Origin of the sequence: Lysobacter yananisis (genome assembly GCF_031199375.1) — a bacterium.
GTDB classification, from domain to species: Bacteria; Pseudomonadota; Gammaproteobacteria; order Xanthomonadales; family Xanthomonadaceae; genus Lysobacter; species Lysobacter yananisis.
Genome location: NZ_CP133568.1, coordinates 5,147,478 through 5,205,148, shown reverse-complemented (window position 1 = coordinate 5,205,148; position 57,671 = coordinate 5,147,478). Strand labels below are relative to the sequence as shown.

The following is a 57,671-nucleotide window of genomic DNA, read 5'->3' as shown; positions in this document are numbered from 1 at the left end:
GCCATCGCTGCCGCGGCGGCGCCCTGATCGCGTCGAACGGCGAACTCCGCCGCCCGGCAACGGTCGTAACGAGCTGTCACTGAGCGAAGAATCCGAACGATGCTGTTGTTCCTCAACGTCATCTATGTGTTGATCGCGATCGCCATGATCGCCCTGATCCTGATGCAGCGCGGCGCGGGTGCGCAGGCCGGCTCGGGCTTCGGCGGCGGCGCCTCGGCGACCGTGTTCGGTGCCCGCGGTTCGTCGAACTTCCTGTCCAAGTCGACCAAGTGGCTGGCGGTCGCGTTCTTCGCGATCAGCCTGTTCATGGCTTGGCAGGCCAGCCGCACCGCCCCGGCACAGTTGGGCAAGCCCGACCTGGGCGTGATGGGTCGCGTCAGCGAGCAGCCGGCTCCGGCCGCGCCCGCCGCCGCCCCGGCCGCTGCGCCCAGCGCGATCCCGCAGGCTCCGGCCAGCGGCGTGCCGCAGGCGCCCGCGGCGGCTCCGTCGACGGCGCCGGCCAATGCCGCGCCCGCCGGCGCGGTGCCTTCGGCGCCGGCTCCGGCCGCCGCTCCGGCATCGCAGCCGCAAGCGCAGCCGGCAGCCCCGGCAAAACAGCCGGCTAACGGCGGCTGAGATAAACAGGTTAAAATAGAGTTTCAGCCCCGCCCGGACGGCAGGGCAGGTCAGCGATGACCTAGGGCGGCGCGGGTTCCCCGCAACGCCGGGCCAGGATGGCGGAAGTAGGTTGGCAGTGCCCAGATGGCGGAATTGGTAGACGCACTACCTTGAGGTGGTAGCGACTTAGGTCGTGGGGGTTCGAGTCCCCCTTTGGGCACCACATCCAACCCGGCAGCATCCAAGTCCGATGTCGATGCTTTAGACAGCAGTAGACAAGCAAGACAGCAATTCGCACCACGGTACGCAGGTGCGGCACGCACGGCGGGCCGCTCCGCGCGTCCGAACGACTGGGCGCCGCGGCGCCAAGCCAAGGGATCGCGCAACCATGCGCGCCCATGTAGCCGAACAAGTAGCCGAGAGAACACCGCGTGCTGGCCGAATACCTGCCGACTCTGTTGTTCCTGATCGTCGCCAGCGGTATCGGCGTCGCCCTGTTGGTAGTAGGCAATGTGCTCGGGCCCAAGCGCCCGACCGCGGAGAAACTGTCTCCGTACGAATGCGGCTTCGAGGCCTTCGAAGACGCGCGCATGCAGTTCGACGTGCGCTACTACCTGATCGCCATCCAGTTCATCATCTTCGATCTGGAAATCATCTTCATCGTGCCCTGGGCCACCGTGTTCCGAGATCTCGGCGTGGTCGGCCTGATCGAGATGGGCATTTTCGCCAGCATGCTCCTGCTCGGCTTCGTTTACGTCTGGAAGAAGGGAGCGCTCGAATGGGAGTGATCCAAACCGTGTCCGGGTTGATGCACAACCCGTTGCCGGAAGGCCGCCTGGACGACATCCTGCGCCCCGAGGGCGAGAACCCGCTGCTGCAGCAGGGTTTCGTCACCACCAACCTCGACACCCTGTGGAACTGGGCGCGCACCGGCTCGATGTGGCCGATGACCTTCGGCCTGGCCTGCTGCGCGGTCGAGATGATGCACGCCGGCGCCGCGCGCCTGGACCTGGACCGCTACGGCGTGGTGTTCCGCCCGTCGCCGCGCCAGTCCGACGTGATGATCGTGGCCGGCACCCTGGTCAACAAGATGGCCCCGGCGCTGCGCAAGGTCTACGACCAGATGCCGGACCCGAAGTGGGTCATCTCGATGGGCAGCTGCGCCAACGGCGGCGGCTACTACCACTATTCCTATGCGGTGGTGCGCGGTTGCGACCGCGTGGTGCCGGTCGACGTCTACGTACCGGGCTGCCCGCCGACCGCCGAGGCGCTGGTCTACGGCATCCTGCAGCTGCAGCGCAAGATCCGCCGCGGCACCAACTTCGGCGACGCCAAGCAGGGTGTGCGCGAATGAGCCCCGCCGATCTCGCCCAGCGCCTGGACGCGCGCTTCCCGCAGGCCACCATCGTCGTCGCGCAACCGCGCGGCGAAATTACTTTGGAGGTCGCCCACGACCAGTGGCTCGACGCCGCGCGCGCATTGCGCGACGAACTCGGCTTCGAGCAGTGCGTCGACGTCAGCGGCGTGGACTACCTGACCTACGGCAGCGACGAGTGGGACACCGACGTGTCCTCGGAAGGCTTCTCGCGCGGCGTGGAAGGCAAGAGCGCCGGCCGTTTCCGTTGGGGCGAAGAACCCAACGGCGCCGAGGACGCCAAGCCCGCGCGCCGCTTCGCCGCGGTCGCGCACCTGCTGTCGTACCAGCACAACGCGCGCGTGCGCCTGAAGACGTTCGCGCCGAACGACGACCTGCCGGTCGTGCCCTCGCTGACCTCGGTGCACCCGGGCGTCAACTGGTTCGAGCGCGAGGCCTTCGACCTGTACGGCATCGTTTTCGAAGGCCATCCGGACCTGCGCCGCATCCTCACCGACTACGGTTTCGTCGGCCATCCGTTCCGCAAGGACTTCCCGCTGATCGGCAACGTCGAAGTGCGCTACGACGCCGACAAGCGCCGGGTGGTGTACGAGCCGGTGTCGATCGAGCCGCGCGTCGGCGTGCCGCGCGTGATCCGCGAGGACGCGCGCTACCAGACCGCGCAGGGCGAGCAGTCGCAGCGCGAGGTGAAGTGAGATGAGCAATCCCGCCAGCGACATGCCCTTGGTGAACCTCAACACCTCCGGCCTCAACAACGCCGAGATCCGCAACTACACCTTCAACTTCGGTCCCCAGCATCCGGCCGCGCACGGCGTGCTGCGCCTGATCCTGGAGATGGACGGCGAAGTCGTGCAGCGCGCCGATCCGCACATCGGCCTGCTCCATCGCGGCACCGAGAAGCTCGCCGAGTCCAAGCCGTTCAACCAGTCGATCGGCTACATGGATCGGCTCGACTACGTGTCGATGATGTGCAACGAGCACGCGTACGTGCGCGCGATCGAGACCCTGCTGGGGATCGAGGCGCCGGTGCGCGCGCAGTACATCCGCACGATGTTCGACGAGATCACCCGCATCCTGAACCACTTGATGTGGATCGGTTCCAACGCGCTCGACCTGGGCGCGATGGCGGTGTTCCTGTACGCCTTCCGCGAGCGCGAAGAGCTGATGGACTGCTACGAGGCGGTCTCCGGCGCGCGCATGCACGCGGCCTACTACCGTCCCGGCGGCGTCTATCGCGACCTGCCGGACCGGATGCCGAAGTACAAGGAATCGCCCTGGAAGAAGGGCGCGGGCCTCAAGCGCTTCAACGAGTGGCGCGAAGGCTCGATGCTCGATTACCTGGACGCGTTCGCCGACGACTTCCCCAAGCGCGTCGACGAATACGAGACGCTGCTGACCGAAAACCGCATCTGGAAGCAGCGCACCGTCGGCATCGGCGTGGTCTCGCCCGAACAGGCCCTGGCCTGGGGCATGACCGGCCCGATGATCCGCGGCTCCGGCATCGCCTGGGACCTGCGCAAGAAGCAGCCCTACGCCAAGTACGCGGAGGTCGATTTCGACATCCCGGTCGGCGTCAACGGCGACTGCTACGACCGCTACCTGGTGCGCGTGGCCGAGATGCGCGAATCCACCCGCATCATCAAGCAGTGCGTGAAGTGGCTGCGCGCCAACCCCGGCCCCGTGATCGTCGACAACTTCAAGGTCGCCCCGCCCAAGCGCGAGGAGATGAAGGACGACATGGAAGCGCTGATCCACCACTTCAAGCTGTTCTCGGAAGGCTATTGCGTGCCGGCCGGCGAGACCTACTGCGCCGTGGAAGCCCCCAAGGGCGAATTCGGCTGCTACCTGGTCTCCGACGGCGCCAACAAGCCGTTCCGGGTGAAGCTGCGCGCGCCGGGCTTCGCCCACCTCTCGTCGATGGACGAGGTCGTCAAGGGCCACATGCTGGCCGACGTGGTGGCGATGATCGGCACCTACGACATCGTGTTCGGCGAGATCGATCGCTGATCTCGCCGCACTGAAGGTTTGTCCCAGACCGGGCGCCGGGGGCGCGCGGTCGCAGAGGAAAGAAGAAATGAAGGCGACAGGCAATTTCGAGGCCGCACAGCACGTCGATCCGATGGTGGCGTTGTCCGATGCGACGCGCGCGCACATCGATCACTGGCTGACCAAGTTCCCGCCGGAGCGCAAGCGTTCGGCGGTGCTGCAGGGCCTGCACGCGGCGCAGGAGCAGAACGGCGGTTGGCTGACCGACGAGCTGATCGCCGCGGTGGCCAAGTACCTGAGCCTGCCGCCGGTGTGGGCGTACGAGGTGGCGAGCTTCTATTCGATGTTCGAGACGCAGCAGGTCGGCCGCAACAACGTCGCCTTCTGCACCAACATCAGCTGCTGGCTCAACGGCGCGCAGGACCTGGTCGCGCACGCCGAGAAGAAGCTGGGCTGCAAGCTCGGCGAATCCACCGCCGACGGCCGGGTCTTCCTCAAGCGCGAGGAAGAATGCCTGGCCGCGTGCTGCGGCGCGCCGGTGGTCGTCGTCAACGGTCATTACCACGAGAAGCTCGACGCGGCGAAAGTCGACGAGCTGCTCGACGGTCTGAAGTGAGGTCGGGCGAGATGGCGCACGGTCACCACGATTATTCCAAGGGCTACGGCCCGGTCGGCCCGGCTCCGCAGGAGCACCAGGTCGTCTACACGACGCTGCACTACGACACTCCGTGGTCGTACGAAAACTATTTGAAGACCGGCGGCTATAGCGCGCTGCGCAAGATCCTCAGCGAGAAGACGCCGCCGGACGAGATCATCAACGCGGTCAAGGCCTCGGGCCTGCGCGGCCGCGGCGGCGCGGGCTTCCCGACCGGCCTGAAGTGGAGCTTCATGCCCAAGGGCAGCGGCACCCAGAAGTACATCCTGTGCAACTCGGACGAATCCGAGCCGGGCACGGCCAAGGACCGCGACATCCTGCGCTTCAACCCGCACTCGGTGGTGGAGGGCATGGCGATCGCCTGCTACGCCACCGGTTCGACCGTGGCCTACAACTACCTGCGCGGCGAATTCCACCACGAGCCGTTCGAGCATTTCGAGCAGGCGCTGAAGGAAGCCTACGAGAACGGCTGGCTGGGCAAGAACGTGCTCGGCAGCGGCGTGGACATCGACATCTACGGCGCGCTCGGCGCCGGCGCCTACATCTGCGGCGAAGAGACCGCGCTGATGGAATCGCTGGAAGGCAAGAAGGGCCAGCCGCGCTTCAAGCCGCCGTTCCCGGCCAACTTCGGCCTGTTCGGCAAGCCGACCACGATCAACAACACCGAGACCTACGCCTCGGTGCCGGCGATCCTGCGCAACGGCGCGGAATGGTTCGCCGGCCTGGGCAAGCCCAACAACGGCGGCCCGAAGATCTTCTCGGTGTCCGGCCACGTCGCCAACCCGGGCAACTTCGAGATCCGCCTGGGCACGCCGTTCTCCGAACTGCTGCAGCTCGCCGGCGGCATCCGCGGCGGGCGCAAGCTCAAGGCGGTGATCCCCGGCGGCTCCTCGATGAAGGTGCTGCCGGCGGCGACGATCATGGAATGCACGATGGACTACGACTCGCTGCAGAAGGCCGGTTCCGGCCTCGGCTCGGGCGCGGTCATCGTGATGGACGACACCACCTGCATGGTCCGCGCCTGCCAGCGCATCGCCCGGTTCTATTTCAAGGAAAGCTGCGGCCAGTGCACGCCGTGCCGCGAAGGCACCGGCTGGATGTACCGCATGCTGACGAGAATCGCCGAAAAGCAGGCGACCCTGGAAGACTTGCAGATGCTGCGCGCCGCCGCGGGCCAGATCGAAGGCCACACCATCTGCGCGTTCGGCGAAGCCGCCGCGTGGCCGGTGCAGGGCTTCCTGCATCACTTCTGGGACGAGTTCGAGTACGCGATCGTCAACAAGCGGTTCCTGGTCGACGACCAAGCGGCCGGCACTGTGGTCGAAAAGAAGGTGGCCGCATGAGCGCGTCGTCCTTCCACATCCCCCATTGTTCCCGCGCCGCGCGCCGGAACAATGCGCCCCTTGACTCAAGGGGCTTGTCCGACGCTTCGATGAGGGGCTCGCTGTGAGCGCTCAACCCGTAAATCCGAATCTGCCGCCCGACCACGTCACCGTCTTCATCGACGGCGTCGAGATGGCCGCGCCGAAGAATTCGATGATCATCCATGCCGCCGACAAGGCCGGCATTCCGATCCCGCGTTTCTGCTACCACGACAAGCTGGCGATCGCCGCCAACTGCCGCATGTGCCTGGTCGATACCGAGGTCGGCGGCCGCGCCGCGCCGAAGCCGTCGCCGGCCTGCGCCACGCCGGTGATGGACGGGCTGAAGGTGTTCACCCGCAACGAGCGCGCGCTGAAGTCGCAGCGCAACGTGATGGAGTTCCTGCTCGCCAACCACCCGCTGGATTGCCCGATCTGCGACCAGGGCGGCGAGTGCGAGCTGCAGGACGTGTCGATGGGCTACGGCCGTTCGGTCAGCCGTTACGCCGAACGCAAGCGCGTGGTGCCGGACGAGGACATCGGTCCGCTGGTCGCCACCGAGATGACCCGCTGCATCCAGTGCACCCGCTGCGTGCGCTTCACCGCGGAAATCGCCGGCACCTACGAGCTCGGCGGCATGTACCGCGGCGAGAACCTGCAGATCGGCACCTTCGACGGCAAGCCGCTGACCACCGAACTGTCGGGCAACGTCATCGACGTGTGCCCGGTCGGCGCGCTGACCAACAAGGTGTTCCAGTTCAAGGCGCGTCCGTGGGAACTGACCGCGCGCGAGTCGCTGGGTTACCACGACGCGCTAGGCAGCAACCTGTTCCTGCACGTTCGCCGCGGCGACGTGCTGCGCACCGTGCCGCGCGACAACGAAGCGGTCAACGAGTGCTGGCTGTCGGACCGCGACCGCTATTCGCACCAGGGCCTGTACGCGGAAGACCGCGCCCAGCGTCCGCTGCTGAAGGACAACGGCGAGTGGCGAGAAGCCTCTTGGGAAGAGGCGCTGAGCCGTGCTGCCAAGATCCTGCGCGACAACGGCGGCGACAACCTCGGCGTGCTCGCGCACCCGGCGACTTCGAACGAAGAGGGCGCGCTGCTGGCGCGTCTGGCCGAAGCGCTGGGCACCGGCAATATCGATCACCGCATCTCGCAGCACGACCTGTCCGACGCCGCCGTGGCCGAAACCTTCGCCATGCCGGTCGCCGAGATCGAGCAGGCCGACGTGGTGATCGTGGTCGGCAGCAACCTGCGCCACGAACTGCCGCTGGTGCAGCAGCGTGTGCGCAAGGCCTACACCCGCGGCGCCAAGGTGCACGCGGTCAATCCGGTCGACTTCGACTTCACCTTCGACCTGACCAGCAAGCGCATCGTCGCGCCGTCGCAGCTCGCCGCCGCGCTCGGCGACGACGCGCTGCGCGAGATCGCCAAGGGCGGCAACCACGTCGCGCTGATCGTCGGCGGCGTGGCCGAGAACGGCCCGTACGCGGCCGCGATCCGCGCCGCCGCCCAGGCCTTCGCCGAGGCCACCGGCGCCAAGCTGTGCCGCATCCCGCAAGGCGCCAACGCGGTCGGTCTGGCCCGCCACGGCGTGCTGCCGAGCGCGCGCGACGCCGGCGCGATGCTCAGCGACGCGCGCGGCGCCTACATCGTCTACGGCATCGAGCCGGGCCTGGATTTCGCCGACACCGAAAGCGCGCTGCGCGCGCTCGGCGCGGCCCAGGTGGTGGCGTTCAGCCATTACGCCTGCCGCTCGACCAAGGCCGTGGCCGACGTGATCCTGCCGATCGCGCTGCTGCCGGAAATCGACGCGACCCTGACCAATCTCGACGGCCGCGACCAGCAGGCCATCGCCGGCGGCAAGCTGCCGGGCCTGGCCCGCGCCGGTTGGCGCGTGCTGCGCGCGCTCGGCGGCGAACTCGGCGCCAGCGGCTTCGAGTTCACCGACTTCGCCGGCCTGCGCGCGAGCATCGCGCCGCGCGCGGTGACGCCGGCCGCCGGCCGCGCGCCGAACGTGGCGGGCGAGGGCGGTCTCGAACTCGCCGTCTCCACCGCGATCTACCGCAGCGACGCCACCGTGCGCCGCGCGCCCGCGCTGCAGTCGCACCCGCTCAATCTCGAACCGCGCGCCGTGCTGAATCCGGCCGACGCCGCCGCGCTGGGTTTCGGCGACGGCATGGTCGGCAAGTTCGGCGCCGGCGCCGGCACCGCGACCCTGCCGGTCGCGATCAGCGCCAAGGTCGCGCCGGGCACGGTGTGGATCGAAAGCGGCCACGGCGCCACCGCGCCGCTCGGCGCGGGCCGCGTGCAGGCGGGGAGGGCCTAAGCCATGACGGACGGAATGTTCATGACCCAGCTGGTCGACCCGCTGCACAACTGGTTCCTGTCGCTGGGCATGGTCGGCGCGGTGCTGTGGATCGTGCTGAAGATCCTGCTGATCGCGATGCCGGTGATCATCACCGTGGCCTTCTACGTGGTCTGGGAGCGCAAGCTGATCGGCTGGATGCACGTGCGCCACGGGCCGATGTACGTCGGCATGGGCATCCTGCAGGCCTTCGCCGACGTGTTCAAACTGCTGTTCAAGGAAGTGATCCAGCCGGCCAAGGCCGAGTCCTTCCTGTACAAGCTGGCGCCGCTGCTGACCCTGGCGCCGGCGTTCGCGGCCTGGGCGGTGGTGCCGTTCGATGCCAAGCTGGTGCTGTCCAACGCCAACGCCGGCCTGCTGTACCTGTTGGCGATGACTTCGCTGGGCGTGTACGGCATCATCCTCGCCGGTTGGGCCTCGAACTCGAAGTACGCCTTCCTCGGCGCGATGCGCGCCGCCGCGCAGGTGGTGTCGTACGAGATCGCGATGGGTTTCGCCATGGTCGGCGTGATGGTCGGCGCCGGCAGCCTCAACCTCACCGACATCGTCATGGCCCAGTCGGGCAACGCCGGCGCGCTGGAGTGGTTCGCGCTGCCGATGCTGCCGCTGTTCGTCGTCTACTTCATTTCCGGCGTGGCCGAGACCAACCGCGCGCCGTTCGACGTGGTCGAGGGCGAGTCGGAGATCGTGGCCGGCCACATGGTCGAGTATTCGGGTTCGGCGTTCGCGCTGTTCTTCCTCGCCGAATACGCGAACATGATCCTGATCAGCTTCCTGACCGCGATCTTCTTCCTCGGCGGCTGGCTGAGCCCGTTCCAGGGCCTCGGCATTCCGTTCCTGTCGGTCGACGGCTGGTGGTGGCTGCTCGCGAAGGTGTTCTTCTTCGCCAGCTGCTTCATCTGGTTCCGCGCCTCCTTCCCGCGCTATCGCTACGACCAGATCATGCGCCTGGGCTGGAAGGTGTTCATCCCCCTGACCATCGCCTGGATCGTCGTGGTCGCGTTGATGTCGTATTACGGCATCTTCCTGCCGGGACAGTGAGGCGGAGCAACTCATGAATCGCATCGTTTCCTATTTCAAGAGCCTGCTCCTGATCGAGCTCGCGCAGGGCCTTGGGCTGACGCTCAAGTACCTGTTCAAGCCCAAGTACACGCTGATGTACCCGATGGAGAAGACGCCGCAGTCGCCGCGCTTCCGCGGCGTGCACGCGCTGCGCCGCTATCCCAACGGCGAAGAGCGCTGCATCGCCTGCAAGCTGTGCGAGGCGGTGTGCCCGGCGCTGGCGATCACCATCGATTCGGAGAAGCGCGCCGACGGCACCCGCCGCACGACCCGCTACGACATCGACCTGTTCAAGTGCATCTTCTGCGGGTTCTGCGAGGAATCCTGCCCGGTCGACTCGATCGTGGAGACCCACATCCACGAGTACCACTTCGACCAGCGCGGACAGAACATCGTCACCAAGCCGCAGCTGTTGGCGATCGGCGACCGTCTCGAGACCGAGATCGCCGAGCGCCGCGCCGCCGACGCCGCCTTCCGCTGAGTACACGACATGGATCTCGCCCAGATCGCCTTCTTCGTCTTCGCCGCCATGGCCACGCTTTCGGCCGTGGCCGTGATCAGCGTCAAGAACCCGGTCCATGCCGCGCTCAGCCTGGTGCTGACCTTCTTCTCGGTCGCCTGCGTGTGGATCATCGCCGGCGCCGAGTTCCTCGGCGTGGCCCTGATCCTGGTCTACGTCGGCGCGGTGATGGTCTTGTTCCTGTTCGTGGTGATGATGCTCGACATCGACGTCGCCCCGCTGCGCGAGGGCTACGTGCGCTACCTGCCGGTCGGCCTGCTGGTCGCGGTGGTGATGCTGGTGGAGATGATCACCCTGATCGGGGTCAAGGCGTCGCTCGCCGCGCCGCTGACCGCCGACGCGTCCGGCGGCTCCAACACCAAGTGGCTGGCGACCGCGCTGTTCACCGACTTCCTGCTGCCGTTCGAGATCGCCGCGGTGATCCTGACCGTGGCGGTGATCGCCGCGGTCATGCTGACCCTGCGCCGCCGCCCGGGCGCCAAGCACCAGAACCCGAGCGAGCAGGCGCGCGTGCGCGCCAGCGACCGCATCCGCATGATCAAGATGGACGCCGTGAAGCCCGTCGCCGCCGAACCGGCGCCGGCCGACGCAGCGCAGGAGGCCAAGCCGTGAGCGAATTCTTCGGGTCGGGCCTAGCCCTCGGCCACTTCCTCGCCCTGGGCGCGGTGCTGTTCTGCATCAGCGTCGCCGGCATCTTCCTCAACCGCAAGAACGTGATCGTGCTGCTGATGTCGATCGAGCTGATGCTGCTCGCGGTCAACATCAACTTCGTCGCGTTCTCGCGCCAGCTGGCCGATCCGGCCGGTCAGGTGTTCGTGTTCTTCATCCTGACCGTGGCCGCGGCCGAGGCCGCCATCGGCCTGGCCATCCTGGTCACGCTGTTCCGCAACCGGCGCACGATCAACGTCGCCGAAATCGACTCGATGAAGGGCTGATCCGGCATGGAACCCGCAATCTCCAAGTCCATCCTGCTCGCCATCGTGCTCGCGCCGTTGCTCGGCGCGATCCTGGCCGGCCTGTTCGGGCGCAAGATCGGCCGCGCCGGCTCGCACACCGTCACCATCCTCGGCGTCGCGGCGAGCTGCGCGATGTCGGTGTACGTGCTGTGGCAGCTGGTCGGCCACGGCGCCGCGCCGTTCAACGAGAACGTCTACACCTGGTTCCAGATCGGCGGCTATGAGGCCCACGTCGGCTTCATGATCGACAAGCTGACCGCGATGATGATGGTGGTGGTCACCTTCGTCTCGTTGCTGGTGCACATCTACACCATCGGCTACATGGCCGAGGACGACGGTTACCAGCGCTTCTTCAGCTACATCTCGCTGTTCACCTTCTCGATGCTCATGCTGGTCATGAGCAACAACTTCCTGCAGCTGTTCTTCGGCTGGGAAGCGGTGGGCCTGGTGTCGTACCTGCTGATCGGCTTCTGGTTCAAGAAGCCGACCGCGGTGTTCGCCAACATGAAAGCGTTCCTGGTCAACCGCGTCGGCGATTTCGGCTTCCTGCTCGGCATCTGCGCGGTGCTGTGGGCGACCGGCTCGCTCGACTACGGCACCGTGTTCGCCCACGCCCCGACCCTGGCCGAGCGCACCATCCAGGTCTGGGGCGGCGCCGATCCGATCGTGTGGTCGCTGCCGACGGTGATCTGCATCTGCCTGTTCATCGGCGCCATGGGCAAGTCGGCGCAGGTGCCGCTGCACGTGTGGCTGCCGGACTCGATGGAAGGCCCGACCCCGATCTCGGCGCTGATCCACGCCGCGACGATGGTGACCGCCGGCATCTTCATGGTCGCGCGCATGTCGCCGCTGTTCGAGCTGTCGCAGACCGCGCTGAACTTCGTGCTGTTCATCGGCGCCACCACCGCGTTCTGGACCGGCCTGATCGGCATCGTGCAGAACGACATCAAGCGCGTGGTCGCGTACTCGACCCTGTCGCAGCTGGGCTACATGACCGTCGCGCTCGGCGTGTCGGCGTACTCGGCCGCGGTGTACCACCTGATGACCCACGCCTTCTTCAAGGCGCTGCTGTTCCTGGCGGCCGGCTCGGTCATCATCGGCATGCACCACGAGCAGGACATGCGCAAGATGGGCGGCCTGCGCAAGTACATGCCGATCACCTACTGGACCAGCCTGCTCGGCACCCTGGCCCTGGTCGGCACGCCGTTCTTCGCCGGTTTCTATTCGAAGGACACCATCATCGAGGCGGCCGCGCACGTCGCTCACGGCGAGCATGCGACCTGGGTGTCGCAGTACGCCTACTGGGCGGTGCTGCTCGGCGCGTTCGTGACCTCGTTCTACAGCTTCCGCCTGCTGTACCTGACCTTCCACGGCAAGGAGCGCTTCCGCGACGCGCACGCTGACCACGGTCACGACGACCACGGTCACGGCCGCGACGACCATGCGGCGCATGCCCACGACGATCATGGCAAGAAGCACGACGACCACGCCCACGACGATCATGGCCACCACGGCCCGCACGAGCCGCACGAATCTCCGTGGGTGGTGACCGTGCCGCTGATGCTGTTGGCGATCCCGTCGGTGCTGATCGGCTTCTTCACCGCCGGCCCGATGCTGTTCGGCACCGACTGGTCCGGCCACGTCAAGCAGCTGCCGTACTTCCTCGGCGCGATCGACCTGCTGCCCGAGCGCGACACCGTCGCCGAGATGGCCAAGGAAGCCTGGCACGGCCCGGTCGCCTTCGCCCTGCACGGCTTCATGGCGCCTGCGTTCTGGCTGGCCTTCGGCGGCTTCGCCCTGGCCACGGTCATGTACCTGTGGAAGCCGGAACTGCCGGCCAAGGCGGCCAAGCTGTTCGCGCTGCCGATCCGGATCCTGGAAAACAAGTACGGCATGGACAACCTGTGGATCGGCGGTTTCGCCGGCGGCGGCGTCAAGCTTGGCAAGGCTTCGCGCGCGGTGGACACCAAGCTGATCGACGGCGCGGTGGTCAACGGCAGCGCCGGCGTGGTCGGCTTCGTCGCCAACCTGGCCCGCCACGTCCAGTCCGGCTACCTCTACCACTACGCCTTCGCGATGATTGTCGGCCTGATCGTTCTGCTCGCCGTCGTCATCAAGTTCTGGCACTAATCGACAAGGACACCGAACGTGATCCCCGTGCCCTTGCTTAGCCTCCTGATCTGGCTGCCCATCTTCGGCGGCTTCGCCACCCTGGCTTTCGGCAACCAACGCGCCAACGCGGCGCGCTGGTTCGCCCTGGTCGTGGCCATCGTCACGCTCGGCCTGAGCCTGCTGATGTTCACCCACGGCGACTTCACCAGCGCGAACATGCAGCTGGTCGAGCAGAAAGCCTGGATTCCGGCCTTCGACATCCGCTACCACCTCGGCGTGGACGGCATCTCGGTGGCGCTGATCGCGCTGACGACGCTGACCTCGATGCTGGTGCTGATCAGCGCCTGGACCTCGATCGACAAGCGCGTCAGCCAGTACTACGCCGCGTTCCTGATCCTCGAAGGCCTGATGGTCGGCGTGTTCTCCGCCCTCGACGCGATGCTGTTCTACGTGTTCTTCGAGGGCATGCTGATCCCGATGTTCATCATCATCGGCGTGTGGGGCGGCCCGCGCCGCGTCTACGCCTCGGTGAAGTTCTTCCTGTACACCTTCCTCGGCTCGGTGTTCATGCTGGTCGGGCTGATCTACCTGTACCTGAAGGGCGGCAGCTGGCAGATCGCCGACATGTACGGCCTGCAGCTCAGCGCGACCGAGCAGATGTGGATCTTCTTCGGCTTCCTGATCGCCTTCGCGGTCAAGGTGCCGATGTTCCCGGTCCACACCTGGTTGCCGGACGCGCACGTGGAAGCGCCGACCGCCGGTTCGGTGATCCTGGCCGCGATCATGCTGAAGATCGGCGGCTACGGCTTCCTGCGCTTCGTCCTGCCGATCGTGCCCGACGCCGGCCACGAGTGGGCCTGGCTGGTGATCGCGCTGAGCCTGGTCGCGGTGGTCTACGTCGGCCTGGTCGCGCTGGTCCAGGAGGACATGAAGAAGCTGATCGCGTACTCGTCGGTCTCGCACATGGGCTTCGTCACCCTGGGCACCTTCATCGCCTTCGGCCTGGTCCACAGCGGCGACGCCCACGGCGCCGACGCCGCGCGCCTGGGCCTGCAGGGCGCGATGGTGCAGATGATCAGCCACGGCTTCGTGTCCGGCGCGATGTTCACCTGCGTCGGCGTGCTGTACGACCGCATGCACAGCCGCATGATCAAGGACTACGGCGGCGTCGCCAACGTGATGCCCTGGTTCGCCGCGTTCGTGGTGCTGTTCGCGATGGCCAACTCGGGCCTGCCGGGCACCTCGGGTTTCGTCGGCGAGTTCATGGTGATCCTGGCCTCGTTCCAGAAGCATCCGCTGATCGGCTTCGCCGCCGCGACCACCTTGATCATCGGCGCGGGCTACACCCTGTGGCTGGTCAAGCGGGTGATCTGGGGCGACGTCGGCAACGCCCACGTCGCCGAGATGGAAGACCTCAACCCGCGTGAGGCGCTGGTGCTGGGCGTGTTCGCGGTGGGCGTGCTGGTTCTGGGTGTGTGGCCCAAGCCGCTGACCGACCTGATGGAGCCGGCGATCGCCAATCTGGCCAGCCAGATCGTCGCCAGTAAGCTGTAAACCGCGCGGGCCCGGCCCGCGCAGAAGTGAGTAGAAGCGAGAAGTGAGCAGCGAGAGAAAAGCGCGAGCGCCCGCCGCTCACTTCTCACTCCTCTCCGCTCGCTCCTAGAGCAAGGCTCGAAGCCGAGCCGGATCCGCCATGAGATGCACTAAATGAACATGCCCGTACGCTCTCTCGCCGACATCATGCCCCTGCTGCCCGAACTGGTGGTCGTCGTCGGCGCGTTCGCGCTGCTGATGCTCGACCTGTTCGTCGAGGAGCGGAACCGCATCGTTTCCCACGTCTTCTCGATCCTGGTGGTCGCCGCGGCGACGGCGATGATCGCCTTCGACGTGGGCGGGCAGGGCACCGTGCTCAGCGGCATGTTCGTGCGCGACACCGCCGCCGACGTGCTCAAGCTCGGCATCGGCGTGGTCGGCATCCTGTCGCTGATCTACACCTGGCCCTACCTGCGCGCGCGCGGCCTGTACAAGGGCGAGGTCGGGGTGCTGATGCTGTTCGCCATCGCCGGCATGATGTTCCTGGTCTCCGCCGGCAGCCTGACCATGGTCTACGTCGGCCTGGAGATGCTGGCGCTGTGCTCGTACGCGCTGGTCGCGGTCGACCGCGACAGCCCGCTGGCCTCGGAAGCGGCGATCAAGTACTTCGTGCTCGGCGCGCTGGCCTCGGGCCTGCTGCTGTACGGCCTGTCGCTGATCTACGGCGCCACCGGCAGCCTGATGCTCGACCAGATCGCGGTGGCCGCCTCGGTCGGTCCCAAGTCGATGATGCTGATCACCGGCGTGGTGTTCGTGGTCGCCGGCATCGCCTTCAAGTTCGGCGCCGCGCCGTTCCACATGTGGCTGCCGGACGTCTACCAGGGCGCGCCGACCCCGATCACGCTGTTCATCGGCGCCGCGCCCAAGCTGGCCGCGTTCGGCATGACCTACCGCCTGCTGGAGGTCGGCGCGCACGGCCTGGACCACCACTGGCGCCTGCTGCTGGCCGGCCTGGCGGTGCTGTCGCTGGCGATCGGCAACCTCAGCGCGCTGCTGCAGACCAACCTCAAGCGTCTGCTCGCGTACTCGACGGTCTCGCACGTCGGCTTCCTGTTCATCGGCATGGCCGGCGGCGGCGCGCAGGGCTTCGCCGCGGCGATGTTCTACGCGATCAGCTACGCGATCATGACCTCGGCCGCGTTCGCCGCGATCATCGTCATGTCCAGCCGCGGCTTCGAGGCCGACCGGATCGACGACTACAAGGGCCTCAACGCGCGCAACCCGTGGCTGGCCGGCATGATCCTGTGCGTGATGGCCTCGCTGGCCGGCCTGCCGCCGTTCCTGGGCTTCTGGGCCAAGCTGGCGGTGCTCAAGGCCGCGCTGCAGGGCGACATGCTGTGGCTGGCCATCGTCGGTGTCGTGTTCGCGGTGATCGGCGCGTTCTACTACCTGCGCGTGATCAAGGCGATGTACTTCGACGAACCCGAAGGCAAGCTGCCGCCGCCGAACGAAGACCGTCCGCTGCGCGTGGTGTTCGGGGTCAACGCGCTGGCGCTGCTGGCGCTGGGCATCGCCTGGAACCCGATCATGGAGTGGTGCCAGCGCGCGTTCGCGGCCTGAGCCGGCGCGACACCCGCTGCGAGGAAGGGCCGCCGCTGGGCGGCCCTTCGCTTTTTTGCGGCAGTGGAGACCGGGCTCTTGTGGGAGGGCCTTCAGGCCCGATGCTCTCCGCTCAGGTCCCGGCGACCGGGCACAAGAGCATCGGGCCTGAAGGCCCTCCTACAGCCGCCGGGCCCGCGGCTGAATCCGCATTCATCGAAAGCGACGGCGGGGCAGGGGTTCCAGCCGCCCGCGGACCATGCTCAATCGGTCCTGAGAAAAATAATCGGCTCGAAACTGTCCTGGGGGCTTGAATTATTTCGAACACAGCCTAAGATTGCCGGCCTGCGAACGCGATACGGATTTCGCGAAACACCGGGGAACACCGGCGCGTTCGAAGCGGTAAGCGGCAATCATGAAAATCTGATTGCAGGCTTGCAGAAAGTTAAGCCGACCGTTACACTTGTCGGCCTGATGCGGGGTGGAGCAGTCTGGCAGCTCGTCGGGCTCATAACCCGAAGGTCGTAGGTTCAAATCCTACCCCCGCTACCACTTTTGGCTGTTACGGCCGCGCTGTTCGCAGCGGCCGTTTCGATCGAAAGTCGGGCTTTGTATCGACGCTCTGCTCGCGCCGATACGCCGAAATCCAGTTGTACGGACAAGGGGCCCGATGGGCCCTTTGTCGTTTTCGGCTTTCCGCAATTCGGCTTTCCTGCGAGTGCGGCGACGGCGTCGGAATACCGGACGCCGCCGTTGCAGACGATCGCGGAAGCAGTGCATCCAGATGATTGGTTTTCGCCGGTCGCCACCCTTCAGGAGTTCAGGCGCGTGACGGACAAGGCAACGCAAATCGCGCAACTGCTGGCGCCCACGGTGGCGTCGCTGGGCGTGGAACTGCTCGGCATCGAATACCTGCCCGCGCCGGGCAGCGCGACGCTGCGCGTGTACATCGACGTGCCGGCCGCCGAGCTCGACGCGACCGCCGAAGGCGAGCAGCCGCGCTCGGTCGGCATCGAGGACTGCGAGGCGGTCAGCCGCGAGATCTCGGCCCAGCTCGACGTCGAGGATCCGATCAGCGGCAACTACACCCTCGAGGTGTCCTCGCCGGGCATCGACCGTCCGCTGTTCGCGCTCGACCACTACCGCCGCTTCGCCGGCGAGACCGCCAAGGTCGGGCTGAAGCTGCCGCACGAAGGCCGTCGCCGCCTGCAGGGCGAGATCGTCGGCGTGGAAGGCGAGCAGGTGGTGTTCGCGATCGACGGCGCGCGCTTCGCGGTGCCGTTCTCGAACATCGACAAGGCGCGGATCGTGCCGGACTGGGCGGCGCTGGGCTTCGCCCCGGAAAAGCCCGGCAAGAGCCGGCCCGCCAAGGACAAGCCTTCGAAGCCGGACGCTTCGAAGAAGTAAGCATCGAACCCAATTACCAACCCGAGAGCCGGCGGCCCACGCCGATCCGTGCGGAGTGAACAGATGAGCAAGGAACTGTTGCTGGTGGTGGACGCGGTCGCCAACGAAAAGGGCGTACCGCGCGAAGTGATCTTCGAGGCCATCGAGGCCGCGCTGGCCTCGGCCGCGAAGAAGCGCTACCACGACGAGGACGTGCTGGTGCGCGTGTCCATCGACCAGAAGGACGGCAGCTACGAGACCTTCCGGCGCATGGAGGTCGTGGCCGACGACGTGGTCATGGAGTCGCCGGACCGCCAGATCCGCCTGATGGACGCGGTCGACGAAGTCGAGGGCGTGGAAGTCGGCGACTACATCGAAGAACAGATCGAGAATCCCGAGTTCGGCCGCATCGCCGCGCAGGCCGCCAAGCAGGTGATCGTGCAGCGCGTGCGCGAGGCCGAGCGCGCCCAGGTCGTGGACGCGTGGAAGGACCGCGTCGGCGAGCTGGTCACCGGCATCGTCAAGCGGGTCGAGCGCGGCAACATCTACGTCGACCTGGGCGGCAACTCCGAGGCGATCATCCCCAAGGACAAGGGCATCCCGCGCGACGTGCTGCGCGCCGGCGACCGCGTCCGCGGCTACCTGTTCGACGTGCGCACCGAGCCGCGCGGCCCGCAGCTGTTCATCAGCCGCGCCGCGCCGGAATTCATGATGGAGCTGTTCAAGCTGGAAGTGCCGGAAGTCGGCCAGGGCCTGGTCTCGATCAAGGCCTGCGCGCGCGATCCGGGCGACCGCGCCAAGATCGCGGTGCTGGCGCACGACAATCGCACCGATCCGATCGGCGCCTGCATCGGCATGCGCGGCTCGCGCGTGCAGGCGGTGTCGAACGAACTCAACGGCGAGCGCGTGGACATCGTGCTGTGGTCGGACAACCCGGCCCAGTTCGTCATCAACGCGATGGCGCCGGCGGAAGTGCAGTCGATCATCGTCGACGAAGAGAAGCACTCGATGGACCTGGCCGTGGCCGAAGAGCGACTGGCCCAGGCGATCGGCAAGGGCGGCCAGAACGTGCGCCTGGCCAGCCGCCTGTCGGGCTGGCAGCTCAACGTCATGACCCAGGACCAGGTCACCGCCAAGTCCGAGGCCGAGCAGAACGCGGCGCGCCAGCTGTTCCAGGACAAGCTGGAAGTGGACGAGGAGATCGCCGGCATCCTGGTGTCCGAGGGCTTCAGCACGGTCGAGGAAATCGCCTACGTGCCGGTCGGCGAGCTGCTGGCGGTGGAGGGCTTCGACGAGGACATCGTCGAGGAACTGCGCGCCCGCGCCCGCGATGCGCTGCTCAACGAGGCGCTGGCCGCCGAGGAAGAGCTCGACGAGCACCAGCCCGCGGCCGACCTGCTGGAACTGGCCGGCATGGACGAGGCGCTGGCGTTCACCCTGGCTTCGCGCGGCGTGGTCAGCCGCGACGACCTGGCCGATCTGGCCACCGACGAGTTGACCGATATCGAAGGCGTGGACGAGGAACGTGCCGCCGCCCTGATCATGGAAGCGCGCAAGCACTGGTTCGAATGAGGTGAGGAAGGCCGCAAGAGGTCCACGGGACGTCTTGCGGCAAGCCGGCCACGGTCCCGACGGGCCCGGCCGGATTCGCAGGATCGGGCGCGGGCCCGGTCCGCGAGCAGGCCGCGAAGGCCTGCGCGGGCCGGACCTTGGGCGCGCGCGGAGCTAGAATGGCGCCATCACGCGTGGGATGCGTCCCGCGCCAAGAGGACACGGAAAACCGAATGTCGCAGCAAACCACCATCCGCAAGCTGGCCGAACTGGTGAACACGCCGGTCGAGAAGTTGCTGGAACAGCTGGCCGAGGCCGGCATGAAGTTCAGCGGCCCCGATCAGGTCGTGACCAGCATCGAGAAAGTCAAGCTGCTCGGCTTCCTCAAGCGTTCCCACGGCAAGGCCGACAAGCCCGCCGACGGCGACGAGGCGGCGAAGAAGATCACCCTCAACCGCAGCCGCAAGCAGGAAATCACCGTCGGCGGCGGCAAGAACCGCACCACGGTCGACGTGGTGGTGCGCAAGAAGGTGACCTTGGTCAAGCCGAACGAAGGCGCCGGCGGCGTCGGCGAGGACGAGGAGCGCGCCGAGATCCTGCGCAAGCTGGAGGAATCCAAGCAGCGCAACCTCGCCGAGCAGCAGCGCCTGGCCGCCGACGACAAGCGTCGCGCCGACGCCGTCGACGCCGCGCGTCGCGCGGTCGAGGACGCCGCGCGCGCCAAGGCCGAGGAAGAGGCCGCCGCGCTGCGCGCCAACGAGCCCGCGCCGGCCCCGGCCGCTTCGGAGCCGGCCAAGGCCGCCGCTCCGGGCGCGGCCGCCGCCGACCCGGCGCGCAAGCCGCCGGCGACGCATGGCCACGGCCATCCCAAGCCCGCCCGGCCCGAACCCGCGCGTCCCGCCGACGACCGCAACGCCGCGGCCGCCCGCCACAAGACCCGCGGCTCGCACGCGATGGTCGCCGGCGTGGAAGACGACGATTCGGCCAACCGTTTCGCCGGCCAGCTGCACCTGTCGCCGTCCGACCGCGCCCGCCGCAGCAACAGCAACACCCGCGGCAAGGGCGGCCGGATGCAGCAGAACCGTCGCCAGAACGAGCAGTCGCGCTCCGGTGGCGGCCAGCACGGCTTCTCGCGGCCGACCGCGCCGATCGTGCGCGAAGTCGCCATCGGCGAGACCATCACCGTCGCCGATCTCGCCCAGAAGCTCGCGCTCAAGGGCGGCGACGTGGTCAAGGCGATGTTCAAGATGGGCGTCATGGCGACCATCAACCAGAGCATCGACCACGACACCGCCGCGCTGGTGACCGAAGAGCTCGGCCACATCGTGGTCAAGGCCCTGGGCAACGACGCCGAGGACGCGCTGCTGGCCCACGCCGAAGAGGCGCAGGGCGACAAGGCGCCGCGTCCGCCGGTGGTCACCATCATGGGCCACGTCGACCACGGCAAGACCTCGCTGCTGGACTACATCCGCCGCACCAAGGTCGCCTCCGGCGAAGCCGGCGGCATCACCCAGCACATCGGCGCGTACCACGTGGAAACGCCGAAGGGCGTGATCAGCTTCCTCGACACCCCGGGCCATGCCGCGTTCACCTCGATGCGCGCGCGCGGCGCCAAGCTGACCGACATCGTGGTGCTGGTCGTGGCCGCCGACGACGGCGTCATGCCGCAGACCAAGGAGGCCGTGCAGCACGCCAAGGCCGCCGGCGTCCCGCTGATCGTGGCGATCAACAAGATCGACAAGTCCGACGCCGATCCGCTGCGGGTCAAGAACGAACTGCTGGGCGAAGACGTGGTCGCCGAGGATTTCGGCGGCGACACCCAGATGGTCGAACTCTCGGCCAAGACCGGCGCGGGCGTGGACAATCTGCTCGACGCGATCTCGCTGCAGGCCGAAGTGCTCGAACTCAAGGCCGCTCCGGTCGGCCGGGCCACCGGCACGGTGATCGAATCCGCGCTCGACAAGGGCCGCGGCCCGGTCGCCACGGTGCTGGTCCAGCAGGGCCAGCTCAAGAAGGGCGATTACCTCGTGTGCGGCGTGCATTACGGCCGCGTGCGCGCGCTGTTCGACGAAACCGGCAAGCAGGTCGAACAGGCCGGCCCGTCGATTCCGGTGCAGGTGCTGGGCCTGTCGGGCGTGCCCGACGCCGGCGACGACTTCGTCGTGGTCGAGGACGAGCGCCTGGCCAAGGACGTGGCGCAGCAGCGCGACGCCAAGCGCCGCGAATCGCGCCTGGTCGCCGCCGCCGGCAACCGCATGGAAGACATCATGGCCCAGATGGGCAAGGGCGAGGGCCAGCTGAGCCTCAACCTCGTCGTCAAGGCCGACGTGCAGGGTTCGGTGGAAGCGTTGCGCCAGGCTCTGGTCGCGCTGTCCAACGAGCAGATCCGCATCAACGTGATCAGCTCCGGCGTGGGCGGCATCACCGAATCCGACGCCAACGCCGCGGCCACCGCCAAGGCGACCGTGATCGGCTTCAACGTCCGCGCCGACGCCTCCGCGCGCCGCATCATCGAGGCCAACGGCGTCGACCTGCGCTACTTCTCGATCATCTATGACGTGATCGACCAGGTGAAGCAGGTCGCCTCGGGCATCCTCGGCATGGAGATCCGCGAGGAGATCATCGGCACCGCCGAGGTCCGCGACGTGTTCCGCAGCTCCAAGTTCGGCGCGGTCGCCGGCTGCATGGTGATCGAGGGCGTGGTCAAGCGCTCCAAGCCGATCCGCGTGCTGCGCGACAACGCGGTGGTCTTCGAAGGCGAACTCGAATCGCTGCGCCGCTTCAAGGAAAACGTCGACGAAGTGCGCAACGGCACCGAATGCGGCATCGGCGTGAAGGCGTACAACGACGTCAAGCCGGGCGACCAGATCGAGTGCTTCGAGCGCATCGAGGTCCAGCGCACGCTTTGAGGCATAGGAGTGAGCGGAGAGAAGTGAGGAGTGAGCGAAAGCCACTCGACCGACTCTCCGCTCACTGCATCGCCGTTGTCGCTCTGACTCACTCCTCACTCCTCTACGCTCACTTCTCGCTTCATGCCCAGCAAATCGTTCCACCGCACCGATCGCGTTTCCGCCCAGCTCCGCCGCGAGTTGGGCACGCTGGTGCGCGAAGCCGTGCGCGAGCACGGCCTGCCGTCGGTCAGCGTGTCCGACGTCGAGATCTCCCGCGACCTGGCCCATGCCAAGGTCTTCGTCACCGCGTTGCAGCCCGAGCGTTCGGCCGAGGCAGTCAAGGCGCTCAAGGAACTGTCGCGCGAACTGCGCTTCCAGCTCGGCCGGGCGATGAAGCTGCGGCACGTGCCGGAGCTGCATTTCCACTACGACGATTCGGTCGACCGCGGCGAGCGCATCGAGCATCTGCTGCGCGAAGCGCCGGCGGCCACCGAAGACGCCGACGGCGAGGCGCCGCAAGACGGCGAAGACCGCTCCAGGGACGCCGACTGAGTTTCGCGGTCCCGCGCTCGGCCACGGCCGCGCGGGTTGTCCGCCGCGGTCCTGCCCGCAACGGCAGGCGGCCGAACCCGACCGCCGCGCCGGATCCCCCCCCAGGACCACGCCCGATCCGCGCCCCTGCACACCCCGCTCGAAACGCCGCCGGTCGGCTTCGTCCGCCGACGCGCGCCCGCACGACGTTTCACGCGTCCGTTCCGGCGCACTATGCGAGCATCCCGCGACGTTGACCCGCGCGCCGGCATCCGGCCGCCACTCTGGGGCGAAGGTCCTGCTTGAACACGATGCGTAAACGTCAATGGCGCAACGTCGACGGCCTGCTGCTGCTCGACAAGCCGCAGGGCCTGAGCTCGAACCAGGCCTTGCAGCAGGCGCGCCACCTGTTCCGCGCCGAGAAGGGCGGCCATACCGGCAGCCTCGACCCGCTCGCCACCGGCCTGTTGCCGCTGTGCTTCGGCGAGGCGACCAAGATCGCCGGGCTGCTGCTGGGCGCGCGCAAGGCCTACACCGCGACCGCCGTGCTCGGCCTGACCACCGACAGCGACGACGCCGACGGCGCGCCGCTGCGCGAGCGGCCGGTGCCGGAATTCGATCCGGCCGAAATCGAGGCCGCGCTGGCGCCGCTGCGCGGGACCATCCTGCAGCGCGCGCCGATCTATTCCGCGCTCAAGCAGGGCGGCGAACCGCTGTACGCCAAGGCCCGCCGCGGCGAGGCCATCGAGGCGCCCGAGCGCGAAGTCAGCGTGCACTCGCTGACCCTGACCGGGCGCGACGGCCCGCGCCTGGAACTGCACATCGAATGCGGCTCGGGCACCTATGTGCGCAGCCTGGTCCGCGACCTCGGCGAGGCGCTCGGCTGCGGCGCCCACGTGGCGACGCTGCGGCGCTCGTGGGTCGAGCCGTTCCTGGCCCCGGCCATGGTGACCCTGGAGCAGCTGCGCGAGTTGGCCGAGGGCGGCGACGAACGCGTCCTCGACGCCCTGTTGTTGCCGATCGAGGCCGGCCTGAGCGGATTCGAGCAGGTCGCCCTGGACGCCGTCGCCGCCCAGCGCCTCGGCCACGGCCAGGCGGTGGCCTGCGCCGAGGGCGAGCCCGGTTTGGTCGCGATCTATGGCGAGACGGGCCGCTGTTTGGGCCTCGGCCTGCGTCAGGCCGGCGGGCGCCTGCAGCCGCAGCGGCTGTTCCGCTGGGCCGCGCAGGGCGGCTGAGTCCCGCGCCCGCCGCAGCCGACTGAACAGGCGGCGGGGCGTCGCCGTGGAAGCCGGCCCGGCCGCGCCCGCCGGTCGTCGCGAACGCCTCGATTCATACCGGCCAAAGGTCGCAATCGTCGCAACGGGCTGTTACAATCTCGCCGCTTTTCAAGCACTTCCAACCGGAAACCGCTTGAACTGCGATCCCCAACCATAGCAAGCGGCGGGCCAGGCGGTGCGTCGGAGCGGTGATGACCGTGCCGATTCGCTTCTGCGGGCCGCGCATCTAGATAGAGAAGACACCATGTCGATCGACACCCAGAAAGTCATTGAAGACAACAAGCGCGGCGCCAACGACACCGGTTCGCCGGAAGTCCAGGTCGCCCTGCTGACCGCGCGCATCGAGCAGCTGACCGGCCACTTCAAGGCCCACAAGCAGGATCACCACAGCCGTCGCGGCCTGCTGATGATGGTCAACCGCCGTCGCAGCCTGCTCGACTACCTCAAGCGCAAAGACAACGAGCGCTACAAGGCCCTGATCGAGAAGCTCGGCCTGCGCCGCTAATCGGACACCCAACCGCGGCGCAGCGATGCGCCGCGGTTTGTTTTGGCGGAGACGAAAACTCCGTAGGGCGATGCAGGACGCATCGCCGCCAGCGACGAAACGCGAGCGCGATCGTCGAACTGGACCGGCCCTCGGGCCACGTGCGACGCGGCGCGGAGCGCGCGCGGAACACAACCATCCTCAGGTCGCTTGCGCCGGCGGCCGACCGGAGCGGGGCAAGGGCCTCGACCGGAACGCATAGATACCGAAGGAACCCACCGTGGCAAAAATTACCAAGACCTTCCAGTACGGCAACCATCAGGTGACCCTGGAGACCGGCGAGATCGCCCGTCAGGCCGGCGGCGCCGTCATCGTCAAGATGGACGACACCGTGCTGCTGGTGACCGCCGTCGCCGCCAAGAGCGCGCGCGAGGGGCAGGATTTCTTCCCGCTCACCGTCGATTACCAGGAGAAGTTCTACGCCGGCGGCCGCATCCCGGGCGGCTTCTTCAAGCGCGAAGGCCGCGCGACGGAGAAGGAAACCCTGATCTCGCGCCTGATCGACCGTCCGATCCGCCCGCTGTTCCCGGAAGACTACCGTAACGAAGTGCAGATCATCGCCACGGTGATGTCGCTGAATCCGGAAGTCGACGGCGACATCCCGGCGCTGATCGGCGCCTCGGCCGCGATGGCGCTGGCCGGCACCCCGTTCCAGGGCCCGATCGGCGCGGCCAAGGTCGGTTACAAGAACGGCCAGTACCTGCTCAACCCGACCGCCGCCGAGCTGGCCGACTCCGACCTGGAACTGGTCGTGGCCGGCACCTCCAACGCGGTGCTGATGGTCGAATCCGAAGCCAACATGCTGTCCGAAGAGGTCATGCTCGGCGCGGTGATGTTCGGCCATCGCGAGATGCAGAAGGTCATCAACGTCATCAACGAGCTGGTCGTCGAAGCCGGCACCAAGCCGTCGAGCTGGGAAGCTCCGGCCAAGAACGAAGCGCTGATCGGCGCGCTCAAGGAAGCGGTGGGCGACCAGCTCGCCGGCGCCTTCCAGGTGCGCGACAAGCTGCAGCGCCGCGACGCCATCGGCGCGATCAAGAAGGACGTGCTGTTGTCGCTGGCCGGCCGCGCCGAATCCGAGGGCTGGTCCTCGGGCGAACTGTCGAAGGAATTCGGCGAGCTCGAATACCAGACCATGCGCAGCTCGGTGCTCGACACCAAGATCCGCATCGACGGCCGCGCGCTCGACACCGTGCGTCCGATCTCCTCGAAGGTCGGCGTGCTGCCGCGCACCCACGGCTCCTCGCTGTTCACCCGCGGCGAGACCCAGGCCATCGTGGTCGCCACCCTCGGCACCGCGCGCGACGGCCAGATCATCGACGCCGTCTCGGGCGAGTACAAGGAACACTTCCTGTTCCACTACAACTTCCCGCCCTTCTCGGTCGGCGAGTGCGGCCGCATGATGGGCCCGAAGCGCCGCGAGATCGGCCACGGCCGCCTGGCCAAGCGCGGCGTGCTCGCGGTGATGCCGAGCATGGAAGCGTTCCCGTACACCATCCGCGTGGTCTCGGAAATCACCGAGTCGAACGGCTCGTCCTCGATGGCTTCGGTCTGCGGCAGCTCGCTGGCGCTGATGGACGCCGGCGTGCCGATCAAGGCGCCGGTCGCCGGCATCGCGATGGGCCTGGTCAAGGAAGGCGACAACTTCGTCGTCCTGTCCGACATCCTGGGCGATGAAGACCACCTCGGCGACATGGACTTCAAGGTCGCCGGCACGTCGGAAGGCATCTCGGCGCTGCAGATGGACATCAAGATCCAGGGCATCACCGAAGAGATCATGAAGGTCGCGCTGGAGCAGGCCAAGGCCGGCCGCCTGCACATCCTCGGCGAGATGGCCCACGCCATCACCGAGTCGCGCTCGGAGCTGTCCGAGTACGCGCCGCGCCTGCTGACGATGAAGATCCACCCGGACAAGATCCGCGAAGTGATCGGCAAGGGCGGCTCGACCATCCAGGCGATCACCAAGGAAACCGGCACCCAGATCGACATCCAGGACGACGGCACCATCGTCATCGCCTCGGTCAACGCCGCCGCCGCGCAGGCCGCCAAGTCGCGCATCGACCAGATCGTCTCCGACGTCGAGCCGGGCCGCATCTACGAGGGCAAGGTCGCCAAGATCATGGACTTCGGCGCGTTCGTGACCATCCTGCCGGGCAAGGACGGCCTGGTGCACGTGTCGCAGATCTCCAGCGAGCGCGTCGAGAAGGTCTCCGACAAGCTCAAGGAAGGCGACGTGGTCAAGGTCAAGGTGCTGGAAGTCGACAAGCAGGGCCGCATCCGCCTGTCGATCAAGGCCGTGGAAGAAGGCGAGGGCGTGTCGGCCGAATAATCGCCGGGCGACTTCGCGGTAAACGAAAAAGCGGGCTTCGGCCCGCTTTTTCTTTGTCCGGAAACAGCCGCGGCGCGCCGGTAAAGCGCAGTTTTTCGCGCTGGGCATGCACAGGATTGCAGGGACATCCGTACGCGGCAGCCGCGTGTCCTGGCTCGGCGCGCAGCGGAGATGAGTCCCAGCGATACAGGTCGCGCCGTGGAGCGAGGGGCCGAGCGCCGGCCGACGCGCGTCGTCGAACGAGATCGATGCGGGCGGTCGCCGGCGCGGTCGCTGTTTCCAGGTTTCGTCGGCGTATCGAACGGACTAGGAGGCGGCGGCTCGATGAAACACTTGGAGATGTTGCGCAATGGCGTGGGCCCTGTGCGCGGTGGTTGCGGCCGCAGCCTGGGCAGTGCCGGCCGCGCAGGTGCCCACCCTCGAATCCGCGGCCAATAGCGCGCTGACCGGCAGCGGCCTGCGGGTGAATGCCTTGGGAGAGGGGGCGCTGGCGATGGGCCTGCGCGTCCAGCGCCCGGGCGCGGAACAGCGGCTCCGGCCGACTTTGGATTCGTTCGACTCCGGCGATGCCGCGTTGAGGTCGTCGAACCTCGGACGATCCGTATTCATTACGTCCTGGACGGCACGGGGGACGTGCCGCCATGTCCGCTTCTGCCTTGCCGCCACGATTAGCGGTAGTAGTTGGCAATGGCCAGCGGACAGCCGCCAAGCGCGGCGCGTTCGCAAGCGCGATCTTCAGGGGAATGCGATGAATCCGATCCAGTACAGCTCCATCGGCCCGCGCGGCGCATGCCTTGCGCACGCATCGGCGGTCGCGGCCAAAGATGCCACTCCCGGTATCCGCGCGGCGGCCGCTGACATCGCTGCATCCGGCGCGCCTGTTTTGCGTGCCGCCGGGATCGGCCGGTCCATGAAAATCCTGTTCGCGTTAACCCTGCTCTTGGGTGGGGCGTCCGAGACGGCCGCACAAACGGGGTATGTCCTGCCGAATGCCTTTGTGAGCGGCGCGGCCGGGCGAACTGGATCGGCGACCTATACGTATCCCCCGATAGCCGGCGTGACGCAGACCGTGACCTATACGGTGGCCGGCTCCGGGACCGGGACCGGGACTGAGACCGGGACCGGGAGCGCGGCGCCAAATAGTGACTACAACGCTAGATACCGGCTGCGTACACCGAACTCGACTTTCGACGCCTCAGGCAGCCCGACGGCGGTCATGTTCTCGCCCGGTGTCAATCCAAACGCGATTCGCGGGCCGATCATGGATACGTCGAGACAAGGCTGCCTCACCACCCCCACATGTGCAACGCCGCCGCGCGGCACGTTGACGATCACTTTCCTTGAGGCCGTGACCAACCCCATCATTCATTTCGCCGGATTGGGGGTCGACACCCCAACCCGGATTTCGACGATCTACACGGTTGCCGGGGCTTCGAACAATGGTGCGCCGGAAGCGGTGACACTGACACGGTTGGCCGGCAATAGTGTTTTCGCCGTCAACGGCCTGACGATCGACAACTCAGTAGCGACAAACTCAATCAATGTCAGTTGTGCTGCTAACCAAGCTGCTTGCGGCTCGGTCATGGTGAACGGCACGTTCAACAGCATCACCTTCAATGTGACCGTCGAGGGCGGCGGGTTTCCCACCGCCGGAGAAAGGGAGGGGCATGCTGTATCCGTCTCCTATACGCCCCGGGCGGACGTGCGGATCACCAAGACCAACACCTTCGCCACCGACGGGCCGAACGATCTGGCCAACGACACGGTAGTCCAGGGTACGACCAGGACCTACACCCTCGTGGCCACCAACACCGGGCCGAATAGCGCCGGCAACGCCATCCTGCGCGACCCCGCGCCCACCGGGTTGACCTGCCAGACCGCGACCTGCACCGCCGCCACCAACGGTGCCGCGTGCCCTGCGGCCGCAAACCTCACTATCGCCAACCTGCAAAGCAGCGGCGGAGTGCCGATTCCGACCTTCCCGCCCAATGGCTCTGTGACGGTCGAGTTGAGCTGCACGGTGAACTGACCGGCGCCTGCGTCTTTCAAAACGAAATGCGCTCGGCCGGAGTGGGGGCGAACGAGTTCGCCCCTGCCGCTTCCGCCGTTGTTGGCGCGGATAACCATATTCGCTTCTGCGCTTTTGTCTGAAATGGTCGAATCGAATCAGAAGGGGATCGTGTCATGACATCGCATCTGCAAGCCCACGTTGGCCTGCGTACTTCGTCGCTTGTGCCTATATTGGACTTGCCTCGCCCACTCGGTCCGGGCCTCAAAGGGTTAGTCGCAGGCGTGCTGCTGTTGCTGGGGGGCGCATCCCTGCCGGCACAGGCGCAAACGACCTGGGCCCCGCTGGTCAGCGAGGATTTCGGGACAGGCAGCGCCAATGTCAGCGCCACTCCGGCGACACAGTTGCTTCCGGGGACGACGAATTACACGCCGAAGCCGACGCCGGGTTGGACGATCGATGGCTCATATTCCGTGACCAAAAACCCGGATTTCGTGGATGATCCGGGCGGCGGGGTGCAACTTTGGCAGCACGGTCCGGATCACACCACCGGTACGGGTTACATGGCGACCTTCAACGCCAATCCCGCAAGACGCGGCGAAAGCGTCGGCACCTATTACCTTTACACCGCATCTGTACGGGATGTGCCGGGCGCGTTTTATCGCATGCGGTACTGGGGCGCCAATATTCTTGCGCACTGGTATTCGGCAGCTGGCGGGGCGACCACCTGGAATGCATATGTTGGCTTGACCGTGCGCGATCAACCGAATGGCGGCGGAACGCTGTATGCACAGGAACCCAATAGCGCAATCCCTTTTCCACGGGCCGTCGGCAACCAGAACCATATTCCGTGGCAACAGCGTACGATGACTTTCCAGTTGCCCACAACCTATTCGGGTTCTGCGCTGTATTTCAATTTCTACAATTCCTCGCCGGCAAACGTCACCAATGAAGGCAATGACCTGGCGATCGACGATATCGTGATTGAAATGGCGAGCGCCACGGTCAGTGGCCGCATCTACCTGGACAATAATCAGGACGGTAACTACAACCCCGGCGCGGGGGATGCATTGCTCACCGGCGCCTTGCCGTACGTGGCCGCAATCGACGCCAACGGCAGTGTGGTCGATTTTGCGCAGATTGCCGCGGACGGCACGTATACGTTGAACGCGGTGCCATGGTCGAGCGCCGATATCGGCGTGAAACTGGTTTTGCTCACCAGCGCTCCGACGCTTGGCCAGAACATCAACGCCGCGACCATCCCGGCCGGGTTCGGGGTCGTCACCGAGACGCCGAACGCCACCTATGGCTCGACAGGATCGCAGCCGCGGGATGGCATCCTCAATGTCCTGCTCACCACTGATCCCAGTGGTGTCCACCCCAATTTCAACATAGGGCTCAGCGCCAGGCCGATCGTCCGCGTACGGAAAATCACCCAGGGTGGCGTGAACGGCCCGTTCGGATTCACCGGCACGAATCTCGACAGTCCGATCGCGAATATCACCACGACCATTGCCGACACGGCACAACCCGCATCGCCGGTCGCCAATTTGGCGACCACGGCGAATCAATCCGTCCAGATCACCGAATCCACGGTTGCTGCGAACTGGACGCAGACAGCGGTTACCTGCGTGGACGCCAACAGTGCAGCGAGCGGCAACACCAACCCCGTCGCCACGGCGACAACCGGGCCCGTCACGCTGCCCGCAGCGGCGGTTCGTCATCAAAGCGACATCACCTGTACCTTTCAGAATACGGGCGTAGCCAACCTCACGATCCGCAAGAACGTCACCAACGACAACGGCGGCGTGGCCACGGTCGCCGATTTCGGCATCCAGGTCGATGGCGTGGCGCGCAGCTTCGGCGCTAATACCGGGACCGCCGGCAACGCCGTCTATACCTCGGCCGCGGTCGCGGTGAACGCCGGCACGCGCGCACTGACCGAGCTGAACGTGGCCGGCTATACCGAAGGCACGTGGGCCTGCACCGGTACCGGCGTGACCATGGGGAACGCCGCCTTCGACAGCGGCAGCGTGACTTTGGCCGCCGGCGCCGACGCGACCTGCACCATCACCAACGACGACACCCCGGCCTCGCTAACGCTGCGTAAGGCCGTGGTCAACGACAACGGCGGCACCGCCGCGCAGACCGCATGGACCTTGAACGCTGCAGGCCCGACGCCGATCAGCGGCACGCATGGCGCGGCCGCGGTAACCAACGCCGCGGTCGGCGCGGGCACGTACGCCTTGTCCGAAAGCGGCGGCCCGGCCGGCTACACGGCTTCGGCCTACAGTTGCTCGGTCGACGGCGGCGCGGCAGTGAGCGGCAATTCGCTGACCTTGGCCAACGGCCAGAATGCGGTCTGCACCATCACCAACGACGACGCGCCGGCACAGCTGACCTTGCAGAAGGTCGTGGTGAACGACAACGGCGGCGCCGCCGTCGCTACGGCCTGGACGTTGAACGCGAACGGCCCGACGCCGATCAGCGGCACGCACGCAGCGGCGGCGGTGACCAATGCGACCGTCGGCGCCGGCACTTACACCTTGTCCGAAAGCGGTGGCCCGGCCGGCTACACGGCTTCGGCGTACAGTTGCTCGATAGACGGCGGTGCGGCAGTGAGCGGCAATTCGCTGACCTTGGCCAACGGGCAGAATGCGGTCTGCACCATCACCAACGACGACGCGCCGGCCAACCTGACCCTGCGCAAGACCGTGGTCAACAACAACGGCGGCACCGCCGCCGCCACCGCCTGGACCTTGAACGCCGCCGGCCCGACGCCGATCAGCGGCACCCACGGCTCGGCGGCGGTGACCAATGCGGCGGTCGGCGCCGGCACCTACACGCTGTCGGAAACCGGCCCGGCGGGCTACAACCCCAGCGCCTGGGTCTGCACCAACGGGGTGACCGTGACCGGCGGCAACCAGATCACCCTGGCCAACGGCGCGACCACCGATTGCACGATCACCAACGACGATCGCCAGGCGCAGCTGACGCTGCTCAAGCGAGTGATCAACGACAACGGCGGCACCCGGCTGGCTTCGGCCTGGACGCTGCGGGCGACCGGGCCGACAGCGGTGAGCGGAACGCCGCCGGTGCTGCTCCGGCCCGTGAACGCCGGCACCTATACCCTGTCGGAAACCGGCCCGGGGGGATACGCGGCCAGCGCTTGGACCTGCACGAACGGGGTGACCGTGACCGGCGGGAACCAGATCACGTTGCCCCCCGGAGGCGCGACCTCCTGTCAGATCACCAACGACGACCGGCCGGCCACGCTGACCTTGCAGAAGATCGTGGTCAACGACAACGGCGGCACCGCGGTGGCGACGGCGTGGACCTTGAACGCCGCCGGCCCGACACCGATCAGCGGTGCGCACGGCGCGGCGGCGGTGACCGGCGCCGCGGTCAACGCGGGCACGTACGCCTTGTCCGAAAGCGGCGGCCCGGCCGACTACACGGCCTCGGCCTACAGTTGCTCGATCGACGGCGGCGCGGCGGTCTCGGGCGATTCGCTGACCCTGGCCAACGGCCAGAGCGCGGTATGCACCGTCACCAACGACGATTCCAACGAAGCGGATCTGTCGATCACCAAGAGCAACACTTACACACCGGCCGACCCCAGCGACCAGGCCGGCGACACCGTGGTGGCCGGGACGCCGACGACGTATACCTTGGTCGTGACCAACAACGGCCCGGCCACGGCCGTCGGTGCGGTGGTGAGGGACGTGCCGCAGGCGGGGTTGGACTGTCCGGCATCCAACCCGGTGGCATGCAGCGGCGCGGCCTGCCCGAGCGCGGCGATCACCATCGGCGACTTGGGCAGCGGGATAACGCTCGGTTCGTTGGCGACGGGGGCGACGGCGACGCTCAGCTTCACTTGCGCTGTGCAGCAGTAGCGGCGGCGGCGACGGCGGGACCGGCCGATGCGGGCCGGTCTCCCGACGAGCCGTTTGTGGCGATGGGGCGATAGCGACTTCGGCCCCGGCGACCGGTGCGAGCGTGGGCCGGACCGTCGCCGGTCCGGCTCGATTTCAGGCCGCCGCCGCGCTGGGCTGCGGCAAGCGCAAGCGCAATTCGCGCCGCAGCAGCCACAGCACCGTCAACGCCTGCAGCAAGGTCGTGCCGACCGACAGCAGCCACAGCTGGCGCAGTTCGAACCCGGGATGCTGCGACAACCAGACCGCCGGCAAGGCGAAGGTCGCCAGGCGCGACGCGCTCGCGTACAGCGACGGCCGGGTGTTGCCGAGCGCCTGGAACATGCCCGAGCAGGTGAAAATCAGGCCCGAGGCGACGAAGTTCCACGACACGATGCGCAGGAAGTCGGCCGCGACGTCGGCGGCCTGGGCGTTGTCGGCGAACGGGCGCATGAACCATTCCGGCCGCCACTGGCACAGCAGGGTCAGCGCGAACATCGCGACGCTGCCGATCAGCGCGGCGCTGCGGAACGTGGCGAGCACGCGCTCGCCGCGGCCGGCGCCGACGTTCTGCCCGGCCACCGGCGCGACCGCGAAGGCGATGGCCATGATCGGCAGGAAGATCGCCTGCATCACCCGCATGCCGATGCCGTAGCCGGCCTGGGCGTCGGTGCCGAGGCCGCGCAGGCACCAGTAGGTGACGGCCATGAACACGAACATCAGCGCGAACTCGCCGCCCGGCGGCAGGCCGATGGCGAGGATGCGCCGCCACACCGGCGGCTGCGGCCGCAACAGGCGCGCGTCGACGCCGACGTAGTGTTCCAGGCGCGCGAAGTACAGCAGCATCAGCGCCACGCCGACCGCGATCGAGATCGAACTGGCCCAGCCGGCGCCGGCGACGCCGAACGCGCGGCCGGTGAGCCAGCCGGCGATCAGCACCGGCGCCAGGATCGCGTTGAGCACGACGGTGACGATCTGCACCAGCATGGTCGGCTTGGAGATGCCGGTGCCGCGCAGCGCCGCGCCGAGCGCGACCAGCGCGAACTGCAGCGCCAGCCCGGGCAGGAACGCATGCAGGTAGGCGAGGCCGGCGGCGGCGCTGGCCGCGTCGGCGGCGATCGCGCGCATGTAGGCGCCGCTGCAGGCGTAGCCGGCGATCAGCGTGATCGCCGCGGCGAGCGCGGCCAACAGCAGGCTCTGGTTGAACACCGCGTTGGCGTCGTCGGCGTCCTTGCGGCCGCAGGCCTGGGCGATCAGGGCCATGGCGCCGACCCCGAGCACCTGGCTCGCGGCCATGACCAGGAACTGCAGGTTGCCGGCCGCGCCGACGCCGGCGATGGCGGCGTCGCCCAGGCGCGAGACGAAGTAGAGATCGATCAGCACGTACAGCATCTGGAACGCCATGCCGATGCCGATGGGGACGGCGAGCGAGATCAGGTGTTTGGGGATCGAGCCTTGGGTGAGGTCGCGCATGCGTGGGCCTGTAGGGTGGGGCGCGGAAATGGGGAGGGCGGGGTGGGAACGTGTTGCGGCGGAGGCGGCGGGCGCCGATGCAACGAGCGTCGGTCGCAGCGGTGGCCGTCGGGCGCCCGGCCGCTCCCTCAAGCCGTCATCGCCGCGAAGGCGGGATGCAGAAACTTCAGCGGGCCTTCTCCAGCGAAGCAGAACCGGTATCCGCATGCTCAAGCCGTCATCCCCGCGACGGCGGAGATGCAAAGACTTCAGCGAGCCGTCTCCGGCGAAGCAGAACCGGCGTCCGCATGCTTGAGCCGTCATCCTCGCGAAGGCGGAGATGCAAAGACTTCAGCGAGCCGTCTCCAGCGAAGCAGAACCGGCATCCGCATGCTGGAGCCGTCATCCCCGCGAAGGCGGGGATCCAGAGACTTCAGCGAGCCGTCTCCGGCGAAGCAGAACCGGCGTCCGCATGCTTGAGCCGTCATCGCCGCGAAGGCGGGGATCCAGAGACTTCAGCGCGCCCTCTGCAGCGAAGCACTACCGGCTTCCGCATGAGCAAAGGCGGATTTCGCGCCGCTGGCGTTACGTCGTCGCAGCTTCGGACACGGCGAACGCATCGGCGGACAGCGCGAGCAGATACGCGCGCACATCCGCCGGCCAGGCGTCGAGGCGGCGGGCGAAGCCGGCCGCGTCGCCGGCGAACAGTGCGCGGGTGGCGTCCTCCGCGCCGGGTGCGTTGCCGGCCAGGGCATTGAGGCAGCGGTAGGCGGCTTCGCGCGCGAGGCGCTGGCGCATGCCGGCCTCGCCTTGCTTGCGCGCCTGGTCGATGAGCTTGCGCAGGGTGACCGAGGCGCCGCCGGGTTGCGCGGCGAGCCAGTCCCAGTGCCGCGGCAGCAGGGTGACCTCGCGCGCGGTCACGCCCAGGCGCGGGCGGCCGCGGCCGCGCGGGGCCGGCTCGTGCGGGGCAGGCTGCGCTTGCGGCGCGTCGTCGTCCGGGGCTGCATCGGCGGCGTCCGGGCGTTCGCGATAACGCGCCGCCACCGCGTGCGCGTCGCCGCCGAGGTGCAGGTCGATCTGCTGGCCGGTGCGGTCGTCGAACACCAGCAGCTCCGCCGCGCCGGCGCGTGCGGCGGCGGCGTGCACTGCGACGGCGACGTCGGCGAGGCGGCCGCGCGCGAGCAGGCGCTGGCCGGCGAAAGCGGTGTAGCCGGGGGCGGTAGACGTGGTCATGCGGGAGGGCCGGTCGGGCGAGACTGAAAATATTACCCGGGTATAATTTGTGCCGCAAGCCGTAGAGGTGCTTGGCTCCGATTCGGGGTGGCCGCCGATGGGAGATCGGACGGCCGCCGGTGCGGTCGGGGTCGGTCGGCAGACGCGAACGCCGGGCCCGGGCGGTCGATCCTCCGGAGCGCTTGCGCGCCGCATCGTCCGCCGCCAGCGCGAGGATTTCACGCATTCACGCATTCACGCATTCACGCATTCACGCATTCGCGCATTCGCGCGCAGCGACGCCGGGGCCCGCTGCGCCGCAACAGCGCAGCGCCGACGCCGCCGCCTGCGTCGCCGCGCGCGCACCGCGCGGTAGCGCGACGCTAGACCTCGCCGACGAAGCCCCGGCATCGCCCCTGGGCCGCGCGGCGGCGCGGCTAGAGTCGGTCCACCTTCCTTCGGAGCGACAACCATGGCAGCGGGCCTCACCGCCTTGGAGCGGTTCGTGCATCAATCCCTGGCCAGCGGACACTCGCGCCAGAACACCGCGCAGGCGCTGGTCGCGGCGGGCTGGAGCGAAGCGCAGGTGCGCGGCGCGCTCGGCGCCTACGCCGACAGCGACTTTCCCGTGCCGGTGCCGCGGCCGCGCGTCTCGGTGTCGGCGCGCGAGACCTTCGTCTACCTGCTGACCTTCAGCGCGTTGTACGTGGTCGCCTTCCACCTGTGCGCCCTGTGGTTCGACCTGATCGGGTTCTACCTGCCCGACGCGATCGAGGAATACCCGTACTGGAGCGGCGGCGTCGACGACTCGTTGCGCAGTTCGGTCGCGGCATTGGCGGTGGCGTTCCCGTTGTTCGCCTGGTTGTGCCACCGGATCGACGCCGACGTGCGCCGCAACCCGGGTCACCGGCTGTCGCCGGTGCGGCGCTGGCTGACCTACCTGACCTTGTTCCTGGCCGCGGCGGCGCTGATCTGCGACGCGAGCGCGCTGCTGTACCACTGGCTCGGCGGCGAGCTGAGCCTGCGCTTCGGACTCAAGGCGCTGGCGGTGGCGGCGATCGCCGGCAGCGCGTTCGGCTACTACATGCGCGACCTGCAACGCGAGGAGACGCAGGCATGAACGCTTCCCTGGGACGCATCCTGATCGTGGCCGCCGGCGCGGCGATCCTGGCCAGTTCGGCGCTGGCGATGACGGTGATCGGCGGGCCGGGCGACCAGCGCCTGGCGCGCATGGACCTGCGCCGCACCCACGACCTGCAGCGCATCGAGAGCGAGATCGAGCGCTATGCCGAGCGCCACGACCGCCTGCCGGCCGACCTGGCCGAACTGGCGGCGCAGCCCGGCGTGGCGCTGGGCATCGCCGATCCGCAGACCGCCATGCCTTACCGTTACCTGCCCGGCGCGGCGGGACGCTACCGGTTGTGCGCGGGCTTCGACACCGACAGCGGCCAGCGCGACGCCGCGCGCCGTTCCGACAGCGAGGTCGACGACGAATGGCGTCATCCGCGCGGCGAGTTCTGCTTCGACGGCGATGCGTCCGACTCGATGGAGGAGGGCGATGCGTCCGACTCGGTGGAAGAGAGCGACGCGTCCGATGCGACGCAGGAATGAGCGCGGCGCGCGGACGTCGGCATCTCGCCGTTCGCGGCGCGCATCCGTGCGCGGGTGAGATTGCCGCGGCCCGCGCGACAGGACAGCGCTGATCTTGTCGAAGCCGCTTGCCCGCGCGCGCGGATCGTCCGGCGCGCGTCCGGCTCAGCCCGCGCCTTCGCACTCCTGGCGCTGCACGTCGGGCACGAAGCCGCCTTGCATCAGGAACATCGGCGGCGTGTTCGACGGCGCGCCGCCGGGGGCCGCGGGCGGGGCCGGCGCGGTCGGCGTGCTCCAGCTCTGCGCGCGCTCGGCGGCGCGTTCGCGCGCCTGGCTGACCTGTTCGGGCGAAAGGTCGCGGGTCAGCGCGCGGATCTGCGCGTCGAGCATTTCCCGCGAATTGAAGCGGCCGCCGCGCGGCCCGCGCGCGCCGGGACCGCCCGGCGCGGCCTCGGGGCCGTCGCTGTCCTGCGCCGGCAGGCCGTCGCGCAACTGCAGGAACAGCGCCAGCGATTCGACCGCGTTCGGCCGCACCACCTGGCCGAGGAAGCCGCGGCGCATGCCGTCGCGCTGCGGCGAATAGGCATAGGCCAGCGAGGCGAGCATGCGCGCGTCGCCGCGCTGGGCGGCGGTGCGGGCGATGGATTCGGCTTCGCCTCGGTAGGTGGCCAGGCCGGGCAGGTTGTCGAGCAGTTCCTGGTAGCGGAAGGCGTTGCCGCTGGCGTAGTGGCGCATCGCCGCCGGCTGGCCGGCGAGCGCGGCGCGGCGCCAGTAGGCGGCGCGTTGTTCGGCGCTGATCGGCGGCACCTGCGCGCAGTGTTCGGACTGGGCCAGCAGGCGGTCGGTCATGGTCTGGTAGCTCTCGGCCATGCGCTGGCGCTGCTCGCGCTGCGGCTGGGTGTCCTGCGGCATGCGTTCGAGCTGGCGTTCGAACATGTCGAGATTGTTCTCGGCGCCGGCCAGGCGCATGCGCAGGCTGTCGCAGTACTCCATCTCGGCGGCGAGGCGGCAGGCGGCGGCCGGTTCGCTGGCGGCGCGGCGCTGCAGCTCGGGCAGGACCAGCCGCAGCGGCGAGTCGATCGGCGGCAGCGGCCGCGCGGTGCCGGCGTCGTAGCGCGCGATCGCAGCGGACGCGGCCGGCGCGGCGCCGGCCTTCGACGGCGCGGTGTCGCCCGCGCGGGCGGCGGCGAGCGCCGGCGGCGGCGTCTCGGCGCTGCTGCGGCGTCCCCAGTAATACATGCCGGCGCCGGTGGCGGCCAAGGCGGCGACCCAGATCAGCGTGCGTCCATGCTTGAGCGTTGCGGTCATCGAGCGGCGGGAGGGCGACGGTGGTCCCGAATCATAAGCGCAGATCCGGCACAGCGTGCGCGCCCCGCCGCCCGGCGAGGGCGCTGTGGATTCTGACAGGTCCTATTGGCAGCGCCGGGTCGCGCCGCCAAGCTGCGCGACAGACCTCCCTCTGCCGGCAGCCGCCAGGACGGCCGCCGCCGGCGCAGCGAAACGACGCACGGGCCGGGGCGATGCGCCTCGGCCCGTGCGTTTTTTCGGGCGCGCTTTTTCAGCTGCGCGGCCGTTGGGCGGGCTGTGCCGGCGTTGTCGCCGGTTTCCGCGCTGACGACGATGCCGGGCCGATCAGCCGGGCGACGAACTGCAGTGCGCGGTTTCATCGGGCCCTGCGTAGCGGCGGTGCGCGTCGGCATCGCGGTCTTCGTCGCGACTGAGGACGCGCGGTCGCGGCTTGCGCCGCTCCTGCAAGGGGATTCGGCGCGATCAGGCCAGACGCGGGGCGAGCAGGTCGGCGAGGTCGTTGCGGCGCAGGAATTCGGCGCGGATGCGGTCGGCGACGGCGCTGACGGTTTCCGCGCCATCGTCGGCCGGATCGACGTGGACGCGGAACGGACGGCGGCCGCGCGGGCGTTCGAGGATCGCGACCATCGCTTCGGCGACGCTGGCCGGATCGGCGTCGGCGGGCACGCCGGCGGCGAGTTTTTCCAGGATCTCCGCGCCGAAGCCGGCGGTGGGGCCTCGCTCGTAGTCGGCCGCGCGTTGCGCGTCGGCCGGCGCGCCGGCGTGGGCGAAGTGGTTGGTGCCGGAGGTGAAGGCGCCCGGTACCAGGATCGAGGTCTCGATGCCCCAGCGCGCCAGCTCGCCGGCGTAGCTGACCGCGAGCGAATCCATCGCCGCCTTGGCCGCGAAGTACGGCGCCAGGTACGGCGGCGTGCCGCCGCGCGCGCTGGTGCTCGACACCCACAGCAGCAGGCCGCTGCGCTGCGCGCGCAACTGCGGCAGCGCGGCGCGGTTGACCCGCTGCGCGCCGAGCACGTTGCTGTCGTAGAGCTGGGCGAACTGTTCCGGGGTGAACGCTTCGGCCGGGCCGAACGCCATGTGGCCGGCGTTGTGGACGAGGACGTCGAGGCGGCCGTGTTCGGCGACGACCGCGGCGATGGCGGCATCGGCCGAAGCCTGCGCGGCGACATCGAGTTCGAGCGTGCGCAGGTCGACGCCGTGTTCGCGCGCGTAGTCGTTCGCGGCGGCGACCTGCGGCGCGTTGCGGCCCGCGGTCTCGCGCATGCTGGCGTAGACGGTGTGGCCGGCGTGGGCGAGCGCGCGCGCTGCGAGGGCGCCGAAACCGCTGGAAGCGCCGGTGATGAGGACGATCTGCTGGGACATGGCAAGGCTCCGCTGGCGGGCGCGGGGAGGCGCCCGGGAATGGACGGGGAGAAGAGGGTTCGGCCTTCGCGGTGTTTTGGTCCGCTTGGGCGGGGCGGGCTTCAGGCCCGGTGTTTTCGAGGGTTCGCGGTGCGCTGAAACGAATGCGTCGGGGCTGAAGCCCCTCCCACAACAGCGTTGCGACGGTCGCGGGAGGTTTAGTGGGAGGGCCTTTCAGGCCCGATGCTTTTCGATCGGTTCGCGATGTTCTGGAATACGAGCGTCGGGGCTGAAGCCCCTCCCACAAAAGCGTTGCGATGGCGGCGGGAGGTTTTGTGGGAGGGCCTTCAGGCTCGATGCTCTTCGATCGGTGCGCGGTGTTCTGGAACAAGAGCGTCGGGACTGAAGCCCCTCCCACAAAAGCGTTGCGACGGTGGCGGGAGGTTTAGTGGGAGGGTCTTTCAGGCCCGATGCTTTTCGATCGGTTCGCGGTGTTCTGGAACAAGAGCGTCGGGGCTGAAGCCCCTCCCACAACAGCGTTGCGACGGTCGCGGGAGGTTTTGTGGGAGGGCCTTTCAGGCCCGATGCTTTTCGATCGGTTCGCGGTGCTCTGGAACAAGAGCGTCGGGGCTGAAGCCCCTCCCACAGAAGCGTTGCGACGGTGGCGGGAGGTTTTTGTGGGAGGGCCTTTCAGGCCCGACGCTTTGCGCTCAGGTCGCGGCGAACCGCACGACGCGTACCGGGCCCGGGGCGCTCCGGCTCAGAAGATGTAGCCGCCGTTGACCCGCAGCACCTGCGAGTTCACCCAGCTGCCGTCGCGGCCGACCAGGAACGCCACCGCGGCGGCGATCTCTTCCGGCGCGCCCAACCGTTCCAGCGGCGCCAGCGACTGGAAGTGCGCGATCTGTTCGGGCGTCTTGCCGTTGAGGAACAGCTCGGTCGCCACCGGACCCGGCGCGACCGCGTTGACGGTGATGTTGCGCCCGCGCAGTTCGTTGGCGAGCACGTGCACCAGGCCTTCGACGCCGGCCTTGGACGCGATGTACGGGCCGTAGTTGGGGAACGCCTTGCCGATCACGCTGGTCGACAGGGCGACGATGCGGCCGCCGTCGCCGAGGTGTTCGGCCGCCAGTCCCAGCACGATGTAGCTGCCGCGCAGGTTGGTGGCGATGACCCGGTCGAACTCGGCGAGGTCGCCGCCCTGCACCGGCACGTACGGCATCACCCCGGCGCTGTTGACGACCGCGTCGAGGCGACCGAACGCGGCCTTGGCGGTGGCGAACACGCGGCGCATGCCGTCGGCGTCGGCGACGTCGCCCTGCAGCGCGACGGCGCGGCCGCCGGCGGATTCGATCTCGGCCACGACCGCGTCGGCCGCGGCGACGTTGCCGGCGTAGTTGACGGCGACGGCGAAGCCGTCGGCGGCCAGGCGCAGGGCGATGGCGCGGCCGATGCCGCGCGAGGCGCCGGTGACGAGCGCGGCCGGGGTGGGAAGGGCGGTCTGGGTGGACATGGGCGGACTCCGGTGGGGTGACGGGGCGGGGCGGTCGCCCCGGCGTTGGCAGGCAGTCTGGGCGTTGGCTGTCGCTGGATAAACCGGGCTGGATTGGCAATACAATTCAATAATTGCCAACAATTGGGTGGCGGGTTCCACACACAATCCGCTGTGGCTGGGCTGGGCTGGGCTGGGCTGGGCTGGGCTGGCCGCCGCTGCCGCTGCGGACCGCGTCGGGCCCGTGCCCGCGCCCTCCGCCCACACCTGTCCACCTGCCAACACGTACCCAAGCCCGCCATGGACCGCCTCGACACCCTGCGCCTGTTCGTCCGCATCGTCGAACTGGGCAGCTTCACCCGCGCCGCCGCGGTGCTGGACCTGCCACGCGCCACCGCCACCCATGCGATCAAGCAGCTCGAAGCGCGGCTCGGCGCGCGCCTGCTCGAACGCACCACCCGGCAAGTGCGGCCGACCCTGGACGGGCAGGCCTATTACGAACGTTGCGTGCACGTGCTGGCCGAGCTCGACGACGCCGACGCCGCGCTGGCGCAGCTCGCCGGCGATCCGCGCGGCACCTTGCGCATCGACCTGCACGGCATCCACGCCGTCGGCCTGGTGCTGCCGCGCATCGACGAGTTCCACGCGCGCTATCCGCGCATCGAACTGGAGATCAGCAGCGGCGACCGGCTGGTCGATCTGGTGCGCGAAGGCATCGACTGCGTGGTGCGTTCGGGCGTGCCGCGCGATTCCTCGCTGGTGGCGCGGCGCATCGCGACCATGCCCGAAGTGGTCTGCGCCAGTCCCGACTATCTGCAGCGCCACGGCGTGCCGCGCCATCCCGACGAACTGGCCGCGCACCGCGCGGTCGGCTTCTTCGCCAGCGATCGCGACCTGCGTTATCCGTTCGAGCTGACCGTCGACGGCGCGCTGCGCGAGTATCGGCTGGACAGTTGGATCAACGTCAACGACGCCGCCTGCTACGCCGCCGCGGCGCTGCGCGGCTGCGGCCTGATCCAGTTGCCGCGCCACGGCGTGGAGCGCCATCTCGACGAGGGCCGGCTGGTCGAAGTGCTCGGCGAGTACGCCAGTCCCGGCGTGCCGGCCTGGGCGATGTACCCGCGGCACCGGCAGCTGTCGCCGCGGGTGCGCGCGTTCGTGGACTGGGTCGCGGGCGTGTTCGCCGACAAGTTCGGCGCGCCGGGCTAGGTCCGCGTCCGCCGCCGCGCGGTTTCAGCGCGCGGCCGCGGCCTGCGCCGACCAGCGCCGGCGCTGGTCGCTCAGCGCGTCGATCAGCGCGCGCAGGCCGGACGACACGTGGCGATGGCCGGGATAGTACAAACACAGCCCCGGAGAGTCCGGGCACCAGTCCTCCAGCACCCGTTGCAGGCGCCCGTCGCGCAGCGCGTCGGCGGCGAGGTGGTCGGGGACGAAGGCGATGCCGATGCCGTCGATCGCCGCCTCGACCATCAGCGGTTGGTCGGTCAAGGTCAGCGGGCCGTCGACGTTGATCCGCTCGACGCTGCCGCGGCGCTCGAATTCCCAGCGATAGATCGCACCGCTTTCGAAGCGGAAGCGGATGCAGTCGTGGCCGTGCAGGTCCTGCGGCACCCGCGGGCGACCGCGCGCGGCCAGGTAGGCCGGCGAGGCGAGGGCGGCGAAGCGGACCCGGTCGAGCACGGTGACCGCGACCATGTCCTGGGCGACCGCCTCGGCGAGCCGGATGCCGGCGTCGAATCCGTCGGCGACGATGTCGCTGAGGCGGCCGTCGCTGACCAGGTCCAGGCGCACCTGCGGGTGCTCGCGCAGGAAGCGCGCGAGCAGCGGCTTGAGCACCAGCCGGATCGCGCCTTCGCTGGCGTTGATCCGGACCGTGCCGCTGGGCGTGCCGCGACGCTCCTCGATCTCCTGCACCGCGTCCTCGATCGCGGCCATGGCCGGGCGCAGCCGCGCCAACAGGCGCTCGCCGGCGTCGGTCAGCGCCATGCTGCGGGTGGTGCGGTTGAACAGGCGGATGCCCAGGCGCTGCTCCAGCGACTTGATCGAATGGCTGATCGCCGACGGCGTCAGGTCGAGTTCGGCCGCGGCGGCGCGGAAGCTGCGCTGGTTCGCGACCGCCAGGAACACGCTGTAGGCGGACAGGTCGCCGCCCTTGGATTGGTGAGTGGATTTCATCTCGGCATCAAGGATTGGCGAGATTGTTTCGACAGTCAACGCTGCCTAGGCTGGACCGGCCTCGCGTCGCCGCTGCGCCGCGGCCGCTCCGGTTCCCGCCGGCCCGGCCGTGCGCCGCCGCGCGCGTCCATTCCCGCCTGCAGGAGCGAACCATGAAGATGAAAGCGATCGTGATGACCGGCGCCGGCCGCCCCTGGGAAGTCCACGAAGTGCCGGTGCCCGCGGTCGAGCCGGGACAGGTGCTGGTGCGGGTGCATGCCTCGGGCATGTGCTACACCGACGTGTGGGCGACCCAGGGCTATGGCGGCGATATCTACCCGCAGACGCCGGGCCATGAAGTCGTCGGCGAGGTCGTCGAGGTCGGCGCCGGCGTGCGCAGCCGGCGGGTCGGCGACCGGGTCGGCACCACCTGGGTGCAATCGGCCTGCGGCCGCTGCCCCTACTGCCGCCAGAACCGCCCGTTGAGCGGGCAGACCGCGATGAACTGCGTCGAGCCGCGCACCACCGGTTTCGCCGCCCAGGGCGGGCACGCCGAATACATCGCCATCGCCGCCGAGGGCACGGTGCTGTTGCCGGACGGATTGGCCTACGCCGACGCCGCGCCGATGATGTGCGCCGGCTACACCACCTGGAGCGGCCTGCGCGACGCGCAGCCGCAACCGCGCGAACGCATCGCCGTGCTCGGCATCGGCGGGCTCGGGCATGTCGCGCTGCAACTGTCCAGGGCCTGCGGCTACGACACCGTCGCGATCACCCATTCGGCCGACAAGCACGACCTGGCCCGGCAACTGGGCGCGGACCATGTCGTCGCAGACGGGCGGCAGTTGCGCGAGATCGGCGGCGCCGATGTGTTGCTGGTGACCAGCAACGATTTCGCGTTGGCCCAGGAAGCGGTCGCCGGCCTGCGCGTGGACGGGCGCATCGTGCTGTGCGGGCTGGACTTCAGCCGGCCGTTCTCGATCTCGTCGGAAGGCGTGCCGTTCCACATGATGCGCCAGCGCGTGATCGGCTCGACCCACGGCGGCCAGCGCTATCTGAGCGAGGTGCTGGAGTTGGCGGCGCAGGGCAAGGTCAAGCCGATCGTGGAGACGTTCGCGCTCGACCAGGCCGCCGAGGCTTACGAACGGCTGGCCTCGGGGCGGATGCGTTTCCGCGGCGTGTTCACGCCGTCGCGCGGCGGTTGAGGCGAACGCGTCGCCGGCGCGCGCGCGGCGTCGGCGGACCGACGCGCGCGGCGCCTGGTGCGCGCCGTCTGGTTGGCGGCGTCTGGTTGGCGGCTCAGTCGACCAGTTCCTGCACGTAGCGCATCAGCCGCTGCATCAGGTCCGGTTCCTGCGCCGTTGCCGGTGCGGTCACCGGCGCCGCGCCGAAACGGCGCACGCCCGGCGCCGGTTTCGGCGCCGGTGCGAGCGCGCCGACGTCGCGCACGATCCCCATCGGCGCATAGCCGCTGTAGCCGGGAAACACCGTGGCGAGGTTGCTGTTGCCCATGCGCTTGACCAGCAGCTCCGACAGCACCTGGCGGTGGTCGGTGGTGACCGGCACGTCGCCGAAGTGCGGCGACAGGATTTCCGGATCCAGGCCCGACCACGAACCGTAGAAGCGCCGGCCGTTGACCGCGCCGCCGAGCACCAGCACCGGGTTGCCGTAGCCGTGGTCGGTGCCGCCGTTGGCGTTGGCGCGCACGCGGCGGCCGAATTCGGACTGCACCACCACGGTCACGCGGCCGGCGTGGCCGCTGGCTTCCAGCGCGGCGTGGAACGCCGACAGCGCCTGCGAGAGTTCGGCGATCTTGTTCTGGTAGTAGTGATAGCCGCTGCCGGCGGTGCCCTGGCCGTCGTGGGTGTCCCAGCCGCCGAGGTCGAGGGTGGCGTAGCGCAGGCCGAGGTCGAACTGGATCGACTGGGCGATGGTCCACAACTGCTGCGCGAACGTGCCGGTCGGCCAGCCGGCCGGCAGCGCGCTGTAGCTCTGGGTGGCGATCACCTGCAGCGCGCGGTCGGCGCGCTGGCCGCCGAGTTCCAGCGGCGAAGTACGGCCCCACAAGTCGGACAGGGTTTCGTTGACGCCGCGAAAGCCGGTCGGCGCGCCGGCGCGCGCCATCTGCCACGACCACGCGCCGGCATTGAGCGCGAAGTCGGACGGGCTGGCCATCGTCAACGCCTGCACCGACGACAGCAGTCCGGCCGGCTGGCGCGCGGCGACGCCGAGCGCCGGCACCCGCTCGCTGCCGTCCAGGCCCGGCTGGGTGTTCATCGCCCGCGCCATCCAGCCGCTGCCGATGCCTTGCGCGCCGGGCGTGCCCAGGTCGATGTAGAGCTGGGCGTCGAAGTGGCTGCGGGTGACGCTGGTCAGCAGGCCGCAGGCATGCACGATCGCCATGCGTCCGGACACCCACAGGTCGCGCAGGCCGCTCGCCGACGGATGCAGGCCGAAGCCGGTGCCGCCGCCGCTGGCGAGCGTCAGCGGCAACGCGCCGTACGCGCCGGTCGCGGCGATGGCGAGGTTCGGCCGCGCCTGTTCGTAGAACGTGCGGTCGGCGCCGTCGATCGGCACCACCAGGTTCAGCCCGTCCAGGCCGCCGCGCAGGAACAGGTGGACGACGGTGTCGTGGCCGTTGGCGGCGGCGAGGGCGGGATTGGCGAACAGCAGCGACGGGCCGGCGACCGCGGTCGCGGCGGCGGTGGCGCAGGTGCCCTTGAGGAAATCGCGTCGGGTGGTCATGGCGGCACCTGCTCAGCGGACGAGGAATTCGGGCGACATCAGGATCAGCGAGACCATGCTGCGCAGCCGTTCCTGGTTGTAGTGGCGCTTGAGGTCGCTCGCCGCCCAGGTATTGGTATCGGTGATGACATAGCTGGCCGGATCGCCGTTCTGGGCCATGAACGCCACCAGCGTCTGCTTGCGCGCCGCGGTCGGCTGGTAGCCGAGGATGCGTTGGCACCAGTAGTCGACCAGCGCGTTCGCGGTCCAGCTGCCGACCTTGTTGCGGGTGGCGGCGAGGATCGGCGCCAGCGGCACGCCGTTGTCCTGGGTTTCGGTCAGCCAGTTGAGGATCTTCCAGGTCATCGCGTAGCTGCCCGAACCCGACCAGGCCTCGTGCGTGTCCGGGTAGCCGTTCGGCGCCGGCCAGTCGTACGGCGCGTGGCCGGTGAAGCCCATGCGCCAGGCGAACTCGTCGCTCTTGGCGTTGCCGACGGCGAGCGTCCAGTCGCTGCCGAGCGTGCGCATCGCCGCGGCCACCGCTTCGAACGGACGCCGCGCCTTGGCCCCCCACACGTTGATGAAGGCGTCGGTGTTGAGGATGTGGCGCAGGGTCTTGGCGATCTGGTCCGGCGCGCGCCAGTTCTGCCGGAACACCGCCGCCGCGCTCGCCACCAGCGCCGGATCCGGCATGTCGGACATGAAGCGGCGGATCAGTTTCTTGCAGATGAAACGCGCCACGCCGGGATGGCTGGCGAGACGGTCGAGCACGTCGCGGCCGTCCTTCAGCGCCGGCTGCTCGGGATACAGCATGCGGCCGAGCAGGAACTTCGGCCCGGCGTCGTGCCAGGCCTGGCGATAGACGAAGCCGCCGTCGTTGTCGTTGGGGAACTGCCAGTGGCCGTTCTTGACCGACCAGCCGGTGAAGGCCGCGGCGGTCTCGTACACGTCGATGTCGGTGTAGCCGGCCGGATAGCTGGGATCGTCCGCGTCCGGCGGCACCTGGAACGGGTCCATGAAGCCGAGGTAGTGCTCGGCGCCGAGCGTGTGCAGCTCCAGCAGTTCGCGGGCGAAGTTCTCGTTCGGGCCGGCGCGGGTGTTGGCGGCGTTGTCGAGGTAGAAGAGCATCGAAGTGCTCTTGGCCACTTCCTCGAGCATCGTGCGGAAGTTGCCGAACGCATGCGGGCGCAACACGTCGCGCTGGTAGTGCACGAACACCGGGCCGGCGTCGAAGTCGCCGACGGTGACGTTGAAGTGGTCGTGCCAGAAGTTGACCATCACCTCGCGCAACTGGCGCTTGGAGTGGACCGCGCGCACCAGCGCGCCGCGCTGCGCTTCCCAGGCCGGGCGCATGCGGATCTCGTAGGCGGGGTTGGGCTTGACGTGGTCTTCCCACAACTGGGTCAGCGACTTGCCCAGGGTGGTGTAGCCGGCCGCGGCCAGGCGCGCGTCGAGCGCGCTGTCGTCGATGTTGGCCCAGTCCAGCTGCCAGTCGACCCAGTTGGCCAGGCGCTGCGCGCCGGTGCTGCCGAGCGCGTTGAACTCGGCCACCGATTGCGCGGTGGCGCCGTAGCTGAGGTTGTTGAGCGCGCGCACCGCGAACGGCGCCTTCGGCAGGTTCTTGGGCAACGTCGCGACCGGCGCGGCGTGCAGGTCCGGCGCGGCGGCGAACGCCGCGGCGGACGCGCCGGCGAGCTTCGCGCGCGCGGCCTTCGACGGCGCGGCGCGGCCGAGCGCGCCGTAGCGTTGCAGCAGGTGGCGGCGCAGCGCGTCGCGCTCGGAACTCGACAACGGGCTGGACATGGCGCACTCCGGTTGGGCTGGCGTCGACGCGGCGTGACGACGGCGGGCGAACGGGGGCGCGAGCTTAAGGGCGCGGGCAAGCGGCAAAGACTTGGTTCGGTCACAGAACGCCATGAACGCGGATGCGCGGCGTCACTGTTTGCGCGCGGCTCTCGTTGTCTCGCCGCGCAGGCGCGCAATGCTTGGCGACCCGCGCGTGACGCGTCGCACGCGCGATGCGCTTAGCCGGTGTCGCCGCGCTCGTGCGCTTTGCCGCGTTTGCTGTTTCGAACGGGTCGCGATGCGGATCGCGCGCGTTCGCGAAGCGTGCGTGGGGACACAAGCGCGCTGCGGCGCACGCGGCAGACTAATGCCCGAACACGCAAATTCCGTGGCGACATAAGCAGATGCGCGGGCTTCATTTCTGCATATGTTGCGCAGCAACAAAGATGCTTCATCGCTTCGGCGCGCATAAGGGGATTCCACCAGCGCATGCCGGGCTTCCATCCGCAGAGGACCACTCTCCATGCAAGCCGCGTTCCGGCCGCAGCGCCGCCCGCTGTCCGTTTTCCTCGCGCTGGCGCTGTCGGCGCTGGCCGCGCCCGCCCTGGCCGCCGACCTTGCCGCCGCCGATGCAGCGGCCGATGCAGCGGCCGCCGACGCCGACGAGCCGCAGGCCGACCGTCCGGCCACCACCCTCGATCAAGTCGTGGTGACCGGCTCGCGCATCCCGCGCGCGAGCCTGGAAGGGCCGTCGCCGGTCACCGTGATCAGCGCCGAGCAGATCGACAAGCAAGGCTTCCGCAGCGCCTTCGACGCGCTCGCCGCGCTGAGCCAGAACACCGGCGTGGTCCAGGGCGAGGACTTCGGCAACACCTTCACTCCGGCCGCCAACGTCATCAACCTGCGCGGCCTCGGCCCCAACCACACCCTGGTGCTGATCAACGGCCGTCGCCAGGCCGACTACCCGCTGGCCTACGAAGGCTCGGTCAACGTCGTCAACCTCGCCAACATTCCCAGCGCATTGATCGAACGCATCGAAGTGCTCGGCGGCGGCGCCTCGGCGGTGTACGGCTCCGACGCGGTCGCCGGCGTGGTCAACTTCATCCTCAAGAAGAAGTTCGACGGCACCCAGGTCAACGTGCGCGCCGGCGGCACCGAGCACGGCGGCGGCCAGAACCAGCGTCTGCAGGTGGTCAGCGGTTACTCCAACGATCGTTTCGACGCCGTCTACGGCGTCGAGCTCTCGCACCGCCAGGCGATTTGGGGCGACCAGCGCGACTTCATGGATTCGCTGCTCGACAACCCGACCGGCGAGCCCATCAACCCGACCCAGGTCGGCTTCCGCCGCAACGCGCGCACCAACGGCTTCATCGATCCGGGCGCGGCCTGCGGCGGTTTGTCCGGCCTGTACCACGGCTCGACCTTCCGCGCCAACAATCCGCGCCAGGGCTGGTACTGCGGCAGCAACGAGGCCGCGCCGGCGTTCTGGACCGTGCAGACGCAGAAGAAGAACGCCGACGCCTACGGCCTGCTGACCTGGCACCTGAGCGAGCGCACCGAGTTGTTCGCCGACGTGCAGCTGGGCATCGCCAGCATCGAGAACAACACCCGCGCGCCGAGCTGGACCTCGGACAACAACTACTTCCTCAACCAGGCCAGCGGCCTCAACGAAATCTGGTACCGGCGCATCGCGCCGGAAGAGATCGGCTCGGCGCACGCCAACAACAACCGCTTCCTGGAGCGCTCCTGGGCGTTCTCGGTCGGCGCGCGCGGCGCGCTCGGCGACAGCGACTGGAACTACGAACTGGCCTACAACCACGGCCGCAACGAGAACCGGACCAAGCGCCGCCAGTTCCTGGCCGGCATCAACGAGTTCTTCCTCGGCCCGCGCCTGGGCACCACCGCGGCCGGCATCGGCATCTACAACCCCGATCCGTCGCGCCTGTACACCGCGCTGACGCCGGCCGACTACCAGCGCCTGACCGGCTTCTACGAAGGCGTCAACGCCGCCTGGATCCAGAACCTGAGCTTCAGCGTCAACGGCAATCTGTTCGACCTGCCGGCCGGCTCGGTCGGTTTCGCCGGCGTGATCGAAGCCGGCACCCAGGGTTACAGCAACCGCCCCGATCCGCGCCTGGGCGACGGCACGTTCTGGAACACCAGCGCCGGCTCGCGTTCCAGCGGCGACCGCGACCGCTACGCCATCGGCGCCGAGCTCAGCATCCCGATCTTCAGCACGCTGACCGCGTCGGCCGCGGCGCGCTACGACGAGTTCCGCTTCGCCGGGCGCAAGTCGGGCAAGGCGACCTGGAACGCCGGCCTGGAATACCGCCCGACCGACAGCCTGCTGGTGCGCGCGACCGCCGCGACCAGCTTCCGCGCGCCGGACATGAACTACATCTTCGCCGCCGAGACCCGCGGCTATAACCCCGGCATGACCGACTACTGGCGCTGCCGCACCGCCGGCCAGGCCTACGACGACTGCGATTTCTCCGGCCTGGCGATCGACTACACCAGCAACGGCAACACCGGGCTCAAGCCGGAGAACGGCAAGTCCTACGGCGTCGGCGTGGTCTGGTCGCCGTCGCAGAACTTCGACCTGTCGGTGGACTACTACTCGATCCGGTTGGAAGACGAAGTCACCAACCTCAGCAGCAGCCGGATCCTGCGCGAAGAGGCCGACTGCCGCCTCGGCCGCACCATCGGCGGCGAGCCGCGCGACATCAATTCGGCCAACTGCCGCGAAGTGCTGGCGCGGGTGATCCGCAACCCGTCCGACGCGCCGGTGCAGCCCGACCAGGTGCGGCGGGTGCTGGTCAACGCGATCAACGCCGCGTCCGAACGCACCGACGGCGTCGACGTGAAGGGCAACCTGCGCTGGAGCGCGGGCCGCTTCGGCGACTTCGCGGCGAACGTGGCCTACACCCTGGTGATCAAGCACGACTACCAGCAGTTCGCCGACGACCCGCGCATCGACCTGCGCAACACCCTCGACCCGCTGGAAGCCGGCGACTGGCGCAGCAAGGTCAACACCGGCCTGAGCTGGTCGATCGGCGCGTGGACCACCAACCTCAGCGCCTACCGCTACGGCAGCCTGCCCAAGAGCGACGGCAGCGGCCGCTACGGCCCGTACACCAAGTACAACGGCAGCGTGTCGTACAAGTTCGGCGACCGCTCCACGCTGTCGCTGATCGTCAACAACCTGCGCGATTCCGATCCGCCGCAGGACCGCAACAACGGCGGCTGGCCGTTCTATCCGGTCGGCAACTACGATCCGTACGGGCGCCAGTTCTGGCTGGAGTACGACGTGCGCTTCGACTGATCGACTGAGCGCCGGCGCGAAGCGAAAAGCGGGCCTTGCGGCCCGCTTTTCGTTTGTCCGGCGCGCGCGCTCGCACGCGCGCAAAGCGCGGACCGGGATGCGCGCGCTGAAGTCGCGCGGCGCGAACCGCAGCGTTCAGGCCGGTCCGCTCAGGCCGGTCCGCTCAAGCCGGTTCGCTCAGATCGGCCCGCCGATCGCCACGGTGCGGCCCAGCGTGGTCGCCACGCCGGTGGCCAGGTTGGTGTAGGTGACCGAGACGGTGTCGATCACGCCGCCGCCGGCGCCGCTCTGGTAGGTCACATAGCAGCGGTTGGTCGTGCACGGCAGGACCATGCCGAGATCGTTGGTCCACACGTAGCTGTAGGTGCCGGCCGGCAGGTTGCGCACCTCGAAGTCGGCGCGATAGCTGCTGGACGGATAGAACGAGGTGCAGCGGCCGAACGGGCCGTTGCCCGGCTGGTCGTTGGGGCCGACGAAGCACCACAGCAGCGGATTGCTGCCGGGCTGGGCCTGGGCGGTGGCGGGCACCGCGAACGAGCCGATCGCGGCCAACGCCAGCGCGCCGGTCAGCGCCGCATGCGCCAACGTGGATCCAATCGATTTCATGACATCCCTTCCTGTGTATGGCCAGTCCATTCCTGGCGAAGCCAGCTTAGGCGGCCGCGCCCGCGCGCACGCCGGACTGTCGGTACTGACAGGGGCGTGCCGCGTCCGCGGCCGCGGCGGCGCGCGCAACTGCGGCACCGGTCCGTTTTCCGCGCCGCGCCGCAGCATGGCCTTGCGCGGCCCGCCGCGGCGGGTTGCCGCACTCGCGCGCGCCGGCGCGGTGCGATAATCGGCCGCTTCCCGATCCGCCGTTCCGACCGCGAGGCCATCCGTGCTGCAACTGCTGATCTACCTGCGCTATCTGTCGGTGGCCGGCCAGATGCTCACCGTGGTGTTCGTCGCCCAGCGCCTGAACCTGCCGATCCCGGCGCGCGCGCTGCTGTCGATCTCGGCCGGGCTGCTGCTGTTCAACGTGCTCAGCCACTGGTGGTGGCTGGCCCACCGCGAGGCCGGCCCGCGCGCGCTGGCGCTGCAACTGCTGGTGGACCTGCTGGCGCTGACCGCGCTGCTGTATTTCTCCGGCGGCCCGGCCAATCCCTTCGTTTCGTTGTATTTGGTGCCGGTGGCGCTGGCGGCGATCGGCCTGGACATCGCGCCGATGCTGGGCCTGACCGTGCTGACCGCGGCGTTGTACACCTGGCTGATGGGCCACCACGTCGAGCTGCCGCACCTGCACGGCAGCGATTTCCAACTGCACGTCACCGGCATGTGGGTCAATTTCCTGCTCTCGGCCGGGATCATGGTCGTGGTGCTGAGCCGGTTCATGACCATCGTGCGCGAACAGCGGCGCAGCCTGTCGGAAGCGCGCGAACGCGCGATCCGCGACGAATCGCTGTCGGCGCTGGGCTCGCTCGCCGCCGGCACCGCGCACGAACTCAACACGCCGCTGGCGACGATGGGCCTGCTGGTCGACGACTGGATGTCCGGCGAACACCCGCCGGCGCGCGAGGACCTGGAGCTGCTGCGCTCGCAACTCGCGCATTGCCGCGACCACGTGCGCGCGCTGGCCGAGATGGCGCGCCGCGGCGCCGCCGGCGAGAGCTCGGTCGAGCCCGGCGACGCGTTCGTGCACGCCTGCGTCGACCGTTGGCGGCTGTTGCGCCCCAACGCCACCGCGCGCTTCCGCGGCGGCGCGGCGGGGCGCCGGGTGCGGGTCGATCCGGGCCTGCAGCAGGCGCTGATCAACCTGATCAACAACGCCGCCGACGCCAACGCCGCGGCCGGCGTCGACGAGCCGGTCGAGGTCGAGACCGGCATGCGCGAAGGCCGGCTCAACATCGCCATCCGCGACCGCGGCGCGGGGCCGGCGCGGATCGCGCGGCCGCGTCGCGACCATCCCGGCAGCGGCCTGGGCATCGGCCTGCTGATCTCGAAATCGAGCATCGAGCGCAGCCGCGGCACGGTGAAGCAGAGCGAGCGCGACGGCGGCGGTTGCGTCACCGAAGTCGAATTGCCGCTGGTCGCGGAGGGCGCGGCGTGAGCCTGCCCGCGCGCATGCTGCTGGTCGACGACGACCTGGCGTTCTGCCAGGTGCTGGCGCGGATGCTGGCGCGGCGCGGCATCCAGGTGCAGGCGCGCCACGACGCCGCCAGTGCGCTGGCGGCGCTGGACGAGTTCGCGCCCGAGGGCATCGTGCTCGACCTCAAGCTCGGCGCCGACAACGGCCTGCTGCTGATCGGCGAACTGCGCCGGCGCTGCCCGCAGGCGCGCATCGTCCTGGCCACCGGCTACGCCAGCATCGCTACCGCGGTCGACGCGATGCGCCGCGGCGCCTGGAACTACCTGCCCAAGCCGTTCGACATCGAAGCGCTGGCGCAGTCCTTCGAAGCGCCGGGCGAGGACGTCGCGCCGCCGCCGGCGGCGCCGGTGTCGCTGCGCCGGCAAGGCTGGGAACACATGCAGCGGGTGCTGGCCGAATGCGGCGGCAACGTCTCGCAGGCCGCGCGCGTGCTCGGCGTCGACCGGCGCACCTTGCAGCGCAAGCTGGCCAAGCGGCCGGTCAAGGAGCGGCCGGAGTAAGCGACGGTTTGGCGGCCGACGAGCGACGGGTGCGCAGATATGCGCTGCGCTCGAGGCGGCAGTCCGGCGCGCGCGGCGCGTAGTCGGGCCGCGACGGCGCGGCGACGTGCGCCGCGCGAACGCACGCGCGGCGCAAGACTTCATCGGCAGGGACCTTGCGCGGACGCGCCGTGGCTGGCGGCTCGCCGCTGACACGAAGAGGCCCCGCAACCTGGTTGCGGGGCCTCGCTGCGGTGGAACGCTTTCAGCGGGTTTCGGTTGGCCTCAGGGAATGTCGCATTGCATGGTCGCGTCCACGTAATGCTGGCCGTTGGACAGGGGCTTGTCGAAGGTGACCTTGAACGAGCCTTGCACGATCTTGCCGTTGCGCGAGGTGCAGGCTTCTTCCAGGTTCTTCTTCGCCTTGGCCTCGGCGTCGGCCTTGGTCGGGCCGTAACCGGTGTTGGTGAGGTTGCCGACTTCGGCGAGCGCGGGGGCGCTGGCGAGGACGAGGGCGGCGGCGAGAGCGAGGCAGGGGAACGTCTTCATGAACGCGGGTCCTTGTGTTCGTTGCGTTCGCGCATCCTAGCCGTGGCGAATCGAGGCGAGGTTAAATCCAGGTGAGCGCTGAAAATACAATTCAGCATCGCATGCTTCAAACGTGTCGAAGTTCGATTGAAACGTGCGGATTCGCCGGCGAGCGCCGCGCCGCGCGCCGGCTCAGTGGAAATCGCGCGAATGCGTCGCCAGCGAACCCAGCAACGCGGTCAGGTCTTGCATGCGCGAGACCACGATGTGCTGCACGCCGTCGACGCGTTCGAGCTTGCCGTCGATCGCCATCAGCCGCGATTCCACCAGCACCCGCCGCTGGCGTTGCGCGAGATCGCGCCAGACCACCGCGTTGACCATGCCGTCCTCGTCTTCCAGGCTCAGGAAGGTCACGCCGCTGGCGGTTTCCGGGTGCTGGCGCACCGTCACCAGCCCGGCGAAGCGTACGCGCCGGCCGTGCTCGACCTGCTTGAGCTGCGAGGAACGCCGGCAGCGCCGCGCGTGCAGCGCGCCGCGCAGCAGCGCCAGCGGATGCGGGCCGAGGGTGGTGCCTAGCAGCGCGTAGTCGGCGCGCACGTCCTCGCCGGCGCTGGGCAGCGGCAACGCCACCTGCGCTTCGGCGCGGGCGACGCCGGCGAACAGCGGCAACTGGGTGTCGACGCCGGCGACCGCCCAGCGCGCGCGGTGGCGATGCCCGACCAGCGCGCGCAGCGCGCCGGCGTCGGCGAGCACGGCGCGCACGCGCGCATCGAGCCCGGCGCGTTCGCACAGATCGTCGACGTCGCGCCACGGCGCTTGCGCGCGCGCATCGCTGATGCGGTCGGCCGCGGCTTCGTCGAACCCGGTAATCAGGCGCAGGCCCATGCGGATCGCATGCGGGTGCCTGCGTTCGCCGCGGCCGGGCAGGGCTTCCAGCGTGCAGTCCCAGTCGCTGTAGCGCACGTCCACCGGCAGGATGGTCACGCCCTTGCGGCGCACGTCGTGGAGGATCTGGCCGTGGGTGTAGAAGCCCATCGGCATCGAGTTGATGATGCCGCAGGCGAACGCGGCGGGGTGGTGGTGCTTGAGCCAACAGCTGACGTAGGCGAGCAGGGCGAAGCTGGCGGCGTGCGATTCGGGGAAGCCGTAGCTGCCGAAGCCCTTGATCTGTTCGAAGATGCGGTGGGCGAAGTCTTCGCTGTAGCCGCGCTCGAGCATGCCGCTGCGCAGCCGCTCGCGGTGCGGTTCGAGCCCGCCGTGGCGCTTCCACGCCGCCATCGAGCGGCGCAACTGGTCGGCCTCGCCGGCGCTGTAGCCGGCGGCGACGATGGCGATCTGCATCACCTGCTCCTGGAACAGCGGTATGCCCAGGGTGCGCTTGAGCACGGTCTTGAGCGCTTCGGACGGATAGTCGACCAGGCGCTTGTCCTTGCGCCGCAGCAGGTAGGGATTGACCATGTCGCCCTGGATCGGCCCCGGCCGCACGATCGCGATTTCGATCACCAGATCGTAGAAATCGCGCGGCCGCAGCCGCGGCAGCATTGACATCTGCGCGCGCGATTCGATCTGGAACACGCCGACGGTGTCGGCCTCGCAGATCATGTCGTAGACGGCTTCGTCGTCCGGCTTGCGCACGATCGAGGCCATGTCCAGCCCGCGCAGCCCTTGCGATTCCAGCAGCGCGAACACCTTGCGGATCGCGGTCAGCATGCCCAGCGCGAGGCAGTCGACCTTGAGCAGCCCCATCGCGTCGAGGTCGTCCTTGTCCCATTGCACGATGGTGCGCTTGTCCATCGCCGCGTTCTCTACCGGCACCAGCGTGTGCAGCGGCCGTTCGGACACGACGAAACCGCCGGGATGCTGCGACAGATGGCGCGGGAAGGCGTTCTCGACCAGGATCAGGCTCAGCGCCAGGATGTTGCGCAGCAGCGGCGACTCCGGGTCCATGCCGCGTTCGCGCACGTGTTCGGCCAGCGGCACGTCCTGGCTCCAGCGGTCGAGCGTGCGCGCCAGTTCGCCGATCTGGTCCTGAGGCATGCCCAGCGCCGAGGCCACGTCGCGCACCGCGCTGCGGCCGCGGTAGCTGATCGCGACCGCGGTCAGCGCGGCGCGCTCGCGGCCGTAGCGGTCGAACACGTATTGCAGCACTTCCTCGCGCCGCTCGTGCTCGAAGTCGACGTCGATGTCGGGCGGCTCCTTGCGCTCTTCCGACATGAAGCGCTCGAACAGGGTCTCCATCCGGCCCGGGTCGATCTCGGTGATGCCCAGCGCGAAGCACACCGCCGAGTTGGCGGCCGAGCCGCGGCCCTGGCACAGGATCTCGCGCGAACGGGCGAAGTCGACGATGTCGTAGACGGTGAGGAAGTACGACTCGTAGCCGAGTCGGCCGATCACCCCCAGTTCGTGTTCGATCTTGGGTTGGACCTCGGCGGGAATGCCGTCGGGCCAGCGCTTCGCGGCGCTGGCCTCGACCAGCTTGGGCAGCCAGCTTTTCGGAGTCTCGCCGGCCGGCACCAATTCGTGCGGATATTGGTAATCGATGCCGCGCTTGAGATCGAAGTCGGAACACAACTGCGCGATGCGCAGGGTCTGCGCCAGCAACGGCGCCGGATAGATCGCCGCCAGCGCGCGGCGGATCCGCAGATGCCGCTCGCCGTTGGGAAACAGCTTCGCGCCGGCCTCGGCCACGGTGGTGCGGTGGCGCACCGCGGTCAGCACGTCCTGCAGCGGCCGGCGCGCGCGTTCGTGCATGTGCGCGTCGCCGGCGGCGACCGCGGGCAGGCCGTGGCGCCGCGCCAGCGCGGTCAGCGCGTCCAGGCGGGCGTCGTCGTCGGGGCCGCGGTGCAGCTCCACCGCCAGCCACAGGCGTTCGCCGAAGCGCGCGCGCAGCCACGCGGCGTGTCCGTCGTCGCGGGCGTCGCCGTCGGGAATCCACAAGGCCAGCAGATGCGCGCTGCGCGATTCGAAATCCTCGCCGAGGCTGAGGTATTCGCCCTTCGCCGCGCGTCGCCGCGCCTGCGTGATCAGCCCGCACAGATCGGCGTAGCCGGCGCTGTCGGCGACCAGCAGCACCAGCTTGGGGCCGTCGTGCACGCGGATCTCGCTGCCGACGATCAGGGCCACGCCGGTACGCCGCGCCGCCTGCCAGGCGCGCACGATCCCGGCCAGGGTGCATTCGTCGGTGATCGCCAGGGCGCGGTAGCCCAGGGCCTGTGCGCGGTCGAACAGTTCGTCGGCGGTGGACGCGCCGCGCTGAAAACTGAAAGCCGACAGACAATGCAGTTCGGCGTAGTCGGGCAGCGCGGCCGCGGGCGGTGCGGCGCGGACGGGCAGGGCGCTCATGCGAACCAGCCGTGCACGATCAGCGGGCCGTCGCCGCCGGCGTCGCGGTAGGCCCAGGCGCGTTGGCCGCGCGCGGTTTCGACCAGGTAGTAATCGCGCCGCACGTCGTCCTGGTCCCACCAGCCCGACTCGATCCGCTCCGGGCCGGCGAGGATGCGCGCGACCGGCTCGCGCAGCGGTTCGGGCTCGGCCAGCAGCCAGCCCGGGCGGGTCGCCGGCCGCGTTGGCGCGGGCGTGGCGGCGTGCTTGCCGCGCGCGA

General features: G+C 68.9%; 49 protein-coding genes and 2 tRNA genes (2 of these 51 cut by a window edge). 37 read left to right on the top strand and 14 right to left on the bottom strand.

Translation table 11 applies throughout. The features are described 5' to 3' along the window. From tpiA to RDV84_RS21280, 28 genes are all read left to right on the top strand, one after another. A protein-coding gene (gene tpiA / locus RDV84_RS21410; protein ID WP_309151520.1) for a triose-phosphate isomerase crosses the window boundary here: on the top strand, positions 1-27 show its final stretch. It extends 726 nt beyond the left edge of the window; the window shows 27 of its 753 coding nt (coding positions 727-753); its start codon lies beyond the left edge, outside the window; it ends in the stop codon at positions 25-27. Positions 28-99: 72 nt separating this feature from the next. After that, on the top strand, positions 100-615 hold the full coding sequence (gene secG / locus RDV84_RS21405; protein ID WP_309151519.1) for a preprotein translocase subunit SecG: 516 nt from the start codon (positions 100-102) through the stop codon (positions 613-615). A 120-nt stretch (positions 616-735) separates the two neighbouring features. Next, positions 736-820 (top strand) — tRNA-Leu (locus RDV84_RS21400). Between the two features lie 208 nt (positions 821-1,028). Beyond that, positions 1,029-1,385 carry an NADH-quinone oxidoreductase subunit A gene (locus RDV84_RS21395; RefSeq protein ID WP_057947326.1) on the top strand — a complete coding sequence of 119 codons (357 nt, stop codon included), beginning with the start codon at positions 1,029-1,031 and terminating at the stop codon, positions 1,383-1,385. Next, positions 1,376-1,951, top strand: coding sequence for a NuoB/complex I 20 kDa subunit family protein (locus RDV84_RS21390; protein ID WP_057947327.1), 576 nt, complete (start codon positions 1,376-1,378; stop codon positions 1,949-1,951). Before RDV84_RS21395 ends, RDV84_RS21390 begins: the two co-directional genes overlap by 10 nt. Next, positions 1,948-2,667 carry an NADH-quinone oxidoreductase subunit C gene (locus RDV84_RS21385; protein ID WP_250442855.1) on the top strand — a complete coding sequence of 240 codons (720 nt, stop codon included), beginning with the start codon at positions 1,948-1,950 and terminating at the stop codon, positions 2,665-2,667. The genes RDV84_RS21390 and RDV84_RS21385 overlap by 4 nt, the downstream gene beginning before the upstream one ends. Before the next feature lie 22 nt (positions 2,668-2,689). Further along, positions 2,690-3,979 (top strand): NADH-quinone oxidoreductase subunit D, encoded by a 1,290-nt coding sequence (locus tag RDV84_RS21380; RefSeq protein WP_250451042.1) that lies wholly within the window; start codon positions 2,690-2,692, stop codon positions 3,977-3,979. 67 nt (positions 3,980-4,046) lie between these two features. Then, positions 4,047-4,574: an NADH-quinone oxidoreductase subunit NuoE gene (gene nuoE / locus RDV84_RS21375; protein WP_309151518.1), complete on the top strand. Its 528-nt coding sequence runs from the start codon at positions 4,047-4,049 to the stop codon at positions 4,572-4,574. Positions 4,575-4,585: 11 nt separating this feature from the next. Next, on the top strand, positions 4,586-5,956 hold the full coding sequence (nuoF, locus tag RDV84_RS21370) for an NADH-quinone oxidoreductase subunit NuoF (RefSeq protein WP_309151517.1): 1,371 nt from the start codon (positions 4,586-4,588) through the stop codon (positions 5,954-5,956). Between the two features lie 103 nt (positions 5,957-6,059). Further along, positions 6,060-8,306: an NADH-quinone oxidoreductase subunit NuoG gene (nuoG, locus tag RDV84_RS21365; RefSeq protein ID WP_078996652.1), complete on the top strand. Its 2,247-nt coding sequence runs from the start codon at positions 6,060-6,062 to the stop codon at positions 8,304-8,306. A gap of 21 nt (positions 8,307-8,327) precedes the next feature. Then, positions 8,328-9,386, top strand: coding sequence for an NADH-quinone oxidoreductase subunit NuoH (gene nuoH / locus RDV84_RS21360; protein WP_309151516.1), 1,059 nt, complete (start codon positions 8,328-8,330; stop codon positions 9,384-9,386). A 13-nt stretch (positions 9,387-9,399) separates the two neighbouring features. Beyond that, positions 9,400-9,888, top strand: a complete 489-nt coding sequence (nuoI, locus tag RDV84_RS21355) for an NADH-quinone oxidoreductase subunit NuoI (RefSeq protein WP_057947332.1) — start codon at positions 9,400-9,402, stop codon at positions 9,886-9,888. Between the two features lie 9 nt (positions 9,889-9,897). Next, on the top strand, positions 9,898-10,539 hold the full coding sequence (locus RDV84_RS21350; RefSeq protein WP_057947333.1) for an NADH-quinone oxidoreductase subunit J: 642 nt from the start codon (positions 9,898-9,900) through the stop codon (positions 10,537-10,539). Next, positions 10,536-10,862 carry an NADH-quinone oxidoreductase subunit NuoK gene (nuoK, locus tag RDV84_RS21345; RefSeq protein WP_057947334.1) on the top strand — a complete coding sequence of 109 codons (327 nt, stop codon included), beginning with the start codon at positions 10,536-10,538 and terminating at the stop codon, positions 10,860-10,862. Before RDV84_RS21350 ends, nuoK begins: the two co-directional genes overlap by 4 nt. Before the next feature lie 6 nt (positions 10,863-10,868). Beyond that, positions 10,869-13,013 carry an NADH-quinone oxidoreductase subunit L gene (nuoL, locus tag RDV84_RS21340; RefSeq protein ID WP_309151515.1) on the top strand — a complete coding sequence of 715 codons (2,145 nt, stop codon included), beginning with the start codon at positions 10,869-10,871 and terminating at the stop codon, positions 13,011-13,013. A gap of 18 nt (positions 13,014-13,031) precedes the next feature. Continuing rightward, complete coding sequence (locus tag RDV84_RS21335) at positions 13,032-14,549, top strand: NADH-quinone oxidoreductase subunit M (RefSeq protein ID WP_309151514.1); 1,518 nt, start codon at positions 13,032-13,034, stop codon at positions 14,547-14,549. A gap of 159 nt (positions 14,550-14,708) precedes the next feature. Then, positions 14,709-16,148, top strand: a complete 1,440-nt coding sequence (nuoN, locus tag RDV84_RS21330; RefSeq protein ID WP_309151513.1) for an NADH-quinone oxidoreductase subunit NuoN — start codon at positions 14,709-14,711, stop codon at positions 16,146-16,148. Beyond that, positions 16,121-16,441 (top strand): DUF6053 domain-containing protein, encoded by a 321-nt coding sequence (locus RDV84_RS26990; protein ID WP_425608181.1) that lies wholly within the window; start codon positions 16,121-16,123, stop codon positions 16,439-16,441. The genes nuoN and RDV84_RS26990 overlap by 28 nt, the downstream gene beginning before the upstream one ends. Positions 16,442-16,602: 161 nt before the next feature. After that, positions 16,603-16,679: transfer RNA gene (locus RDV84_RS21325), tRNA-Met, on the top strand. 276 nt (positions 16,680-16,955) lie between these two features. After that, positions 16,956-17,534 carry a ribosome maturation factor RimP gene (rimP, locus tag RDV84_RS21320; protein WP_309151512.1) on the top strand — a complete coding sequence of 193 codons (579 nt, stop codon included), beginning with the start codon at positions 16,956-16,958 and terminating at the stop codon, positions 17,532-17,534. A 63-nt stretch (positions 17,535-17,597) separates the two neighbouring features. Further along, positions 17,598-19,085: a transcription termination factor NusA gene (gene nusA, locus RDV84_RS21315; protein ID WP_057947338.1), complete on the top strand. Its 1,488-nt coding sequence runs from the start codon at positions 17,598-17,600 to the stop codon at positions 19,083-19,085. 212 nt (positions 19,086-19,297) lie between these two features. Next, on the top strand, positions 19,298-21,973 hold the full coding sequence (infB, locus tag RDV84_RS21310) for a translation initiation factor IF-2 (RefSeq protein WP_057947339.1): 2,676 nt from the start codon (positions 19,298-19,300) through the stop codon (positions 21,971-21,973). Between the two features lie 123 nt (positions 21,974-22,096). After that, complete coding sequence (rbfA, locus tag RDV84_RS21305; RefSeq protein WP_057947340.1) at positions 22,097-22,507, top strand: 30S ribosome-binding factor RbfA; 411 nt, start codon at positions 22,097-22,099, stop codon at positions 22,505-22,507. Between the two features lie 290 nt (positions 22,508-22,797). Then, positions 22,798-23,721: a tRNA pseudouridine(55) synthase TruB gene (truB, locus tag RDV84_RS21300; RefSeq protein WP_078996665.1), complete on the top strand. Its 924-nt coding sequence runs from the start codon at positions 22,798-22,800 to the stop codon at positions 23,719-23,721. 286 nt (positions 23,722-24,007) lie between these two features. Further along, positions 24,008-24,268, top strand: coding sequence for a 30S ribosomal protein S15 (rpsO, locus tag RDV84_RS21295; protein ID WP_057947342.1), 261 nt, complete (start codon positions 24,008-24,010; stop codon positions 24,266-24,268). A gap of 259 nt (positions 24,269-24,527) precedes the next feature. Then, positions 24,528-26,636 (top strand): polyribonucleotide nucleotidyltransferase, encoded by a 2,109-nt coding sequence (gene pnp / locus RDV84_RS21290; protein ID WP_057947343.1) that lies wholly within the window; start codon positions 24,528-24,530, stop codon positions 26,634-26,636. Positions 26,637-26,985: 349 nt separating this feature from the next. Further along, entirely contained in the window at positions 26,986-28,665 is a 1,680-nt protein-coding gene (locus RDV84_RS21285; protein WP_309151511.1) for a hypothetical protein, read from the top strand. 263 nt (positions 28,666-28,928) lie between these two features. Further along, the gene (locus tag RDV84_RS21280) at positions 28,929-32,540 is read left to right on the top strand and encodes a prealbumin-like fold domain-containing protein (protein ID WP_309151510.1); all 3,612 of its coding nucleotides are present in this window, start codon (positions 28,929-28,931) and stop codon (positions 32,538-32,540) included. A gap of 135 nt (positions 32,541-32,675) precedes the next feature. Here the strand turns inward: RDV84_RS21280 and RDV84_RS21275 are convergent, their stop codons facing one another. Together RDV84_RS21275 and RDV84_RS21270 are read right to left on the bottom strand one after the other, a co-directional pair. Then, the gene (locus RDV84_RS21275; protein WP_309151509.1) at positions 32,676-34,031 is read right to left on the bottom strand and encodes an MATE family efflux transporter; all 1,356 of its coding nucleotides are present in this window, start codon (positions 34,029-34,031) and stop codon (positions 32,676-32,678) included. Between the two features lie 564 nt (positions 34,032-34,595). After that, positions 34,596-35,243: a DUF2239 family protein gene (locus RDV84_RS21270; RefSeq protein ID WP_309151508.1), complete on the bottom strand. Its 648-nt coding sequence runs from the start codon at positions 35,241-35,243 to the stop codon at positions 34,596-34,598. 484 nt (positions 35,244-35,727) lie between these two features. Between RDV84_RS21270 and RDV84_RS21265 the strand changes: the two genes are divergently transcribed. Both RDV84_RS21265 and RDV84_RS21260 read left to right on the top strand, forming a co-directional pair. Next, positions 35,728-36,342 (top strand): DUF5671 domain-containing protein, encoded by a 615-nt coding sequence (locus RDV84_RS21265; RefSeq protein WP_309151507.1) that lies wholly within the window; start codon positions 35,728-35,730, stop codon positions 36,340-36,342. Next, positions 36,339-36,833, top strand: a complete 495-nt coding sequence (locus RDV84_RS21260) for a hypothetical protein (protein ID WP_309151506.1) — start codon at positions 36,339-36,341, stop codon at positions 36,831-36,833. The genes RDV84_RS21265 and RDV84_RS21260 overlap by 4 nt, the downstream gene beginning before the upstream one ends. Positions 36,834-36,977: 144 nt before the next feature. On the opposite strand, the gene RDV84_RS21255 is transcribed toward RDV84_RS21260, so the two are convergent. The 3 genes from RDV84_RS21255 to RDV84_RS26985 form a co-directional block, all read right to left on the bottom strand. Continuing rightward, positions 36,978-38,120, bottom strand: a complete 1,143-nt coding sequence (locus RDV84_RS21255) for a hypothetical protein (RefSeq protein WP_309151505.1) — start codon at positions 38,118-38,120, stop codon at positions 36,978-36,980. A gap of 462 nt (positions 38,121-38,582) precedes the next feature. Continuing rightward, positions 38,583-39,482 (bottom strand): SDR family NAD(P)-dependent oxidoreductase, encoded by a 900-nt coding sequence (locus RDV84_RS21250; RefSeq protein WP_057947351.1) that lies wholly within the window; start codon positions 39,480-39,482, stop codon positions 38,583-38,585. Between the two features lie 197 nt (positions 39,483-39,679). Next, positions 39,680-39,766: a DUF6053 domain-containing protein gene (locus tag RDV84_RS26985; protein WP_425606360.1), complete on the bottom strand. Its 87-nt coding sequence runs from the start codon at positions 39,764-39,766 to the stop codon at positions 39,680-39,682. 12 nt (positions 39,767-39,778) lie between these two features. On the opposite strand from RDV84_RS26985, the gene RDV84_RS26980 reads away from it, so the two are divergent. After that, positions 39,779-39,910 carry a DUF6053 domain-containing protein gene (locus RDV84_RS26980; RefSeq protein ID WP_425606205.1) on the top strand — a complete coding sequence of 44 codons (132 nt, stop codon included), beginning with the start codon at positions 39,779-39,781 and terminating at the stop codon, positions 39,908-39,910. On the opposite strand, the gene RDV84_RS26975 is transcribed toward RDV84_RS26980, so the two are convergent. Beyond that, entirely contained in the window at positions 39,907-40,107 is a 201-nt protein-coding gene (locus tag RDV84_RS26975) for a DUF6053 domain-containing protein (RefSeq protein ID WP_425606206.1), read from the bottom strand. The genes RDV84_RS26980 and RDV84_RS26975 overlap by 4 nt on opposite strands. Between RDV84_RS26975 and RDV84_RS26970 the strand changes: the two genes are divergently transcribed. Beyond that, entirely contained in the window at positions 40,022-40,234 is a 213-nt protein-coding gene (locus RDV84_RS26970) for a DUF6053 domain-containing protein (RefSeq protein ID WP_425606207.1), read from the top strand. The genes RDV84_RS26975 and RDV84_RS26970 overlap by 86 nt on opposite strands. Here the strand turns inward: RDV84_RS26970 and RDV84_RS21245 are convergent. Continuing rightward, the gene (locus tag RDV84_RS21245; RefSeq protein WP_078996662.1) at positions 40,222-40,974 is read right to left on the bottom strand and encodes an SDR family oxidoreductase; all 753 of its coding nucleotides are present in this window, start codon (positions 40,972-40,974) and stop codon (positions 40,222-40,224) included. The genes RDV84_RS26970 and RDV84_RS21245 overlap by 13 nt on opposite strands. 279 nt (positions 40,975-41,253) lie before the next feature. On the opposite strand from RDV84_RS21245, the gene RDV84_RS21240 reads away from it, so the two are divergent. Then, the gene (locus tag RDV84_RS21240) at positions 41,254-42,162 is read left to right on the top strand and encodes a LysR family transcriptional regulator (RefSeq protein WP_309151504.1); all 909 of its coding nucleotides are present in this window, start codon (positions 41,254-41,256) and stop codon (positions 42,160-42,162) included. 24 nt (positions 42,163-42,186) lie between these two features. On the opposite strand, the gene RDV84_RS21235 is transcribed toward RDV84_RS21240, so the two are convergent. Next, positions 42,187-43,128: a LysR family transcriptional regulator gene (locus tag RDV84_RS21235; RefSeq protein WP_309151503.1), complete on the bottom strand. Its 942-nt coding sequence runs from the start codon at positions 43,126-43,128 to the stop codon at positions 42,187-42,189. Between the two features lie 152 nt (positions 43,129-43,280). Here RDV84_RS21235 and RDV84_RS21230 point away from each other — a divergent pair, with 152 nt between their 5' ends. Further along, entirely contained in the window at positions 43,281-44,312 is a 1,032-nt protein-coding gene (locus RDV84_RS21230) for an alcohol dehydrogenase catalytic domain-containing protein (RefSeq protein WP_309151502.1), read from the top strand. A gap of 94 nt (positions 44,313-44,406) precedes the next feature. On the opposite strand, the gene RDV84_RS21225 is transcribed toward RDV84_RS21230, so the two are convergent. Together RDV84_RS21225 and RDV84_RS21220 are read right to left on the bottom strand one after the other, a co-directional pair. Beyond that, on the bottom strand, positions 44,407-45,852 hold the full coding sequence (locus tag RDV84_RS21225; RefSeq protein WP_309151501.1) for a DUF1501 domain-containing protein: 1,446 nt from the start codon (positions 45,850-45,852) through the stop codon (positions 44,407-44,409). A 12-nt stretch (positions 45,853-45,864) separates the two neighbouring features. Beyond that, positions 45,865-47,634, bottom strand: coding sequence for a DUF1800 domain-containing protein (locus RDV84_RS21220; RefSeq protein ID WP_309151500.1), 1,770 nt, complete (start codon positions 47,632-47,634; stop codon positions 45,865-45,867). 505 nt (positions 47,635-48,139) lie between these two features. Between RDV84_RS21220 and RDV84_RS21215 the strand changes: the two genes are divergently transcribed. After that, on the top strand, positions 48,140-50,938 hold the full coding sequence (locus tag RDV84_RS21215; RefSeq protein ID WP_078998525.1) for a TonB-dependent receptor plug domain-containing protein: 2,799 nt from the start codon (positions 48,140-48,142) through the stop codon (positions 50,936-50,938). Between the two features lie 177 nt (positions 50,939-51,115). Here RDV84_RS21215 and RDV84_RS21210 read toward each other — a convergent pair whose 3' ends face one another. Then, entirely contained in the window at positions 51,116-51,544 is a 429-nt protein-coding gene (locus RDV84_RS21210) for a hypothetical protein (RefSeq protein ID WP_138884922.1), read from the bottom strand. 271 nt (positions 51,545-51,815) lie between these two features. On the opposite strand from RDV84_RS21210, the gene RDV84_RS21205 reads away from it, so the two are divergent. Both RDV84_RS21205 and RDV84_RS21200 read left to right on the top strand, forming a co-directional pair. Next, complete coding sequence (locus tag RDV84_RS21205) at positions 51,816-53,024, top strand: ATP-binding protein (RefSeq protein ID WP_309151499.1); 1,209 nt, start codon at positions 51,816-51,818, stop codon at positions 53,022-53,024. Further along, positions 53,021-53,563, top strand: a complete 543-nt coding sequence (locus tag RDV84_RS21200) for a response regulator transcription factor (protein WP_425606208.1) — start codon at positions 53,021-53,023, stop codon at positions 53,561-53,563. Before RDV84_RS21205 ends, RDV84_RS21200 begins: the two co-directional genes overlap by 4 nt. A gap of 264 nt (positions 53,564-53,827) precedes the next feature. Here RDV84_RS21200 and RDV84_RS21195 read toward each other — a convergent pair whose 3' ends face one another. The 3 genes from RDV84_RS21195 to RDV84_RS21185 all read right to left on the bottom strand — a co-directional run. Continuing rightward, on the bottom strand, positions 53,828-54,091 hold the full coding sequence (locus RDV84_RS21195; RefSeq protein WP_309151498.1) for a hypothetical protein: 264 nt from the start codon (positions 54,089-54,091) through the stop codon (positions 53,828-53,830). Positions 54,092-54,262: 171 nt separating this feature from the next. Then, positions 54,263-57,412 (bottom strand): error-prone DNA polymerase, encoded by a 3,150-nt coding sequence (locus tag RDV84_RS21190; RefSeq protein WP_309151497.1) that lies wholly within the window; start codon positions 57,410-57,412, stop codon positions 54,263-54,265. Further along, positions 57,409-57,671 carry the end of a Y-family DNA polymerase gene (locus RDV84_RS21185; RefSeq protein ID WP_309151496.1) on the bottom strand. The gene runs 1,195 nt beyond the window's last position, so only the last 263 of its 1,458 coding nucleotides appear in the window; the start codon falls outside the window, past its right edge; it ends in the stop codon at positions 57,409-57,411. Before RDV84_RS21185 ends, RDV84_RS21190 begins: the two co-directional genes overlap by 4 nt.

Bases quoted from the DNA above. Each gene is read 5' to 3' on its own strand.
- RDV84_RS21260 (WP_309151506.1), top strand. From the start codon at position 36,339: ATGAACGCTTCCCTGGGACGCATCCTGATCGTGGCCGCCGGCGCGGCG.
- RDV84_RS21215 (WP_078998525.1), top strand. From the start codon at position 48,140: ATGCAAGCCGCGTTCCGGCCGCAGCGCCGCCCGCTGTCCGTTTTCCTC.
- nuoH (WP_309151516.1), top strand. From the start codon at position 8,328: ATGACCCAGCTGGTCGACCCGCTGCACAACTGGTTCCTGTCGCTGGGC.
- RDV84_RS21385 (WP_250442855.1), top strand. From the start codon at position 1,948: ATGAGCCCCGCCGATCTCGCCCAGCGCCTGGACGCGCGCTTCCCGCAG.
- RDV84_RS21270 (WP_309151508.1), bottom strand. From the start codon at position 35,243: ATGACCACGTCTACCGCCCCCGGCTACACCGCTTTCGCCGGCCAGCGC.
- RDV84_RS21210 (WP_138884922.1), bottom strand. From the start codon at position 51,544: ATGAAATCGATTGGATCCACGTTGGCGCATGCGGCGCTGACCGGCGCG.
- nuoN (WP_309151513.1), top strand. From the start codon at position 14,709: ATGCCCGTACGCTCTCTCGCCGACATCATGCCCCTGCTGCCCGAACTG.
- RDV84_RS21390 (WP_057947327.1), top strand. From the start codon at position 1,376: ATGGGAGTGATCCAAACCGTGTCCGGGTTGATGCACAACCCGTTGCCG.
- RDV84_RS21350 (WP_057947333.1), top strand. From the start codon at position 9,898: ATGGATCTCGCCCAGATCGCCTTCTTCGTCTTCGCCGCCATGGCCACG.
- RDV84_RS21235 (WP_309151503.1), bottom strand. From the start codon at position 43,128: ATGAAATCCACTCACCAATCCAAGGGCGGCGACCTGTCCGCCTACAGC.
- RDV84_RS21195 (WP_309151498.1), bottom strand. From the start codon at position 54,091: ATGAAGACGTTCCCCTGCCTCGCTCTCGCCGCCGCCCTCGTCCTCGCC.
- nuoF (WP_309151517.1), top strand. From the start codon at position 4,586: ATGGCGCACGGTCACCACGATTATTCCAAGGGCTACGGCCCGGTCGGC.
- RDV84_RS21245 (WP_078996662.1), bottom strand. From the start codon at position 40,974: ATGTCCACCCAGACCGCCCTTCCCACCCCGGCCGCGCTCGTCACCGGC.
- RDV84_RS21225 (WP_309151501.1), bottom strand. From the start codon at position 45,852: ATGACCACCCGACGCGATTTCCTCAAGGGCACCTGCGCCACCGCCGCC.
- RDV84_RS26980 (WP_425606205.1), top strand. From the start codon at position 39,779: ATGGCGGCGGGAGGTTTTGTGGGAGGGCCTTCAGGCTCGATGCTCTTC.
- RDV84_RS21220 (WP_309151500.1), bottom strand. From the start codon at position 47,634: ATGTCCAGCCCGTTGTCGAGTTCCGAGCGCGACGCGCTGCGCCGCCAC.
- secG (WP_309151519.1), top strand. From the start codon at position 100: ATGCTGTTGTTCCTCAACGTCATCTATGTGTTGATCGCGATCGCCATG.
- nuoE (WP_309151518.1), top strand. From the start codon at position 4,047: ATGAAGGCGACAGGCAATTTCGAGGCCGCACAGCACGTCGATCCGATG.
- RDV84_RS21240 (WP_309151504.1), top strand. From the start codon at position 41,254: ATGGACCGCCTCGACACCCTGCGCCTGTTCGTCCGCATCGTCGAACTG.
- RDV84_RS21285 (WP_309151511.1), top strand. From the start codon at position 26,986: ATGGCGTGGGCCCTGTGCGCGGTGGTTGCGGCCGCAGCCTGGGCAGTG.
- RDV84_RS21230 (WP_309151502.1), top strand. From the start codon at position 43,281: ATGAAGATGAAAGCGATCGTGATGACCGGCGCCGGCCGCCCCTGGGAA.
- RDV84_RS21255 (WP_309151505.1), bottom strand. From the start codon at position 38,120: ATGACCGCAACGCTCAAGCATGGACGCACGCTGATCTGGGTCGCCGCC.
- nuoL (WP_309151515.1), top strand. From the start codon at position 10,869: ATGGAACCCGCAATCTCCAAGTCCATCCTGCTCGCCATCGTGCTCGCG.
- infB (WP_057947339.1), top strand. From the start codon at position 19,298: ATGTCGCAGCAAACCACCATCCGCAAGCTGGCCGAACTGGTGAACACG.
- RDV84_RS21190 (WP_309151497.1), bottom strand. From the start codon at position 57,412: ATGAGCGCCCTGCCCGTCCGCGCCGCACCGCCCGCGGCCGCGCTGCCC.
- rbfA (WP_057947340.1), top strand. From the start codon at position 22,097: ATGCCCAGCAAATCGTTCCACCGCACCGATCGCGTTTCCGCCCAGCTC.
- RDV84_RS21250 (WP_057947351.1), bottom strand. From the start codon at position 39,482: ATGTCCCAGCAGATCGTCCTCATCACCGGCGCTTCCAGCGGTTTCGGC.
- RDV84_RS21275 (WP_309151509.1), bottom strand. From the start codon at position 34,031: ATGCGCGACCTCACCCAAGGCTCGATCCCCAAACACCTGATCTCGCTC.
- nuoI (WP_057947332.1), top strand. From the start codon at position 9,400: ATGAATCGCATCGTTTCCTATTTCAAGAGCCTGCTCCTGATCGAGCTC.
- truB (WP_078996665.1), top strand. From the start codon at position 22,798: ATGCGTAAACGTCAATGGCGCAACGTCGACGGCCTGCTGCTGCTCGAC.
- nusA (WP_057947338.1), top strand. From the start codon at position 17,598: ATGAGCAAGGAACTGTTGCTGGTGGTGGACGCGGTCGCCAACGAAAAG.
- rpsO (WP_057947342.1), top strand. From the start codon at position 24,008: ATGTCGATCGACACCCAGAAAGTCATTGAAGACAACAAGCGCGGCGCC.
- RDV84_RS21380 (WP_250451042.1), top strand. From the start codon at position 2,690: ATGCCCTTGGTGAACCTCAACACCTCCGGCCTCAACAACGCCGAGATC.